General features: G+C 62.9%; 53 protein-coding genes and 1 tRNA gene (1 of these 54 running past the window's edge). 25 read left to right on the plus strand and 29 right to left on the minus strand.

The features are described from left to right. The first annotated feature begins 58 nt into the window (after positions 1-58). Positions 59-135 (plus strand) — tRNA-Asp (locus tag J9885_RS13115). 87 nt (positions 136-222) lie between these two features. Here J9885_RS13115 and J9885_RS13120 read toward each other — a convergent pair. Then, the gene (locus J9885_RS13120) at positions 223-555 is read right to left on the minus strand and encodes a cupin domain-containing protein (protein WP_134696991.1); all 333 of its coding nucleotides are present in this window, start codon (positions 553-555) and stop codon (positions 223-225) included. A gap of 206 nt (positions 556-761) precedes the next feature. Here J9885_RS13120 and J9885_RS13125 point away from each other — a divergent pair, with 206 nt between their 5' ends. The 4 genes from J9885_RS13125 (at position 762) to dhaM (ending at position 4,786) form a co-directional block, all read left to right on the plus strand. Beyond that, positions 762-2,120, plus strand: a complete 1,359-nt coding sequence (locus J9885_RS13125; protein ID WP_210549720.1) for an NCS2 family permease — start codon at positions 762-764, stop codon at positions 2,118-2,120. 231 nt (positions 2,121-2,351) lie between these two features. Then, the gene (dhaK, locus tag J9885_RS13130; RefSeq protein ID WP_210549721.1) at positions 2,352-3,422 is read left to right on the plus strand and encodes a dihydroxyacetone kinase subunit DhaK; all 1,071 of its coding nucleotides are present in this window, start codon (positions 2,352-2,354) and stop codon (positions 3,420-3,422) included. 15 nt (positions 3,423-3,437) lie between these two features. Continuing rightward, positions 3,438-4,067, plus strand: coding sequence for a dihydroxyacetone kinase subunit DhaL (gene dhaL / locus J9885_RS13135; RefSeq protein WP_201895243.1), 630 nt, complete (start codon positions 3,438-3,440; stop codon positions 4,065-4,067). A gap of 2 nt (positions 4,068-4,069) precedes the next feature. Further along, entirely contained in the window at positions 4,070-4,786 is a 717-nt protein-coding gene (gene dhaM / locus J9885_RS13140; protein ID WP_210549722.1) for a dihydroxyacetone kinase phosphoryl donor subunit DhaM, read from the plus strand. A 66-nt stretch (positions 4,787-4,852) separates the two neighbouring features. Here the strand turns inward: dhaM and dhaR are convergent, their stop codons facing one another. The 4 genes from dhaR to J9885_RS13160 form a co-directional block, all read right to left on the minus strand. Beyond that, on the minus strand, positions 4,853-6,760 hold the full coding sequence (gene dhaR, locus J9885_RS13145; RefSeq protein WP_210549757.1) for a dihydroxyacetone kinase operon transcriptional regulator DhaR: 1,908 nt from the start codon (positions 6,758-6,760) through the stop codon (positions 4,853-4,855). 101 nt (positions 6,761-6,861) lie between these two features. Continuing rightward, a complete protein-coding gene (locus J9885_RS13150; RefSeq protein WP_210549723.1) occupies positions 6,862-7,566 on the minus strand; it encodes an SDR family oxidoreductase in 705 nt (234 codons plus the stop codon). A 185-nt stretch (positions 7,567-7,751) separates the two neighbouring features. After that, complete coding sequence (gene ydiK / locus J9885_RS13155) at positions 7,752-8,840, minus strand: AI-2E family transporter YdiK (protein ID WP_043762575.1); 1,089 nt, start codon at positions 8,838-8,840, stop codon at positions 7,752-7,754. Beyond that, positions 8,837-10,225: a phosphatase PAP2 family protein gene (locus J9885_RS13160; protein WP_210549724.1), complete on the minus strand. Its 1,389-nt coding sequence runs from the start codon at positions 10,223-10,225 to the stop codon at positions 8,837-8,839. Before J9885_RS13160 ends, ydiK begins: the two co-directional genes overlap by 4 nt. Positions 10,226-10,415: 190 nt before the next feature. Here J9885_RS13160 and J9885_RS13165 point away from each other — a divergent pair, with 190 nt between their 5' ends. Further along, positions 10,416-10,793, plus strand: a complete 378-nt coding sequence (locus J9885_RS13165) for a hypothetical protein (protein ID WP_043762537.1) — start codon at positions 10,416-10,418, stop codon at positions 10,791-10,793. 77 nt (positions 10,794-10,870) lie between these two features. Here J9885_RS13165 and J9885_RS13170 read toward each other — a convergent pair whose 3' ends face one another. After that, entirely contained in the window at positions 10,871-11,980 is a 1,110-nt protein-coding gene (locus J9885_RS13170; RefSeq protein WP_210549725.1) for a hypothetical protein, read from the minus strand. A gap of 224 nt (positions 11,981-12,204) precedes the next feature. Between J9885_RS13170 and J9885_RS13175 the strand changes: the two genes are divergently transcribed. After that, a complete protein-coding gene (locus tag J9885_RS13175) occupies positions 12,205-12,528 on the plus strand; it encodes a YnjH family protein (RefSeq protein WP_210549726.1) in 324 nt (107 codons plus the stop codon). 299 nt (positions 12,529-12,827) lie between these two features. Here the strand turns inward: J9885_RS13175 and J9885_RS13180 are convergent, their stop codons facing one another. Then, on the minus strand, positions 12,828-14,273 hold the full coding sequence (locus J9885_RS13180) for a catalase (protein ID WP_210549727.1): 1,446 nt from the start codon (positions 14,271-14,273) through the stop codon (positions 12,828-12,830). A gap of 150 nt (positions 14,274-14,423) precedes the next feature. Between J9885_RS13180 and J9885_RS13185 the strand changes: the two genes are divergently transcribed. Continuing rightward, positions 14,424-14,912: a GNAT family N-acetyltransferase gene (locus J9885_RS13185; RefSeq protein WP_043762543.1), complete on the plus strand. Its 489-nt coding sequence runs from the start codon at positions 14,424-14,426 to the stop codon at positions 14,910-14,912. Next, entirely contained in the window at positions 14,909-15,769 is an 861-nt protein-coding gene (locus J9885_RS13190; RefSeq protein ID WP_210549728.1) for an AraC family transcriptional regulator, read from the plus strand. Before J9885_RS13185 ends, J9885_RS13190 begins: the two co-directional genes overlap by 4 nt. A 62-nt stretch (positions 15,770-15,831) precedes the next feature. Here the strand turns inward: J9885_RS13190 and J9885_RS13195 are convergent, their stop codons facing one another. Further along, complete coding sequence (locus J9885_RS13195; protein ID WP_043762549.1) at positions 15,832-16,740, minus strand: DMT family transporter; 909 nt, start codon at positions 16,738-16,740, stop codon at positions 15,832-15,834. A gap of 119 nt (positions 16,741-16,859) precedes the next feature. Then, positions 16,860-17,300 carry a DUF2214 family protein gene (locus tag J9885_RS13200; RefSeq protein WP_210549729.1) on the minus strand — a complete coding sequence of 147 codons (441 nt, stop codon included), beginning with the start codon at positions 17,298-17,300 and terminating at the stop codon, positions 16,860-16,862. Positions 17,301-17,408: 108 nt separating this feature from the next. On the opposite strand from J9885_RS13200, the gene J9885_RS13205 reads away from it, so the two are divergent. Further along, positions 17,409-19,016 (plus strand): sensor domain-containing diguanylate cyclase, encoded by a 1,608-nt coding sequence (locus J9885_RS13205; protein WP_210549730.1) that lies wholly within the window; start codon positions 17,409-17,411, stop codon positions 19,014-19,016. A gap of 22 nt (positions 19,017-19,038) precedes the next feature. Here the strand turns inward: J9885_RS13205 and J9885_RS13210 are convergent, their stop codons facing one another. From J9885_RS13210 to J9885_RS13235, 6 genes are all read right to left on the minus strand, one after another. Continuing rightward, on the minus strand, positions 19,039-19,698 hold the full coding sequence (locus J9885_RS13210) for an HAD family hydrolase (RefSeq protein ID WP_210549731.1): 660 nt from the start codon (positions 19,696-19,698) through the stop codon (positions 19,039-19,041). Between the two features lie 65 nt (positions 19,699-19,763). After that, entirely contained in the window at positions 19,764-20,771 is a 1,008-nt protein-coding gene (locus J9885_RS13215) for an ABC transporter ATP-binding protein (protein WP_210549732.1), read from the minus strand. Positions 20,772-20,777: 6 nt separating this feature from the next. Beyond that, on the minus strand, positions 20,778-21,554 hold the full coding sequence (locus tag J9885_RS13220; RefSeq protein ID WP_210549733.1) for an ABC transporter permease subunit: 777 nt from the start codon (positions 21,552-21,554) through the stop codon (positions 20,778-20,780). Continuing rightward, the gene (locus J9885_RS13225) at positions 21,547-22,446 is read right to left on the minus strand and encodes an ABC transporter permease subunit (protein ID WP_210549734.1); all 900 of its coding nucleotides are present in this window, start codon (positions 22,444-22,446) and stop codon (positions 21,547-21,549) included. The genes J9885_RS13220 and J9885_RS13225 overlap by 8 nt, the downstream gene beginning before the upstream one ends. Beyond that, positions 22,446-23,279, minus strand: coding sequence for an alkaline phosphatase family protein (locus J9885_RS13230; RefSeq protein WP_210549735.1), 834 nt, complete (start codon positions 23,277-23,279; stop codon positions 22,446-22,448). The genes J9885_RS13225 and J9885_RS13230 overlap by 1 nt, the downstream gene beginning before the upstream one ends. Positions 23,280-23,289: 10 nt before the next feature. Continuing rightward, a complete protein-coding gene (locus tag J9885_RS13235; RefSeq protein ID WP_210549736.1) occupies positions 23,290-24,336 on the minus strand; it encodes an ABC transporter substrate-binding protein in 1,047 nt (348 codons plus the stop codon). Positions 24,337-24,568: 232 nt separating this feature from the next. Between J9885_RS13235 and J9885_RS13240 the strand changes: the two genes are divergently transcribed. After that, entirely contained in the window at positions 24,569-25,339 is a 771-nt protein-coding gene (locus J9885_RS13240; RefSeq protein ID WP_210549758.1) for a UTRA domain-containing protein, read from the plus strand. Between the two features lie 220 nt (positions 25,340-25,559). Here the strand turns inward: J9885_RS13240 and J9885_RS13245 are convergent, their stop codons facing one another. Together J9885_RS13245 and J9885_RS13250 are read right to left on the minus strand one after the other, a co-directional pair. After that, positions 25,560-26,324 (minus strand): helix-turn-helix transcriptional regulator, encoded by a 765-nt coding sequence (locus J9885_RS13245; RefSeq protein WP_043762568.1) that lies wholly within the window; start codon positions 26,322-26,324, stop codon positions 25,560-25,562. Between the two features lie 442 nt (positions 26,325-26,766). Continuing rightward, positions 26,767-27,681, minus strand: coding sequence for a LysR family transcriptional regulator (locus J9885_RS13250; protein ID WP_210549737.1), 915 nt, complete (start codon positions 27,679-27,681; stop codon positions 26,767-26,769). A gap of 258 nt (positions 27,682-27,939) precedes the next feature. Between J9885_RS13250 and J9885_RS13255 the strand changes: the two genes are divergently transcribed. The 6 genes from J9885_RS13255 to recD all read left to right on the plus strand — a co-directional run bounded on the left by J9885_RS13255 (position 27,940) and on the right by recD (position 38,715). Continuing rightward, the gene (locus J9885_RS13255; RefSeq protein ID WP_043762572.1) at positions 27,940-28,272 is read left to right on the plus strand and encodes a hypothetical protein; all 333 of its coding nucleotides are present in this window, start codon (positions 27,940-27,942) and stop codon (positions 28,270-28,272) included. A gap of 30 nt (positions 28,273-28,302) precedes the next feature. Further along, complete coding sequence (locus J9885_RS13260) at positions 28,303-28,989, plus strand: pirin family protein (protein WP_043762577.1); 687 nt, start codon at positions 28,303-28,305, stop codon at positions 28,987-28,989. A gap of 83 nt (positions 28,990-29,072) precedes the next feature. After that, positions 29,073-29,465 carry a DoxX family protein gene (locus tag J9885_RS13265; protein ID WP_210549738.1) on the plus strand — a complete coding sequence of 131 codons (393 nt, stop codon included), beginning with the start codon at positions 29,073-29,075 and terminating at the stop codon, positions 29,463-29,465. Positions 29,466-29,693: 228 nt separating this feature from the next. Then, positions 29,694-33,071: an exodeoxyribonuclease V subunit gamma gene (gene recC / locus J9885_RS13270; protein WP_210549739.1), complete on the plus strand. Its 3,378-nt coding sequence runs from the start codon at positions 29,694-29,696 to the stop codon at positions 33,069-33,071. A gap of 2 nt (positions 33,072-33,073) precedes the next feature. Then, positions 33,074-36,679 carry an exodeoxyribonuclease V subunit beta gene (gene recB / locus J9885_RS13275; protein WP_210549740.1) on the plus strand — a complete coding sequence of 1,202 codons (3,606 nt, stop codon included), beginning with the start codon at positions 33,074-33,076 and terminating at the stop codon, positions 36,677-36,679. Then, positions 36,676-38,715: an exodeoxyribonuclease V subunit alpha gene (gene recD, locus J9885_RS13280; RefSeq protein ID WP_210549741.1), complete on the plus strand. Its 2,040-nt coding sequence runs from the start codon at positions 36,676-36,678 to the stop codon at positions 38,713-38,715. The genes recB and recD overlap by 4 nt, the downstream gene beginning before the upstream one ends. Positions 38,716-38,757: 42 nt before the next feature. Here the strand turns inward: recD and J9885_RS13285 are convergent, their stop codons facing one another. The 6 genes from J9885_RS13285 to glnK form a co-directional block, all read right to left on the minus strand. Beyond that, complete coding sequence (locus tag J9885_RS13285; protein WP_210549742.1) at positions 38,758-39,264, minus strand: hypothetical protein; 507 nt, start codon at positions 39,262-39,264, stop codon at positions 38,758-38,760. 8 nt (positions 39,265-39,272) lie between these two features. Then, a complete protein-coding gene (locus tag J9885_RS13290; protein WP_210549743.1) occupies positions 39,273-39,593 on the minus strand; it encodes an STAS-like domain-containing protein in 321 nt (106 codons plus the stop codon). Next, complete coding sequence (locus J9885_RS13295; protein ID WP_210549744.1) at positions 39,590-40,531, minus strand: hypothetical protein; 942 nt, start codon at positions 40,529-40,531, stop codon at positions 39,590-39,592. Before J9885_RS13295 ends, J9885_RS13290 begins: the two co-directional genes overlap by 4 nt. Before the next feature lie 570 nt (positions 40,532-41,101). Then, entirely contained in the window at positions 41,102-41,317 is a 216-nt protein-coding gene (locus tag J9885_RS13300) for a hypothetical protein (RefSeq protein ID WP_246876951.1), read from the minus strand. Between the two features lie 104 nt (positions 41,318-41,421). Beyond that, positions 41,422-42,663: an ammonium transporter gene (locus J9885_RS13305; protein ID WP_210549745.1), complete on the minus strand. Its 1,242-nt coding sequence runs from the start codon at positions 42,661-42,663 to the stop codon at positions 41,422-41,424. A 25-nt stretch (positions 42,664-42,688) separates the two neighbouring features. Then, positions 42,689-43,027: a P-II family nitrogen regulator gene (glnK, locus tag J9885_RS13310; RefSeq protein ID WP_134697147.1), complete on the minus strand. Its 339-nt coding sequence runs from the start codon at positions 43,025-43,027 to the stop codon at positions 42,689-42,691. Between the two features lie 407 nt (positions 43,028-43,434). On the opposite strand from glnK, the gene J9885_RS13315 reads away from it, so the two are divergent. Further along, positions 43,435-44,436 carry a sensor domain-containing diguanylate cyclase gene (locus tag J9885_RS13315; protein ID WP_210549746.1) on the plus strand — a complete coding sequence of 334 codons (1,002 nt, stop codon included), beginning with the start codon at positions 43,435-43,437 and terminating at the stop codon, positions 44,434-44,436. A 132-nt stretch (positions 44,437-44,568) separates the two neighbouring features. Beyond that, a complete protein-coding gene (locus tag J9885_RS13320) occupies positions 44,569-44,988 on the plus strand; it encodes a hypothetical protein (RefSeq protein ID WP_210549747.1) in 420 nt (139 codons plus the stop codon). A 57-nt stretch (positions 44,989-45,045) separates the two neighbouring features. On the opposite strand, the gene J9885_RS13325 is transcribed toward J9885_RS13320, so the two are convergent. After that, on the minus strand, positions 45,046-45,402 hold the full coding sequence (locus J9885_RS13325) for a hypothetical protein (RefSeq protein WP_210549748.1): 357 nt from the start codon (positions 45,400-45,402) through the stop codon (positions 45,046-45,048). 200 nt (positions 45,403-45,602) lie between these two features. Here J9885_RS13325 and J9885_RS13330 point away from each other — a divergent pair, with 200 nt between their 5' ends. Continuing rightward, a complete protein-coding gene (locus tag J9885_RS13330) occupies positions 45,603-46,325 on the plus strand; it encodes a response regulator (RefSeq protein WP_043762590.1) in 723 nt (240 codons plus the stop codon). Between the two features lie 7 nt (positions 46,326-46,332). After that, the gene (locus J9885_RS13335) at positions 46,333-47,718 is read left to right on the plus strand and encodes an ATP-binding protein (RefSeq protein ID WP_210549749.1); all 1,386 of its coding nucleotides are present in this window, start codon (positions 46,333-46,335) and stop codon (positions 47,716-47,718) included. A gap of 177 nt (positions 47,719-47,895) precedes the next feature. Here the strand turns inward: J9885_RS13335 and J9885_RS13340 are convergent, their stop codons facing one another. After that, on the minus strand, positions 47,896-48,105 hold the full coding sequence (locus tag J9885_RS13340; protein WP_010675897.1) for a cold-shock protein: 210 nt from the start codon (positions 48,103-48,105) through the stop codon (positions 47,896-47,898). A 392-nt stretch (positions 48,106-48,497) separates the two neighbouring features. Continuing rightward, on the minus strand, positions 48,498-48,782 hold the full coding sequence (gene yjbD, locus J9885_RS13345) for a DUF3811 domain-containing protein (RefSeq protein ID WP_043762593.1): 285 nt from the start codon (positions 48,780-48,782) through the stop codon (positions 48,498-48,500). Between the two features lie 304 nt (positions 48,783-49,086). On the opposite strand from yjbD, the gene J9885_RS20085 reads away from it, so the two are divergent. After that, on the plus strand, positions 49,087-49,209 hold the full coding sequence (locus J9885_RS20085; RefSeq protein WP_081843838.1) for a hypothetical protein: 123 nt from the start codon (positions 49,087-49,089) through the stop codon (positions 49,207-49,209). A gap of 47 nt (positions 49,210-49,256) precedes the next feature. Here the strand turns inward: J9885_RS20085 and J9885_RS13350 are convergent, their stop codons facing one another. After that, positions 49,257-50,027, minus strand: coding sequence for a transporter substrate-binding domain-containing protein (locus tag J9885_RS13350; protein ID WP_043762595.1), 771 nt, complete (start codon positions 50,025-50,027; stop codon positions 49,257-49,259). 157 nt (positions 50,028-50,184) lie between these two features. After that, positions 50,185-50,754, minus strand: coding sequence for a single-stranded DNA-binding protein (locus J9885_RS13355; protein ID WP_043808882.1), 570 nt, complete (start codon positions 50,752-50,754; stop codon positions 50,185-50,187). A 504-nt stretch (positions 50,755-51,258) separates the two neighbouring features. On the opposite strand from J9885_RS13355, the gene J9885_RS13360 reads away from it, so the two are divergent. Next, the gene (locus J9885_RS13360; protein ID WP_081843839.1) at positions 51,259-51,897 is read left to right on the plus strand and encodes a LuxR C-terminal-related transcriptional regulator; all 639 of its coding nucleotides are present in this window, start codon (positions 51,259-51,261) and stop codon (positions 51,895-51,897) included. A 93-nt stretch (positions 51,898-51,990) separates the two neighbouring features. Then, entirely contained in the window at positions 51,991-54,819 is a 2,829-nt protein-coding gene (gene uvrA / locus J9885_RS13365) for an excinuclease ABC subunit UvrA (RefSeq protein WP_210549750.1), read from the plus strand. 138 nt (positions 54,820-54,957) lie between these two features. On the opposite strand, the gene J9885_RS20090 is transcribed toward uvrA, so the two are convergent. Beyond that, positions 54,958-55,083 carry a hypothetical protein gene (locus tag J9885_RS20090; RefSeq protein WP_268749070.1) on the minus strand — a complete coding sequence of 42 codons (126 nt, stop codon included), beginning with the start codon at positions 55,081-55,083 and terminating at the stop codon, positions 54,958-54,960. 325 nt (positions 55,084-55,408) lie between these two features. On the opposite strand from J9885_RS20090, the gene J9885_RS13370 reads away from it, so the two are divergent. Then, positions 55,409-55,940, plus strand: partial view of an OmpW family outer membrane protein gene (locus J9885_RS13370; RefSeq protein ID WP_043762606.1) — the 5' portion only. It continues 80 nt past the right edge of the window; only the first 532 of its 612 coding nucleotides appear in the window; it begins with the start codon at positions 55,409-55,411; its stop codon lies beyond the right edge, outside the window.

The following is a 55,940-nucleotide window of genomic DNA, read 5'->3' on the forward strand; positions in this document are numbered from 1 at the left end:
GCGAGGATGACACCTCATAAAGAAGCAGCAAAAGATTTAGCGAAAGCTAACCGAATGCGGAGCGGTAGTTCAGTCGGTTAGAATACCGGCCTGTCACGCCGGGGGTCGCGGGTTCGAGTCCCGTCCGCTCCGCCACTACTTAAGAAGCCCAGTCGAAAGACTGGGCTTTTTTCTTTTCTGTTCGATTCCATATCCTGCTCCTTCCCGACTGGGAGTCCCTCACTAGTAATAGATGCAGAGCCAGACGGTGGCTTCGGTAGGATGGGTCCACTCCACCCTGTGCTGAAGGTGGGCGGGGATATTGATGTAGTCCCCTGGCCCCAGATGTGCACGCTCCTGTTCCCCGGTATCCGGTGTGATGAAGACCAGGATGGCCTCGCCCTGTACCAGCAGTACCCATTCGTGTTCATCCTGATCGAACCACTCCCCAGAAGGGGTCTGATGTCCCAGAGAGAGGATGCGTTCGATGCGAAAGTGGTTGGTGCTGACCAGATCCGTGAACACTTCATTGGGCAGGGGGGAGGGGATCTTGCCAAACAGATTGCCTGTGTGCATGGGCTTCTCTCCGGTGGATGGGCGGGTGATTAGTTAAGAGTGTAGAGGCTGATGGTGAGACCTCTGCACACAAGTTGTGGTTTCCATTGAGGCTGCAAATGGAAAAGTTCGGGAAAATGGTGGCTGATCCGCTGTAATTTCGCCAAATTCTTGCTATTTTGCGCGCCATTACGCAAACGATTTCCTTCACACTTTCAGGATGAGTTATGGCAACGCAAGAAATGACGGCCCGTACCGGCAACGGCGGATTTCTGGACTCCTATTTTTCCATCACCCAGCGTGGTAGTACCGTGCGCCAGGAACTGGTCGCAGGGCTGACCACCTTCCTGGCCATGGTCTACAGCATCATAGTGGTGCCGAACATGCTGGGTGCTGCTGGCTTTGAGCAGGGCCCGGTGTTTGTGGCTACCTGTTTGATCGCCGCCTTTGGCTCCCTGCTGATGGGGCTGTGGGCCAAGCTGCCGATGGCCATCGGTTGCGCCATCTCCCTGACCGCCTTCACCGCCTTCAGCCTGGTGCTGGGGCAGGGGCTGAGCATCCCGGTGGCGCTGGGCGCCATCTTCCTGATGGGGGTGTTGTTCACCCTGATCAGCGTCACCGGCGTGCGCCAGTGGATCTTGGACAACCTCCCCTCCGGCATTGCCCACGGCACCGGCATCGGTATCGGTTTGTTCCTGCTGCTGATCGCCACCAACGGTGTCGGTATGGTGATCAAGAATGAAGGGGCCGGCCTGCCGGTCCAACTTGGTGAAGTGACCGCCTTCCCCGTCGTCATGACGGTGCTGGGTCTGGCCGCCATCTTCGGTCTGGAGCGTCGCAAGGTACCGGGCGGTATCCTGATGGTGATCATCGCCATCTCCGTCCTGGGCCTCATCTTCGACCCGAAAGTGACCTGGCAGGGCTTCTTCGCAATGCCGAGCCTGACCGGCGAGAAGGGTTCCCTGGTGGGCAGCATGGATGTGCTGGGTGCTCTCAATCCGGTGGTGATCCCCACAGTGCTGGCGCTGGTGATGACCGCCGTGTTTGATGCCACCGGCACCATCCGTGCCGTGGCTGGCCAGGCCGGTCTCATCAACGAGCGCGGCCACATCATCAGCGGCGGCAAGGCCCTGACTGCCGACTCCGTCAGCAGCATGGTAGCCGGCGCCGTCGGTGGTGCACCGGCTGCCGTCTACATCGAATCCGCTGCAGGGACTGCCGCCGGTGGCAAGACCGGTCTGACCGCCACCCTGGTCGGCGTGCTGTTCCTGTTGATGATCTTCCTCTCCCCGCTGAGCTATCTGGTACCGGCCTACGCCACTGCACCGGCCCTGATGTACGTGGGTCTGCTGATGCTGGGCAACGTCACCAAGCTGGATTTCAACGACTCGGTCGATGCCCTCTCCGGCATGCTGTGCGCCGTCTTCATCGTGCTGACCTGCAACATAGTCACCGGCATCATGCTGGGCTTCGTAGCCCTGGTGATCGGCCGCCTGTTTGCCGCCGAGTGGAAAAAGCTCAACATCGGCACCGTCATCATCGCCCTGGCACTGGTGATCTTCTACGCCGGTGGCTGGGCCATCTAATACCTCCGGTTTTCGAAGAGGGCTCCTGCGGGGGCCCTTTTTCATGGGTGTGAGGCGGCTAACAGTTCTGCCTCGTTGCCACGCTTATCGTTTCAGATTGAAACGTACCGCCCCGCTTTTTCGTTTCAAATTCGAACCAAACAGCCCGTCATTTTTATCCTCTTTTCTGCCGTTAGACTGGCTCCATCAACCATCTGCCCACCCGAGCGGTGGCAAGCCAAGGAGTGAGCCATGAAGAAACTGATCAATGCCGTCGATGCCGTGGTCCGTGAACAGCTGATGGGGATGGCGGCTGCCCACCCCGAGCTCAAGGTGCGTATCGAGCCCCACTTCATTACCCGCGCCGATGCCCCCGTGGCGGGCAAGGTGGCGCTGGTTTCCGGCGGCGGCAGCGGCCACGAGCCGATGCACGGCGGTCTGGTGGGCAAGGGGATGCTGGATGGTGCCTGCCCCGGCGAGATCTTTACCTCGCCTACGCCGGATCAGATGTACGAGTGCGGCCAGGCGGTCGACGGCGGTGCCGGCGTGCTGTTTCTGGTGAAGAACTACACCGGCGACGTGCTCAACTTCGAGACGGCGGTCGAGCTGCTGCACGGCGATGGCATCAAGGTGGGGTTCTCCCTCATCGATGACGATGTGGCGGTCAAAGACAGCCTCTATACCGCCGGTCGCCGTGGCGTTGCCACGACCGTGCTGTGCGAGAAGCTGGTCGGTGCCGCCGCCGAGGCGGGCTATGATCTGGCGCGCTGCGAGGCACTGGCTCGTCGCGTCAACAACCAGAGCCGCACCATAGGCGTCGCCATGCACGCTTGCACAGTTCCCGCTGCCGGCAAGCCCTCCTTCACTCTGGCGGACAACGAGGTGGAGTTTGGCGTGGGCATCCACGGCGAGCCCGGCATCGAACGCCGCCCCTTCACCGACCTCAATGCCCTGGTGGATGACATGTTCAAGGAGCTGGTCGACAACACCCCTTATGGCCGTACCCTGCGTCACTGGGACAGAGCCTCCGGCAGCTGGCAGGAGGAGCACACCTTCATCGAGCCGTTCAGCAAGGGCGACCGGGTCATCGCGCTGGTCAACAGCCTGGGGGGCACGCCGATCTCCGAGCTCTACGGTGTCTATGGCCGTCTTGCCGCCCTGTGCGAAGAGGCAGGCATCCATCTGGTGCGCAACCTGATCGGCCCCTACTGCACCTCCCTCGACATGACCGGCATCTCCATCACCTTGCTCAAGGTGGATGACGAGCTGATGACCTTGTGGGATGCCCCCGTTCACACCCCCGCCCTGCGTCGCGGCTGCTAAGGAGCCCTCATTCCCATGCTAAGCAAACATCAGATCGTCAACTGGCTGCTCGACTGCGAGCACATCTTCACCGAGCAGCGCGACTACCTGACCGCGCTCGATACCGACATCGGCGACGGCGACCACGGCCTCAACATGCAACGCGGCTTCGCCAAGGTGGCCGAGAAGCTGCCGGCGGTGGCGGACAAGGACATCGGCCAGGTGCTGAAAACCACCGGCATGACCCTGCTCTCCTCGGTCGGCGGCGCCAGCGGCCCGCTCTACGGCACCTTCTTCATCCGGGCCGCGGCCAGCAGCGATGCCTGCCAGAGCCTGACCCTCGGCCAGCTCGGCAAGATGTTGAGCGACGGGGTCGAGGGGATCATCTCCCGCGGCCGCGCCGAGCCGGGCGACAAGACTATGTGCGACGCCTGGTGGCCCGCCCTGGCCGCCCTGCAGCAGGCGGAGCAGCAAGGCTTGCCGCTGCCCGAGGCGCTGGACAAGGCGGTGGCGGCCGCTGCGGCCGGCACCGAGGCCACCATCCAGATGCAGGCCCGCAAGGGGCGCGCCAGTTATCTTGGCGAGCGCAGCATCGGCCATCAGGATGCCGGGGCCACCTCGACCCTGTTGCTGTTGACCGCCCTGCGTGACAGAGCGAGGTTGTAAACATGATAGGAATCGTAGTGGTCTCTCACAGCGCCACGCTGGCAGTCGGCTTGAAAGCGCTGGCCGACCAGCTGGGCAGCCCGGCGAAACTGTTGCTGGCGGCCGGGGTCGATGACCCTGACCACCCCATCGGCACCGACGCCATCGCCGTGATGAGTGCGATTGAAGAGGCGGATGACGGCAGCGGCGTGCTGGTGCTGATGGATCTCGGCAGCGCTCTCCTGAGCGCCGAGACCGCCCTCGAGCTGTTGCCCCCTGAGCTGAGTGCCAGGGTGCGACTCTGCCCGGCCCCCCTGGTCGAGGGCACCCTGGCCGCCGTGGTGGCGGCCGGCTCCGGCCTGACACTGGACGAGGTAGCTGCCGAGGCCCTCGGCGCCCTGGGCCCCAAACAGGCGATGCTGCCGGGCAAAACCGAACCTGAGGCCGTCGAGGTCGCTTCCACCCCTGACGATGGCTGGCTGCGCTGCGAGGTGGTGGTAGACAATCCCCACGGCCTGCACGTGAGACCGGCCGCCCGCCTGGTGGCCGCCCTCAAGCCCTTCACCGCCGAGTTGAAACTGCAAAAGGGGGAGAAAGAAGCCAATCCCCGCAGCCTGACCCGGCTCACCATGCTGGACGTGCGTCAGGGGGATCGCCTGATCCTGCTGGCCAGGGGGGAGGATGCCGAGGCTGCCCTGACCAGCTTTAAAGAACTGGCCGAGGCGCGCTTCGGCGACTGAGTGGCTGACTCAACACAACGGGCTCCGTCATGACGGGGCCCGTTGTGTTTTCTGGGCCAGCACGTCTCAGCTCTGGTAGTCGGCCAGATCCATGTCGAGCCGTTTCAGGCGCCGCCACAGTGTGGTGCGGCTGATCCCGAGCTGGCGCGCCATCAGGCTGACCTGCCCCTTGCTGGCGTGGGCGCAGCGCAAGATGGCCTGACGCTCCAGCTCTGCCAGGGAAAGCAGAGGCTGCCCCATGGCATCCGCCGACACGGGGGGATGGCCGTGGCAGATGGCCGCCGGCAGCGCCTGTGGCGAGATAGACTCGTCACTGCTGTGGAGCAGGGCGTATTCGATGGTGCTGCGCAGCTCCCCGAGATTGCCGGGCCAGGGGTAGGCCAGCAGGCAATCGAGGGCCGCCGGGCTGAAGCGGCGTCCCGGCTCGCGCCCCTGGGCCACCAGTTGCTGGGCGATGAGGCCGGGCAGGTCGGCGGTGCGCTCCCTCAGGCTCGGCAACCACAGTTCGCACCCCTGCAGCGCATAGAGCAGCTGACGACCGAAGTGCCCCTCCTGCACCCTTTGCTCCAGCGGCGCGCTGCTGGTCGCGATGATCCTCACCCTGAGCGGCAGGATGCGGGCCGAGTCGAAGCGCTGTATGCGGCCCGTCTTGAGCAGCTGCAGCAGGGCCGCCTGCATGGGCATGGGCAGACACTCCACCTGCTCCAGCACTAGCGTGCCACCGTGGGCCAGCTCGAACTTGCCGGCCCGCTCCTGCCCGGCTTCGTCGGAACCCATCAGCTCCAGCGCCATCCGCTCGCTCGGCAGCGCCAGGCAGTTCAGGGTGACGAGGGGGCCGGCGGCCCCCTCGCTTCCGAAGTGGATCGCCTCGGCCAGCTGGGCCTTGCCCACCTCCTCCTCCCCCCGCAGCAGGATGGGGCCCTGCCCCCGGGCCGCCTGGCGGGCATGGCGCAGCAGCTTGCGCATGGCGCTCGACTCCCCCACCAGGGCCGAGAGCTCGGGCACCGTCTGGCGCAGGCGATGGATGGCGCGCAGCCTGTCGGTGGGGTGGAGCAGGGCGATGAAGCCGACCCCGTCCGGTCCGGGCAGCGGCTTGAGGCTCACCAGCGCATCGATGAACTCGCCCGCCTGCTCCCCCGTTTTCTCCAGGGTCACCTCCACGTGGCTCAGGGGGGTCATGGCCTCGATGGCGAGCCGCAGTCGCCGGGGCAGCAGCAGGTGGTGATCGAGGGGCTGGCCGAGACAGACATCCGGATCGAGGCGCAACCGCCTGGCCGCGAGCCCGTTGAGGTAGCGCAGCCTGCCCTGGGGATCCCAGGCCAGCACGCCGTCATCCATGCCGTCCAGCAGGGCGTAGAGCTCGCTCAGGTGGTGCTGGGACTCCTGCATCAGGCGCTCCATCTGCAGCAGGTGAGCCAGCTCGCGACTGGCGCTGACGGTGAGCGCCAGATCCCCCGCCGCCGCCTCTTCCACCCGGCAGAGCAGGGCCACCACGGCCACCTGGCGACCAGTGCTGTTGTAGACCGGGCTGGCGCAGCAGTGCCAGGGGTGCAGGGTCTGGTTGAAGTGCTGGGGACCGCTGACGCAGAGGGGGAGCCCCTCCAGCGCCGCCAGGTTGATGGCGTTGGTACCGATGCGCCCCTCGCTGAAGAAGGCACCGGGGCCAAAGCCGAGGGCATCGAGCTCCTTCAGCGTCTCGCCGTGGCCGGTGCGGGCCAGCAGGCAGCCGCTCTCGTCGGTCAGCAGCAGGGCGCAGGGGCGTCCTTCCATGAATTCGTAGAGATCCTCCAGTGCCATCTCGCCCGTGGTGAGCAGGTCCCGCTTGCGCTGGCGCAGGCTCTGCAGGGTTTGCCCTCTGGCACAGTGCGGCGGATGCCAGAGTGTGGCGCTGGTCTGGTGGGCGCAGCGCAGCCAGGAGGCCTGCAGGTGTTCGGGCCAGGACGAGGGGGGAAGGGGGGAGGATGACATGGTCACTGGGCTGTCCGGCAAGGGGAAAGGGGTCATTTAAGCACCCTTGCCGGCCCGATTCAGTGACCCATCTCAGAGTGTCGCTTCCCCACTCCCGGCATATCTCGTCAGATCCCCGTCATGCCTATTTCGTCGAGCTGGACATGGGCTCCCTGACGGAGGGTGTAGAGCACGGCCTCGGCGAGATCCTCCACCTGCAGCCAGCCTGGCTTGCGCTCGTCGGGACAGGCCGGGGGCGGTACCTGAACCAGGCCCGGGCAGAGGGTGTGGACCCGGATGCCCTGGTGCTGCACCTCTTCCCGCAGCGCCCTGGCGAACCCCAGCACGGCAAACTTGGCGGCGCAGTAGACGCTGGCCCTGGCATAACCGTGTCTGGCGGCCTGGGAGGCGATGTTGATGATGGTGCCGTGGCGGTTGGCCAGCATGTCCGGCAGGCAGGCCCGGGTCATCAGGAAGGTGCCCTTGGCGCAGGTGTCCATCACCCTGTCCCACTCGGACTCCGGCAGATCCTGTACCAGGTGGTCGCTGCCGACCCCGCTGTTGTTGATGAGCAGGTCGATTGGGCCGAACCGCTCCCGGATCTGGGCATATCCGTCCCGAACCTGGTCGCCGTCACACACATCCAGCGCGAGCGCCATGACCCTCACCCCGTATCGTGCCTCCAGTCTGGCCGCCTCCTGCTCCAGCAAGCCCTGGCGGCGTGAGGCCAGGACCAGCTCCACCCCCTGGCTGGCCAGAGCCTCGGCAATGGCCAGCCCGATGCCGCTGGCACCACCGGTGATCAGGGCGCGTCTTGCTCTCAATGTGCTCATCTTGTTCTCCTCTTGAATGGAGCCTGCATTGTGGCGGGCGACCCGGGGAGAGGACAGGGGAGGCGGGGGGAGAATTCGAACTCTGGTTCGTGTTTTGGCGCACCGGTTCGAACTTTGGTTCTGGCGCGGCCGGATGCGGGAAGAGGGCAGGGACGCCGCCCCTCGGCGGCGTCCTGGATGAGGGGTCAGTCCGCCTTGGGCGGGACAGGGGAGGCGATGGTTGGAGAGGTCTCTTCCTCCTTGATCCAGGCATCCAGCAGGGTGTAGCCCACTGCCAGCACCACGGGGCCGATGAAGAGGCCGATGATGCCGAGGGCCAGCAGGCCGCCGATGACGCCCACCAGGATGAGGATGAGGGGCAGATCGGCCCCGCGCTTGATGAGGAAGGGGCGCAGGAAGTTGTCCATGGTGCCCGCCAGCACGGACCAGACCAGCAGGAAGGTGCCCCAGGTGGTGTCCCCGCTCCAGTAGAGGTAGCCGATGCTGGTCAGCAGCACCGGGAAGGGGCCGATCTGGGCGACGATGAGCAGGAACATCAGCACCACCAGGATCATGGTGTAGGGAATGCCGGCAATCAGCAGGCCGAGTCCGGCAACCGAGGATTGCACCAGGGCAGTCACCACCACCCCCATTGCGACGGCGCGAATGGCCTGGGAGGCGAGCACCACGGCATTGTCGCCGCGCTGGCCCGCAAGGCGATGGGCGAAGCGGCGGATGCCATCCGCAGCCTTTTCGCCCGAATGGTAGAGCAGGCCGCAGATGGCCACGGTCAGCAGGAAGTGGACGAACAGCAGGCCGAGGTTGCCCGCCTGGGCCGCCAGCCAGCGGGCAGTCTGGCCGAAGTAGGGGGCCAGCTTGGCGAACAGCACCTGGCCGCCGCTCGCCAGGATCTGTTGCCAGAACTCATACAGCTTGGTGCCGACCAGGGGGACCTGCTGCAACCAGAGCAGCTCGGGGGGCGGGGAGTGGCTCAGCTCGGTGCCGAATTCGATCAGCATGGGAGCCTTCTCTGCCACGTTGGCCAGCGTCATGAAGAGCGGGATGACGAACATCAGCAGCAGGATGCCGCTCATCAGCAGGGCCGCCAGGGCGCGCTTGCCCCAGAGCAGGCGCTGGGCCATCTGCATCAGCGGCCAGGTGGCGATGGTGATCATCGTGGCCCACACCAGGGCGGGCAGGAAGGGGCGCAGCACCATGAAACACGAGATGATGAGCAGGCTGAGGAACAGCAAGCCCAGGGTGATCTTGGCCAAATCCACTTTCTTCATATTCATGACGTTCCCTTTGTGGGGGTGGGGCTCCGGGAGGAGCCGGTATGGACGATGGACAGCAGCCACCAGAGTCCGGCACTCAGCCAGAACCCCAGGCAGCCATAGAGTAACCCTCTCCCGGCCAGGATCAGCAGGGAGCTGCTGGTGAGCAGGGGCACCAGCAGCAGGCCTCCCCCGATGAGCAGCCCGCCCCCCAATGCCAGCAGGGTGGTACGGATGGCGGGAACCGGGTGCCGTTCGAGTTGTAGCAGATTACCCGATGCAAGCCCCAGGGTGAACATGGCAAGCCCGGCCAGGGCGGTGGACTGGGTCAGCCAGCCCGCCAGGGTGCAGATCAGCAGCAGGCCCCACCAGGAGAGGTGTTGCCCCGCCAGCGTGGTGAGGGGGGCGCGCAGCGCCAGCAGCAGGGTGCCAAGCCCCAGGCCTGCCAGGACGTCCGAGAGGAAGTGCACCCCGAGCCAGACCCGGGCCAGGCCAGCCAGCATGGCCAGCAACAGGGCCAGTGCGGCGCCCTGCCAGGTCTTGAGGGAGGTCTGGGTGGTCAGCAGCAGTCCCCAGAACAGCAGGGTCGAGGCGGTGTGGCCGCTGGGCATGCCAAACCCCTGGGCACTCTGGCGGGCCAGCTCGGGTTGCAGGTGGAAGGGCCTTGGCCAGCCGAGGCCGGCCTTGAACAGGTGCACCAGCATGGTGAGCAGCACCATGGCAAACAGCAGTCGGCGCAGCCCCTGCCAGCCCAGCAAGGGGATCAGGAAGGGCAGCAGCGCCAGCTGGAAGGGGGCGGAGCCCAGCAGATTGCCGACCAGGAGCCAGTTAGCGTCTGTCCCCAGCCAGGCTTGCAGGCGCTGGATCAGCGGCAGCTCGGCGCGATGCAGGGCGCTGGCGCCGTTGCTGAAGTTGGCCACCCACTGCACAGGGCTCTCGGGCACTCCGGCCAGTTTTGGCGCCAGCCAGTCGAGCTGCGCCGGGAAACGACGCGCGTCATGGGGCAGCCTGTCCGCCTCCATCAGCCTGGCGTTCTGGATCTCTCCGCCGAGATTCGGTGCCTGGAGCAGGGAGACGAACCCCGTCCCGGCCTGTGCCTGGATGGGGGAGAGGGTCTGGCAGGCGAACACCTGCGCCCGCTGCCAGCGCCCCAGCTCGCCGGTGACGCGCCCCCGCAATCCCGTCTCCTCGAACAGCTCCCGCAGGGCCGCCTGGGCCGGGGTTTCCCCCGCATCTATGTAGCCCCCGCTCAGGCTGTAGCGGGAAGAGAGACTGTCCTGCACCAGCAGCAGCGACTGCTGGTGGCGTACCACGCAGGCGGCCGCCGAAGGGGGCGGCTCGGCGGCGCGCAGGGGGACACAGAGCGCGCCAAACAGCAGGATCAGGAGCAAGGCGGATCGGATCATGATGGGTCCATGGGAGAGGAGTGGGGACAAGGGTCACAGAAATCAGATATCTGGGCAATCACTTCCCGACGAGGGAGCCGCATGCGGGGCGTGTCGGCTCAATCTGGGGCACAAAGATTGCCGTCTGCCCGGGCAGTCCCTAGTATTGGCGGTTGTTGTTCCTTTCAATCACCACATCTTGAGGCCCTTCATGCGACAGTTCGGTTTCTTCCTGGGGATCGCCATCGGCGTCATCCTGATACTGTTTGGCAGCATCGTCATCTTCCAGGCGCTGCCTGCGGCGCTGGACGTGCTGGAGATGCCGAGCCGCATACCCTTCGTGCGCGAGGTCTACAACTGGCTGATGAGCAGTGCCAACGGCCTCACCGCCCAGCTGGAGCAAAACTTCCTGGAGGCATTCCAGACGGTGCTCAAGCTGATCCTGCTCATCACCTTCATGTGGGTCTGCGTCAAGCTGGTCAACATGGGGGTGCTCATCATCCGGGCGGGTGTCGACCTTATCCGTACCGCCATCGAGCACAGCGAGGACAAGGTGGCCAAGCCCACCGAGCAGGACCGCCACTTCTAAGGCTGGCGCCCCTTCCCTGATAGACGACAGGCCACCCCGGGGTGGCCTGTTTGCATGGTGGCGTCGCTCGCCCTCGTTCAGTTGAGCAGCTTCTCCAGCTCGGCTTCGGCATCGGCCCTGGCCTGATCGCTCAGGGGGTCAGCCTCTTCCTCCGCCTTCTTGAGCTGTTGCTGCGTCTTGGTGGCGCCGCTGACCGCCAGCTGGGCGGCGGCGGCCACAGCCTTTCCGGCCTGTTGCTGTGTCGCGGAGGCGCTGCTGCTCGCCTGCTGGACGCTGCCGGCGACGGCCTTCTGGGCCTGTTGCTGCGCTGCGGTGGCGCTGCTGACCGCCTGCTGGGCACTGCCGGTGACGGCCTTCTGGGCCTGCTGCTGCGCCGACGTGGCGGCGCTGCTGACTGCCTGCTGGGTGCTGTCGGTAACGGCCTTCTGGGCCTGCTGCTGCGCCGAGGTGGCAGCGCTGCTGACCACCTGCTGGGCGCTGTCGGTGACGGTCTTCTGGGCCTGCTGCTGCGCCGAGGTGGCGACGCTGCTGACCGCCTGCTGGGCGCTGTCGGTGACGGCCTTCTGGGCCTGTTGCTGCGCTGACGTGGCAGCGCCGCCGATCATCTTGCTGGTGGAGTCGGCCAGGGTCTTGCTCGCGCTCTGCTGCAGGCTGCCCATCATGCCGCCCAGCAATGAGGTGCCGGATCCCGTCATGGCTTGCCCGACCCCGCTGAGGGCAGTGGCGGTGGGGTTGGTCTGGGATTGCCAATCCTGCATGGTGCTGGGCCAGACCGGGGTGCTCGCCATCAGGTTCTCACCGAACACCTGGGTCGCCCCGTCCCCTTTCTGCAGCATGACGGCGAGCTGGTTGGTGTCGGCGTTCCACACCATGCCGGCCTGCTTTGCCACGTCAGGAATGGGAGCGTAGCGGGAGACCACGTAGAACAGCGGTCCCTCCTGCTGCAACTCGTTGGCGGTCTTGAGCAGCTGCATGGTGGTGTCGTAGTTGGGCCCCAGCATGGCGGTCATTCTGTCCTTGATCATCGGTTGCTCGAACAGGCTGGTTTCGTTCGGATCGAAACCCACCAGAGGCTTGAGCAGGGCCCACATCAGCTGGCTGGTGGGGCTCATCATCAGCAGGGGGGCAACGCAGGCGGACAACATCAGGCTCAGGCAGGCGGCCTTGAGCAACGGCATGATACGCATCGACAACATATCCAAGTAATTATTTGATTAATAAGGTAATGTGTTGTCCTATCCCGACAACATCACCTGAATTGGTTCGCCAGCTCCATGGGTGTAGCCAGCGGGCGCAGGCAGGCTACCATATTGCCCCCGGAATGCCAGATGAGCTGTCATTTTTTGGTCAAGTGGGCGACGACTGTGGTCGCCTCTATGGATAGGGTTCTTCTCATCACGGGTCGCTTGTCATGATTAAATTCGTCTTCTCTCTGCTTGTCCTGGTGGGGGCGACCGGCGCCCTGGCGGATCCGGTCAGGGTACAGGCACAGTCCCGCCACTCGGTGGGGGCGGATCTGGTGCTGCCCCTGGGATCGCTGCCGGAGCGAGTCTGCTGGTATCAGGATCAGAAATACTCCCTCGGTGCCCGGATCCAGCAGGGGGATCTCTGGCTGGAGTGCGGCCCGCAGAACGATCTGGAGAGCAATGGCCCTCTGGCCTGGCGCGAACCCGCCGTGCTGCAACCCCCCGGGCAGGAGTCGAACAACAAGACGACGATCCGCGTCGGCCAGTGAGCCTTTTCTTGATCCAGCTACAGACACGGGCGTGATCTCTATCGCATAATGCGGCTCTTTCTTCTCTTGACTGGGATCTAGGCAATGGCTCGTCGCTCTTCCAATGCACAACGTCGTCGCAGCAGCTGGTGGTACAAACGCCTGTTGGCAAGGGAGCGCGAAGCGCGCGAGGCGCGTTCCGTCAGGGATTGATAACGCATTGAAACACGGAGCCATTGGCTCCGTGTTTGTTTTTCCGTGCAGCACGATGACAACGGGGGCCCATGGCCCCCGTTTGTTTTTTGTCTGCCGGGCAGGCATCAGCGCTGCAAGGCGGCCAGGGCCAGCTCGACTCGCCGGGCGTACTCGGGGTCGGCCTGCTCGAAGTGGCTGAGCTGTGCCGCGACGATGGCGTCATCCTGCACGTTGACCAGGGAGCGGGCCAGGTTGGCGGCGAGGCGCGCGCGCTGCCCCTCGTCCATCAGGCGGAACAGCGCCCCCGGTTGGCTGTAGTAGTCAGCGTCGTAGTCGCGGAAGTCGTAGTGCAGCGCCGCACCTTCCAGGCTCAGGGCCGGTTCGTGTTGACCGCTCGGGGTCTGGGTGCCGAAACGGTTCGGTTGGTAGTTGGGGCTGGCGCCGCCGTTGCCATCGCTGCGCATGGCGCCATCGCGGTGCGCGGTGTGGAAGGGGCAGCGCGGGGCGTTGACCGGCAGCAGGCCGTGGTTGACCCCGAGGCGGTAGCGCTGGGTATCGCCGTAGGAGAACAGCCGCCCTTGCAGCATGCGATCCGGCGAGAAGCCGATGCCGGGCACCACGTTGGCCGGGGTGAAGGCGGCCTGCTCCACGTGGGCGAAGTAGTTGTCCGGGTTCTGGTTGAGCTCCAGCACGCCGACCGGGATCAGCGGGTAGTCGCCGTGGGGCCACACCTTGGTGAGATCGAACGGGTGCACCTTGCTGGTGTGGGCCTCGGCCTCCGGCATCACCTGCACATAGACCTTCCAGCGCGGGAAGTCGCCGCGCTCGATGGCGTTGTAGAGGTCGGCCTGGCTGGTCTCTCGATCCTGGCCGACGGTGATGGCGGCCTCTTCATCGGTGTAGAAGCTGTGGCCCTGCTCGGTCTTGAAGTGGAACTTGACCCAGAAGCGCTCGTTGGCGTCGTTGATGAAGCTGAAGGTGTGACTGCCGTAGCCGTTCATCTCCCGCAGGCTCTTGGGGATGCCGCGGTCGCTGAAGAGGATGGTGACCTGGTGCAGGGATTCCGGGTGGCGGGACCAGAAGTCCCAGGCGGCGGTGGCGCTGCGCAGGTTGGTGCGCGGATCCCGCTTCTGGGTGTGGATGAAGTCGGGGAATTTCAGCGGATCGCGGATGAAGAAGACAGGGGTGTTGTTGCCCACCAGATCCCAGTTGCCCTGCTCGGTGTAGAACTTGAGGGCAAAGCCGCGCACGTCGCGCTCGGCGTCGGCGGCCCCCTTCTCGCCCGCCACGGTGGAGAAACGCAGGAACACCGGCGTCTGCTTGCCGACGGCGTTGAACAGGTCGGCCTTGCTGAACTGGCTGATGTCGTGGGTCACGGTGAAGGTGCCGTAGGCGCCCGAGCCCTTGGCGTGCACCACCCGCTCCGGGATGCGCTCGCGATCGAAGTGGGCGAGTTTCTCCAGCAACCAGACATCCTGCAGCAGGACGGGGCCGCGCGGGCCGGCGGTGAGGCTGTTGTTGTTGTCGACGACGGGGGCGCCGTTGGCGCTGTGCAGGGTCTTGTCGGTCATGGTGGATCTCCTTGTTGGCGTGCGGTCAGACTAGGGGAGTGGCGCGTCCGGCTCCAATGGAGTGTTCCTAACCCTTTGATTGGTTTCGCTGATGGGTATGGCGACGGGAGCAGATTTTGCGGCAAGATGGGTCATAGCCAAGGAGGTCTCATGTCCATTATTGTTCGCCGCGCCGGTCCCGAGGATGCCCCTGCCCTCCGCGATCTTTACGCCATGCCCCAGGCCCAGGCCGGCACCCTGCAACTCCCCTTCGCCTCGCTGCATCACTGGCAGCAGCGGCTCGAACCGCGAGACGGCGTCACCGTGCTGGTGGCCGAGTCCGATGGCCTGGTGGTGGGTAATCTGACCCTGTGGCAAGAGCCCAACCCGCGCCGGCGCCACGTGGCGGGCCTCGGCATGGCGGTGCGCGACGACTGGGCCGGGCGTGGCGTGGGCAGTGCCCTGATGGCGGCCGCCATCGATCTGGCGGATAACTGGCTCGGGTTGACCCGCCTCGAGCTCACCGTCTGGAGTGACAACGAGGCGGCTCAGGCCCTCTATCGCAAGGCTGGGTTCGTGCAGGAGGGGATCGCCCGGGAATACGGCATGCGCCACGGCCAGCTGATGGACACCCTCTACATGGCCAGGCTGCGCCCATGATCGATTATCGTCGCCGCCTGCTGCCGGTGGTGCGGGCGCTGGAGCAGGATCCGGACCTCTCCATCGAGGCGCTGGCCGCGCGAGCCTGTCTCTCCCTCTACCACTTCCACCGGGTCTTCACCGCCGTCACCGGCGAGGCCCCTGGCGAGATGTGCCGCCGCCTGCGCATGCAGCGAGCCGCCTGGCAGCTGCGCTATACCGACGCCAGCATCACCGCCATCGCCCTGGGGGCGGGGCTCGGCAGCTCCCAGGCCTTCGCCAAGGCGTTTCGTCGCCACTATGGCTGCACCCCGGGGGCGTTTCGCCGCCAGGAGAGCAAGAATGGACACCTGGAGCGCAAGGAGGGACACGCGCTCTTCGAGTCGGACCCCTATGCTGAAGGCCACTCATCAGCAAGGAGCAACATCATGAAGACGGTTGAAATGGACGCGCGTACCCTGGCCTACATCCGGGTGACGGGACCTTACGGGGAGGGGTATGACGCGGTCTGTGGCCGGCTGCACCAGTGGGCGTCCACCCGCGGCCTGGCGGACGGGGAGTGGATCTTCATCTACCACGACAACCCCGAGGTGACGCCACCGGCCCAGTGCCGCACCGACATCGGCATCACGGTGCCGGCAGGCACTCAGGGAACGGGGGAGGTGGAGACCCAGGGCATTCCCGCCGGGCGCTACGCCCAGTCCCGCTACCTGATCACGGATCGCAGCCAGTACGGGCTGCGCTGGCAGGAGCACATCGGCGACATCGTCGCCGCCGGGCTGGCCTTTGGCGACGGCCCCTGCTTCGAGCTCTACCACAGCGTGAGCAACGATCCGCTACGGGACGACGTGAGCTTCTGCTCCAGCGTGCAAGGCTGAGTGGCGACGCATACCGGGGTTCGTAAAGACGAAAGAGGAGCCATATCGGCTCCTCTTTGCATTCACTGGCTGGGCACCTTGTCCCGGCGGGACTTCCACCACCAGCGCAGCCGGATCTGGGAGATGAGCATGCCCGCCAGCATCAGGGCGCAGCCGACGATGGCCCGCTCGTCCAGGTGTTCCCCCAGCAGCAGGACACCGCCGATGGCGGCGAACACCGTCTCCAGGCTGAGGATGATGGCGGCATGGGCCGGATGGGCGCCCCGCTGACCGACCACCTGCAGGGTGTAGCCGATGCCGACCGAGACCAGGCCCGCGTAGAGCAGCGCCTGCCAGCCGGCGACGGCACCGGAGAGGGTCGGAGTCTCGATGGCGAACGCCGTGATCAGGCTGAGCAGGCCGCACACCACGAACTGTACCCCGGCGAGGCGAATGGGGGCGACCCGGTTGGAGTAGTGATCCAGCACCAGCAGATGCACGGCCCAGAACAGGGCGCCCACCACCTGCAGCAGATCGCCGTAGCCGATGGTGAACTCCTCGGTGACGCTGAGGTAGTAGAGCCCGGCCATGGCGATGAGGGCGCCGATCCAGGTGTTGGCTCCCGTCTTGTGGCGCAGGGCCAGGCCGATGACAGGCACCAGAATGATGTAAAGGCCGGTGATAAAGCCCGCCTTGGCGGCCGTAGTGTAGAGCAGCCCCACCTGTTGCAGGGAGGCGGCGGAGAAGAGCACTCCCCCGGCCAGCAGGCCCCCGATCAGCAGCTGGCGTCTATCCCCTGACGGTTGCCCGGCTGGCTGCCTGGGCTGGCGTGACTTGAGCCACCACAGCAGGGGCAGCAGGGAGAAGGCGCCGAGCAGAAAGCGCAGGCCGTTGAAGGTGAAGGGCCCCATGTGATCCATCCCCAGACGCTGGGCGACGAAGCCCAGCCCCCAGATGGCGGCGGCCATCAGTAACATCATGTTTGAACGCATACGAAATCATCCCTGAGAAACAGTCGCGGGCACTCGGGCCCCGTCAGTACGATACCCGTGTGCGGGGGCGTTTGTCGCCAGCGATTTGCATCGGCACGGGCATGGCCAGGGAGGCTGGCTCAGCGGCCGGCCAGTTTGGCGAGCAGAGGCAACAGGGCGAGCATCAGCAGGTTGCCCCTCAGGATCCAGATCACCCAGAGCTGCTGCTGGGTAGAGACGATGGGGGCTCGTCCCTGGCGCAGGGAGCGGCGCCAGCGATGGAACAGCCGGCTGGGGTAGCCGAAGCTGATGGCCATGGTGAAGAAGAGCAGCAGCTTGGTGCGGTAGCCGGGATTGGCGAACAGGGTGGAGGGAGGCTGCGGGTGGGCGAGCACCAGCAGCACGCCGGTGATGAAGATGAGCAGCAAGGCCAGCGCGGCCAGGCTGTCCGCCAGCAGCAGCTTGCGCACCTGGTCGATGGACATGCCGCGCCGGAACAGGAAGTATTGCGAGGTGATGGCACCGGTCAGGGTGATCACGGCGCAGTAATGGAGCGCGGTCAGCAGGTCCGGGTTCAACATCCAAGCCAGTTCCTTCTCGTTGGCCACATGGCACGCTTCCCTTTGGACGCCATCAGGCGGGGCTGATATTCTGACACTACACGACGTCAGGGTATAGGGGAGTCAGGGTTGGCGAAACAGGCAGTTTCCAGAAAGACCTGGTCCCTGGTCGCCCGTATGCGTCTGGGCCTGTTGGTGCTCTTCATCCCCGTGCTGATGCTGGGAGCCATCTATTACCTGCACATGGAGCGCAGCCTGCAAAAGGAGCTGCAACAGCGCCTGCTCGCCACCAACCACCAGTTGCGCCACGTCTTCATCGAGCCCTATCTGCACGAGATGGAGCGCCAGTTCACCCTCATCTACGACCAGATGAAGGTGGAGGACATCAGCGGCCCCCACCTGAAGAACACCGAGACCTATCTGAAGGAGTGGCGGCTCTACAAGGGCGTCATGGCCGATCTGGTCTACATCTATGTCGGCACCGCCGAGCGCCAGATGTTGATCTACCCCGAGTGGCAGGCGGATGCCAACTTCGATCCCAGAGTGCGCCCCTGGTATCAGCTGGCTAGCCAGCACGTGGGCAAGATGGTCTGGACCGAGCCCTATTACGACTACACCAACGGCAATCTGGTGATCGCCCTGGCGCGCGCCCTGACCGACAAGGAGGGCAAGGTGCGCGGGGTCCTCGCGGTCGATGCCATCCTGGCCCCCTTCTCGGCCCAGCTGAACCGCCAGGGGAGCAGCGGCTACCAGATGATCATCAATCAGTCCGGCAAGGTGCTGGCCCATCCCGACCCGTCCCGCCTGCTCAAATCCATGACCCACCCGGACTGGCTCTCCCGCTTCAGCAAAGAGGATGGGCTCTTCCTGGATCAGAGCTCGCAGCAGTTTGTGGCCTACAGCCGGCTGCCGGAGCGCAACTGGGTGCTGATCAGCGTGTTGCCTGCCTCCAGCATCCAGGCCGTGGTGACGAGTGCCTTGCTCAACGTGCTGGGGGTCATCATGCTGGCCTGCGTGCTCTATGTGGTGCTGGCGCTGTTCTGGTCCCGCTATTTCAGGCGCATGCTGGACGAGATCTCCACCATGATCCGCGCCAGCAGGACAAGGCCCGAGGAGGCTCCCCACGGGGGGATGCGCGAGCTAAGACACGTCTATGCCGAGCTGGCCGAGGTGAGCAAGGATTACCATGAGGCGCGCCAGCAGGCGAATCTGGACAAGCTGACCGGCCTCTACAACCGCCGTTTCTTCGACGAGCGCCTGAACCGGCTGCTGCTGGAACAGCACGTCTTCTGCCTGGCCATGATCGATCTTGATGACTTCAAGGGGGTCAACGACACCTATGGCCACCAGACCGGGGATGTGGTGCTCAAGCGGGTAGCGAGTTTTGGTACCCGGCTGCTGGGGGACCATGGCTGGGTCTGCCGCTATGGCGGCGAGGAGCTGGTAGTGCTGTTGGCCAACCCGGACGTGCACTTCTGCCAGATGCTGCTGGAGCAGTTTCGCAAGGGGGTGGCGGCACTGGACTGGCGCGAACCCGGGCTCGGGATCACCCTCAGCGGTGGCCTGGTGGCGAGTGCCCCCGGTCTCGATGCCAAGGCGCTGCTCGCCAGCGTCGATGCCGAGGTCTACCGCGCCAAGCGGGATGGCAAGAACCGCATCTATGTCGGGGCAAGCATTCCGGCAGGCCAGGAGGATTCGCCCCCGGATGACAGGGGGTTGCGCAAGGAAGAGGCCTGAGGGCCTCTTCTGCATTTCGGGCTCAGGCTTCTGTCGACCAGTGGAGCAGGGGCCAGCCGAGCTCCGAGGCACACTGGCGCAGCGCGGGGGCCGGGTTGACCGCATGGGGATGGCTCACCGCCCGCAGCAGGGGCAGATCGTTGTGGGAGTCGCTGTAGCCGAAGCTCTCCTGCCAGGGGTTGGCCAGGTCCGCAAACAGCTGGTTGATGCGGGCCACCTTGCCCTCCCGGAAGCTCAGGGTGCCTCGGGTCTGGCCGGTCAGCCGTCCCTCTTCCTCGTCCAGCTGGATGGCCACGCAGTGATCCATTCCCAGCATCCGGGCCATGGGGGCCACCAGATGTTCCCCCGAGGCGGAGATGAGCACCAGGGTGTGGCCCTGCTCCCTGTGCCACTCGATGCGCGCCAGCCCCTCGGGGTAGAGCCGATCGCGCAGCACCTGCTCGGCGAAGTGGTGGCACTGCTGATCCAGCCATTGGCGCTCCTTGCCCGCCAGTGGCTGCAGGGTGAAGGCCATGTACTGGTGCATGTCCATCTTGCCCTGATGGTAGAGGGACATCATCGCCTGCTCCTCGGCCACCATGTCCACCGGGGCCAGCCCCTGAGCCACCATGTACTCCAGCCAGAGGCTGGCGGAATCTCCCGCTATCAGGGTCTCGTCCAGATCAAACAGTGCCAGCGTCATGGGGGCTCCTTGCGGTGATGGCCTGCCTCGGCATGCCGGTCGAAAAAACAATGGGATTCATGGCGTTATGCTACCTCACAGAGTTGATCCCGGGCCACCGCCAGGGTCACGGCACTGCCCACCGGCAGCAGATCCCGGGCCGAGCGGTTGAGGCAGTCCACCGTGAGCATCCCCGCCTCGCAGGTCACCTGGTAGCGGATCACGTTGCCGAGCAACTGCTGGTGGGCGATGACGCCGGGCAGGCAGGGATCCTCGCACCGGGTACCGGCCGGCAGCAGGGCGATGGACTCGGGGCGCAGGGCCAGCTTGTGGCGAGAACGGGGGCCGAACAGGGACTTGCCCTGCTCGGCGCTCAGCAGGTTGTAGTGGCCGATAAAGCTCGCCACGAAGGCATCGGCGGGCCGGGTGTAGATCTCCTCCGGCGTGCCGCTCTGCACGATGGCGCCCTTGTTCATCAGGAAGATCCGGTCCGACAGGGTGAGCGCCTCCTCCTGATCGTGGGTGACGAAGATAGTGGTGAGCTCGAGGCGCTGCTGGATCTCGCGGATCTGCTGGCGCAGGCTGCGGCGGATGCGGGCATCCAGCGCCGAGAGCGGCTCGTCCAGCAGCAGGATCCGCGGCTGCACCACCAGGGCCCGGGCCAGGGCCACCCGCTGGCGCTGGCCACCGGAAAGCTCGGCCGGATAGCGGCGCTCGAAGCCGGTCAGCTCCACCAGCGCCAGCGCCTCGCGCACGCTGGCAGCCAGATCCCGCCCCGGCTGGGGCTTCATCTTGAGGCCGAAGGCGACGTTGTCCCGCACCGTCATGTTGGGAAACAGCGCATAACTCTGGAACACCATGCCGATGCCCCGCTTCTGGGGTGCCTGCCAGGTGATCTCCTCACCGGCCACCCGTACCTGACCGCCATCCACCGGGGTGAGCCCGGCCAGCGCCCGCAGCAGGGTGGACTTGCCGCAGCCGGAGGGACCGAGCAGGGTCACCAGCTCCCCCTTGCGGATGCCGAATTCGATTCCCTCAAAGACCTTTGTCTCGCCGTAGGATTTGTGTAACTGATTGACTTCTAAATGAAACATCTTGGTTCACCGATGAAATCTGTTCGCTGCCCAGGTGAGCAGCAGGGTCAGCAGGAAGTAGCTCATCACCAGGGCGCTGGTGAAGTGGCCCGAGGTGGAACGCATGTTGTAGAGGTAGACCTGCAGGGTTTCGTAACGGGTGCCTACCAGCATGTTGGCGAACACGAACTCCCCGAGCAGGAAGGAGAGCGACAGAAACAGCGCCGCCAGCAGCCCCTTGCGCAGGCAGGGGATCACCACCAGCAGGAAGGCGCGGCCGCTGCTCGCCCCCAGCAGGTGGGCGGCATCCATCAGATCCCTGAGCGGCACCCCCTGCAGGCTGTTGGCCAGCGCCCGGTACATGAAGGGGAGTACCACGGTGAACCAGGTACCCACCAGGATCCATGGCGTGCCGATGATGGGCAGGACGCCGTCGGCGTAGATCTGCAGCAGCCCCACAGACGAAACCACCGGCGGCACCGCGAAGGGGAGCAGGATCAACAGGTTCATCCAGGGATCCAGCTTTGGGAAGTAGTAGGCCACCACCAGCACGGTGGGCACCAGCACCAGGGTCCCCAGCAGCAGGGTGGCGAAGCAGACCAGCAGGCTTCGGCCAAAGGCCGCGAGAAAGCGCGGGTCGCCCCAGAGTTTGAGATACCAGTCGAGGGTGAAGCCGTCCGGCAGCAGGGTGGCCCCCCAGCGGGTGGAGATGGAGTAGAGAAAGGTGGCCAGCAGCGGCAACAGCAGGGTGGCCACCAGGGCCCCCAGCACCCAGCGCGGCCAGCCAGGTTTCAAGTCATGCATGGGATTGCCCCCTGTTCACGTAGCTCTTTTTCAGCAGCCACTGGTTGGCGGCTGTCACCACTCCCAGCAGCACCATCAGGATCACCGCCAGCGCTGCCGCCATGTTGGGCTCGAGGAAGATGTCGCCGGAGACCAGGCTGGCCACTCTGATGGTCACCAGGTTGAAGTTGCCGGTGGTGAGGGCGTAGGCGGAGGCATAGGCCCCCACCGCGTTGGCGAACAGGATGATCAGGGTGCCGAGCAGGGCGGGAGTGAGCACCGGCAGCGCCACGTGCCACACATATTGGCTCTTGCTCGCTCCCAGCAGGGCGGCGGCCTGCGGCCACTCATCCTGCAGCGCATCGAAGGCCGGATAGAGCAGCAGCAGGGCGAGCGGGATCTGGAAGTAGGTGTAGATGAGGATGAGGCCGGTGCCGGAGTAGAGGTTGAAGCCGTCGATGAGGCCCCAGGATTTCAGCAGCAGGGTCACGGCGCCATTGATGCCGAGAATGATGATGAAGGCGAAGGCCAGCGGCACCCCGCTGAAGTTGCCGGTCATGGTGACGAAGGCCAGCAGCAGCCGTTTCACCCGCTCGCCACTGTGGCGCAGCGCCGCCGCCCCGAGCGTGCCGATGGCGAGCCCCGCCAGACTGGCGATGCCGGCGATGCGCAAGGAGTTGCCGAACGATTGCAGGTAGAAGGGGGAGCTCAAAATCTCCCGGTAGTGGTCGAGCCCCCAGCCGTCCGGGGTCTGGAAACTGCCCACCAGCACCCACACCATGGGGGCGAGCTGGAACAGGATCATCAACAGGATAAACGGCAGCAGCACCAGGGCGGGCAGCCAGTGGCGACGCAGCCGGCGCCGGGTGACGGTCGGTTGATCCGCCAGGATCTCGGTGGTGGCGGGCATCATCAGTGTACCTCCGGCAGGTTGCCGGCCTTGAGCAGCGGGGGGGCAGCTGGCTTGTCGTGGGGAACCCCCAGCAGATCGGCCATCAGGGCGCAGAGCTGGGTCTGGGCGATCACTACCCCATCCGGCCAGCGCTCGATAAATGCATCGCCAAACAGCCAGAGCGGCACCCGGCGCTCTTCGGTCAGGGTGCCGCCGTGGCTCAAGTCGTTGTTCATGCCGTGATCCGAGGTGATCACCACCTGATATCCCTGTGCCAGCCACTGGGGCAGCAGGTCGGCCAGCAGGCTGTCCATGCGGCGCGCCTGATTGCGGTACTGACGGGAGTCCAGGCCGAACTGGTGGCCCGCGTCGTCCACCCCCATCGGGTGGATCAAGAGAAAATCGGGGTCGTACTGGCTGCGCAGCCACTCGCCATCCATCAACAGGTGGCTGTCGGGGTAGCCGTCATCCCAGTAGAAGCAGCCGTGCTGGATGGGCAGTCGTTCGTCATGAGTGAAGCGATCCCGCGCCGCTTGCCAGGGGCTCTGGTTGTAGAGCTCGCTTATCCAGTGGTAGGCCGCCGCCGCGGTGCGTTTGCCGCCCGCCCGGGCCAGATGGAAGATGGACGCCTGCCGGCTCAGACGGCTCACCCCGTTGTGGGTGATGCCGCTCTCCACTGGCGTCGTTCCGGTCAGGATGCACTCGTAGAGGGGCCGGGAGAGGGAGGGGAGGGCGCAGTTCAGGGTGGCCTGCAACCCTTGTCCCGCCTCCACCATGCCCGCGAGGTAACCCATGCAATGGGCTACCTCGGCAGAGAGGCCATCCACAAGTACCACTATCACCTTGTGTTGCACTGGCCGCTCCTTACTGCATGTTGATCATGACGGTTTCCTGCCACTGGCGCGGCAGGGCCTTGGAGCTCTGCTCCCAGGCGGCGTGATCCTGGACCGGCTTGGCATTGGCGTACTGCTCGGCCGGCAGCAGCTTGGCCTTGACGTCATCCGGCAGGGTCACGTTGCTGCGGATGGGGCGGGCGTAGCCGCGCGCCAGGTTGATCTGGCCGGCGTCGGAGAGGATGTATTCCCGCGCCAGCTTGGCGGCGTTGGGGTTTTTGGCCCACTTGTTGATGATGGTGGTGTAGCCGGCGATGACGGAACCGTCGCTCGGGATCACCACATCAAATTTCTTGGGGTCGATCTGGTCGCGGTAGTTGAGGGCGTTGAAGTCCCACAGCACACCCACTTCCACCTCGCCCTTCTCGATGTTGGCGATGGTGGGGTCATTGAGCGACAGACGCCCCTGCTGGGCCAGCTTGCCGAACAGCTCTAGCGCAGGCTTGAGGTTCTTCTCGCTGCCGCCGGTGGCATAGGCCGCCGCCAGCACGCCGTTGTTGGCCTGGGAGGCGACACCCACGTCACCCAGGGTCACCTTGTAGTCGCCGCCCAGCAGGGATTGCCAGCTGGTGGGGGCAGCCTTGACCAGATCCTTGTTGATCAGGAAGGCGATGGTGCCGGTATAGGCCAGCATCCAGTGACCGTCCGCGTCCTTGGCCCAGTTCGGAATGTCGGCCCAGGTGGAGGGCTTGTAGGGCTGGGTGACGCCCTGCTGGACCGCGACCGGGCCGAAGGCGCCGCCCACGTCACCGATGTCGGCGGTGGCGTTGCCCTTCTCGGCGGCGAACTTGGCGATCTCCTGAGCCGAGCTCATGTCGGTATCCTGGTGCTTGATGCCGTAGATGCTGCCGAGCTGCTGCCAGGTATCCTTCCAGTTGGCCCAGCTATCGGGCATGCCGACGCTGCTGAGCTGGCCTTCGCCGCGAGCGGCCTTCTCCAGATCCGCGATATTTTCGGCTGCAAAAAGTGGTTGGCTGATGGCCACCAGGGCCAGTGCACTTGCGATCACGCTTCTCATCATCCCATCCCTCTGGACTAGGTCAGTTAAGGTTCGAGAGGGATGCTAGAGCGCGAATATGACGGTGACGGGGCGCTTTGATGGCAATTTGATGACAAACGTCCTGTCACGTCCCTGTCATCCGCCCGGAGTACAACTCGGGGCCAAGGGGCACTGGCCTACTCCAGCCTGCCACCACAGAACAGACGACAGGGACAAGCGCGTGACAGAGCCGGAATTGAACGAACCGGGCATGGCCGACGGCCGTGGCCCCTCCAAGTGCGAGCGGATCTGCCGGATCCTGCGCCGCTACATCGGCAGCGGCCAGTTGGCGGCCGGGCAGCAGCTGCCCGCCGAGCGGGCCCTGAGCGAGCGATTCGCCACCACCCGCATCACCATCAAGGAGGCGCTCTCCAGCCTCGAGGCGGACGGCCTTATCTACCGGGCCGAGCGGCGCGGCTGGTTCGTGGCGCCCCCAAGGCTCACCTACGACCCCGCCATCCACACCCATTTTCACCAGTGGATCGGCGAGCAGCAGCGCACCGCCGAGACCCGGGTGCTGGCCCACGGCGGTCAGCTGGCCAGCAGTGACCTGTGTCACCGCATGGGATTGGCCCCCTTCACCCCCCTCTACGAGATCCGGCGCCTGCGCCTTATCGACGGCCGCCCCGTCCTGCACGTCAGCCACCACCTGCTGGCCAGCCGCTTCCCCGACATTGCGAATGCCCCCCTGGCCAGTTCCCTCACCGAGCTCTATCGGGAGCGCTATGGCATAGGCCAGGGCAGCTCGAGTCTGGAGATCACTCCCTCGGCGGCCCGGGGAGAAATAGCCCGCGCCCTCAATCTGGCACAGGGAAGCGCCGTGCTGCGGCTGGTGCGGATCAACTACGACGAACGGGGAGGGCTGGTGGATTGCGACATCGAGCACTGGCGCCCGGATGCCATCCGCATCTGCCTGGATACCCGCGCTTTGTCGCCCGCCTTCGAGAGACCATCGCAGAACCTGGTCCCGGATCGGGGGTGAGTTGGTGAACACTGGCGGCCAAGGCGGCCATCCCGCATCTACCTGGATACCCGCGCTTTGCCGACCGCCTTCGAGAAACCATCGCAGAGCCTGGTTGTGGATGAACGGTGAGTGGGTGAACGGGGCGGGCAGCGCGGGGATTCAGCAGGTCCTGGGGATCGCCTGAACTGGCGGGCAATCCGGGGGGAAAGAGGCGCGGATCCCGCAGGATCCGCCGGGATCAGTTGTCGATATTGGGGATCAGGTCGTCGAAGCTCTGGTAGCCGCAGTCCGCCAGCTGCAGGGACATGGTGTAGGTCTTGCTCCCTTCCCGCTGGCCGATGGCGGGGCGGTTGAGCTTGAGCTCCTGATGCCAGTACTCCTTCATGCGATCGATGAGGGCCATGGCCTCGGTCTCGTCCAGGTGGAGCTGGCACAGCGCCATGTAGTTGTTGGGCCTGTGCATGTTCTCTACCAGATAGTCCCCCAGCACCGACATCGCCTGGCGCGCCTGCTGGCGGGCGAAGCGGCTGTGCTGCTCGAAGCTGATCCGCTCGCTGATGAGGAAGTGATAGCTGTTGTCGATGCCAAGCTGCAGGATGCCGAGCTTCTCCAGCTTGCGCAGGTAGAGATAGCAGGAGGCATCGGTCAGGCCGTACTCCCGCTTGAGATCGATCAGGGTCTTGTCGCGCCAGAAGATGTTGGCGAGGAAGGCATAGAGCCCCGGCTCCTTGTGAAACGCCTCGTCCTGCTCCTGGGTGAAGACGGCGCGCCGGCTCTGGGCGTCCTGGGTGCGATCCAGCAGCTCCTCGAAGGAGAGTCCCACCAGGTGACAGATCTCCAGCAGGGTGTCGAACGGCAGGGAGGGCTTGTTCATCATCCGCTTCACGGTGGCGATGGACACACCCATGGCCTCCGCCAGGGTCTGATAGCGGATCCCCTTGTCGGTCAGGGTCTTCTTCAGGGTGTCGAGAATGTGGTTGGCCAGGGTCTGGCTGTAGGTCATGCAACTATTCCTTTATCTGCATTTTTAGTCGTGTCAGAAAATGCGTTGTTTGTCGGTATCGGGCTCAATTTTTGATACCTAGAAAAACCAGAGGAGAATAACCCGGTGATGATGGCTGAAATGGCCTGACCAGTTATGGTGCAAGGTGGCAGAAAGTGACACCTGGTGGTGCATATCCTTCAACCTTTCAACATTTTGCTGGTGATGCATATTACAAAGCACATAATTCAACACGAATCGGATTCAATACCTTCCTGGTTGAGAAAACGATTGTTTGCTTCCAATTTAAGGGTTTTTTAACCGAAAGGTTTTATTCTTTCCTGGCATTGAGCGGAACTCGCAAGAGGTCCGCTTTTTTTCTTTTCCTAGAATCTGAGCCCGTCGTCAAGACAAGGGCTCAGTTTCGGTACTTCCTGCGCCGACGTCCCCACGCGACAGCCATTTATTCCCCTTTGCAGGGAAACAGCTTGGGGATCTCCCGTACCAGCCAGCTCTTGGCCTTGCCCATGGTGTCGCGCCGCCAGGCCAGCGCGACCTGGATCTGGTGGCGATACTCGGGGCTGATCACCTTGAGTCGTCCCGCCTCGATGTCTTCTTCAATCCAGCTCAGCGGCATGGTGCCGACCCCGATCCCCGCCAGCAGGGCATCGCGCTTCTCCCCCATGGTGCTGACGGTCAGGCGCGGCTGTTTGTCGAGCAGGCGATAGGTGAGCACCGGCTTGCGCAGCGCCGTGTCGGCCACCGCGATGGCCCGGTAGCGGCGCAGGGTCTCGTCCGCCAGGGGCTCGGGCTCCTGGTGCAGGGGGTGATCCGGGTGGGCGACATAGAGCATCACCTCCTCCTGCAGCACCTGATGCTTGACGCCTGTCATCATGATGTCGGGGTTGAGGGAGGAGATAAGCAGGTCGGCCCGGCCATCTTCCAGACACTCCCAGCTGCCCGCCAGCACCTCGGCCCGCAGCCTGAGCCGGGTATCGGTCAGCTCGGCCAGCCGCTCCACCAGCGGGTAGAGCGCCTGCAGCGGTACCAGGGCATCGACGGCGATGGTGATGTCGGTCTCCCAGCCCCGGGAGAGGGCCCGGGTCTCGCCCACCAGATGTTCGGCCGCCTCCAGCAGTACCCGGCCCCGCTCCAGCAGCATGCGGCCCGCCGGGGTGAACTTGGTCCTGTGGCCGCTGCGGTCGAACAGCATGGCGTCCAGCTCGTCTTCCAGCTTCTGCACCGTGTAGCTCAGTGCCGAGGGCACCTTGCCCAGCTCGTCGGCCGCCGCCGCGAAGCTGCCCCGGCGATCGATGGCATCCAGCACCCGGATCGCCTCCAGGGTCAGCGCCCGCTCCTTGCTTGATTCCTTGGCCATATCAAACCTTCAATTTTTTTGAATATGTTTACCAGATTATCTCGCTAACAACTTAGGGGAAGTCACTTTAATATTCAATCAACGCTTAGGCAGGAAGGCCAAGCGACCAAATAAAAGGTAGTTCCGGGCTGAGACATCCCCAAAACACGATGTCTGATGTCAGCAAAAGAACAACATAGTATTTGAATGATCTCTTGCATGGATGCATTGATTCTGGCCCGCAGGGCCTTGGCAATGACATAAAAACCAAGAGAGTGAATGAACATGAAAAACGTAATCAAGATGCTGGCCGTTGCAGGCCTGATGACCGCAGGTGTAGCCCAGGCTTCCGTACCGGCCGACTTCAGCGCCGCCCCGGGCGTGCTGTTCGTCAACTGGAGCGCCACCGCTGCGATGGACGGCAAGGCCAACCCCATGCTGGAGGTGCGCGACGAGTCCGGTGATCTGCTGGCTTCCGTCCACGCCAACCTGATGGGCACCCAGCAGGTCGCCATCCCGAGCCGCACCCAGGGCAACCTGACCGTGAGCTTGGGCAACGAAAGCAGCAGCTACCGCATCCCGTTCGGTCTGGGTGACGGCCGCCAGCGTTAATGAACCACTTTGGTCAGTGAGGAGAACACCATGATGAAATTGAGAGCCGCGGAAGCACGGGGCAAGGCCAACTTCGGCTGGCTGGACGCCCGTCACAGCTTCTCCTTCGGTCACTACTATGACCCGGAGTGGATGGGACACTCTGCCCTGCGGGTCATCAATCAGGATCTGGTGGCGCCGGGTGGCGGATTCGCGACCCATCCTCACGCCAACATGGAGATCCTCACCTGTGTGCTGAGCGGCACCATAGAGCACAGGGACAGTCTCGGCCATGCCGAACAGATCCCGGCGGGGGATTTCCAGCTGATGAGCGCAGGGTCCGGCATCCGGCACAGCGAGTACAACCCCTCGCAGACCGAGCCGCTCTCCCTGTTGCAGATCTGGATAGAGCCGAATGAACACGGCACCACACCCGGATATCAGCAGAAGAAGATTGAGACCAGACCCGGTATGACGCTGGTGGCGTCACCGGATGGCGAGGATGGATCCTTCAGGATCCGCCAGCAGGCTCGCGTCTGGCGCTTGCAGCTCCCCGAGGGGGAATCCCTCGAATGGGCATTGCAAGGACGTCATGGTTACCTGCATATGATTTCAGGGGAGCTGACTGGCAACGGTCTGGCTGCCCGACCCGGCGACGGGCTGCTCAGCCGCGACGAGCCGACCTGGGTGCTCACGGCCTCCAGGGGGAGTGAAGCCCTGCTGTTTGATCTGCCTTGATAGATAATTCTTGGCAAAATTAATGAGTTAACAATTAGCTCTTACACTGTAAATACCATGATGGTAAGCAAAGGAATCGAACGATGGACAAGATGAAAGATGTGGCACTGCTGGTGGGTCGCGTACTGCTGGCACTGATGTTTGTGGTGGCGGGCTGGGGCAAGATTGGCGGTTACGCCAGCACCCAGGGCTATATGGAAGCCATGGGCGTGCCCGGTTTCATCCTGCCGCTGGTGATCCTGCTGGAGCTGGGTGGTGGCCTCGCCATCATGCTGGGCCTGTTTACCCGCAGCCTCTCCGTGCTGATGGCCGGTTTTACCCTGATGGCGGCCTTCATCTTCCACTATCAGCCGGCCGAACAGATGCAGATGCTGATGTTCATGAAGAACGTCTCCGTGGCCGGTGGTTTCCTGGCCCTGGCGGCAGCCGGTGCCGGCGCCTTCAGCCTGGATGCCCGCCTCGGCAAGAACTGGTAATACCCGCAGTTTCAAGTTTTCCAACGCCTTTTGGCCGGTGCAGCAGCACCGGCTTTTTTATGCCCGCCACCTGCGCCTCCTTGCCCTTCGTGATGACGACGTGATCGGCGGCAACAAGTGCCTTTTGCATCTTCCCCCCCGATCCCCGACAATCCCGATTCTTGTTGAAGTGGCGGGAATCCCTGGAATTTTCCCGCGCTCACCCCTTTGCATCGGCGGGAGTTGCTCATGTTCACCCTCTACCACTCCAATCAGCTGGATCTGCTCAAAGAGTTGCTGGTGAGCCGAATCCGGCAGGCGCCCCTCTCTCACCCCTTCGAACGGGAACAGATCCTGGTGCAGAGCCCCGGCATGGCCCAGTGGCTCAAGCTGGAGCTGGCCAAGGCCTTCGGCATCGCCGCCAATATCGACTTTCCCCTGCCCGCCAGCTTTATCTGGGAAATGTTCACCCGGGTGCTGGCGGACGTGCCACGCCAGAGCCCTTACAACAAGGGAGCCATGAGCTGGCAGCTGATGACCATCTTGCCCACCCTGCTGGACAGGCCCGCCTTTGCGCCGCTGGCCGCCTATCTGGGGAGTGGGGAAGACGCGGATCCTGCCCGGGAGCCCGCCAAGGCGCCCGAGCAGGTGCGCCTCTGGCAGCTCTGCCAGAAGGTAGCGGATCTGTTTGACCAGTATCTGGTTTACCGACCGGACTGGATCGCTCGCTGGGAACAGGGGGAAGGACTTGTCGGAACAGGGGGCCAGGAGCTGGCCGGGGTGAGCGGTCAGGATTGGCAGCCGGAGCTGTGGCGCGAGCTGGTGGCCCGCACCCTGGCGCTCGCTCCCAGTGGCTACCATCGCGCCAACCTCTACGAGGAGTTTATTCACGAGCTGGAGCGCACAGCAGAGCTGCCGGGCACGTTGCCCCAACGGGTCTTCGTGTTCGGCATCTCGGCGCTGCCGCCGCGCTATGTGGAGGCGCTGCTGGCCCTCGGCAGCCGGGATGAGGTGGAGGTGCACCTGTTCGTCACCAACCCCTGCCGCTACTACTGGGGTGACCTGCTCGATCGCAAGACCCTGGCGCGCCTCGAAAACAAGCTCAAGCCGGGTACCGATCTCGACACCCTGCAGGGCCCCGCCAACCCGCTGCTCGCCTCCATGGGCAAGCTGGGGCGCGACTACCTGCACCAGCTGATGGAGCTGGAGGTACCGCAAATCGAGGCCTTCGTCGATATCGACGACACCAGCTTGCTGCATGCTATCCAGAAAGACGTGCTGGAGCTGGCCGAACGGGGGGCTGGTCAGTTCGATCTCGACAGCAGTCAGCACAAGAACCCGATCGATCCGGCCGATGGATCCCTGCAGATCCACGCCTGTCACGGCCCGATGCGGGAGCTCGAGGTGCTGCACGACCGGCTGCTGGCGCTGTTCGAGCAGGACCCGACCCTCACCCCGAAAGACGTGGTGGTGATGATGCCGGATGTGAACAGCTACGGCCCCTATATCCAGGCGGTGTTTGGCGCGCGGGGCCAGATCCCCTTCGCGGTGTCGGATCGGGCGGCGAGCCAGGAGAGCCCGCTGCTGCAAAGCTTCCTCGCCCTGCTGAGACTCCCCAACGCCCGGCTGGGGGCCGGCGAGCTGCTCGCCATCCTCGAGGTGCCCGCCGTGCTGCGCCGCTTCGAGCTCGATGACGACGAATTCAACCAGCTGCGGCGCTGGGTGCAGGAGACCGGCATCCGCTGGGGGCTGGATGACGGCTACCCGGAGCGCTTCGATCTGCCGCGCCTCTCTGGCAACAGCTGGCTGTTCGGCCTGCGCCGCATGCTGCTCGGCTTTGCCATGGGGGATGGCGAGCCGGTGGCGGGCATCCTGCCCTATGCGGACATCGAGGGGCAGCAGGGGCTGGCGCTCGGCAAGCTCGCCTGGTTTGTCGACTCCCTGGCGGAATTTCTGCCCCGCCTGCAACAGGCGCAGCCGCTGCCCGAGTGGATCGCCTGCCTCAACGCACTGCTGGAGCGCTTCTATCAGGCCGACGAGGATGAGGAGCGCCAGCTGCAGCTTATTCGCAGCCAGCTGGCGGACTGGCTTGTCCAGCTCGGCGAGGCCCGCTTCGAGCAGGCCATCAGTGCCGATTTGCTACAGGATTACCTCGGCAGCGTGCTGGGGGAGTCCCGCTCCAGCCAGCGCTTCCTCGCCGGTCAGGTCAACTTCTGCACCCTGATGCCGATGCGCTCCATCCCCTTCCGGCAGGTCTGCCTGCTCGGCATGAACGACGGCGTCTACCCGCGCACCCTGCCCCCCATGGGGTTCGACCTGATGGCGGTGGCCGGCCGGCGCGGGGATCGTTCCCGCCGTGACGACGACCGCTACCTCTTCCTAGAGGCGTTGCTGAGCGCCCAGCAGGGGCTCTATATCAGCTATCAGGGTTTCAGTGCCCAGGACAACAGCGAGAAGGTGCCCTCCGTGCTGCTGGCCGAACTCATCGACTATGTGCGCCAGGGCTTCGTGCTGGCGGGGGATGAGGGCCTCGATGACGAGACGTCAGGCCGGCGGCTGCTCGAACACCTGATCGTCGAACACCCGCTCACCCCCTACAGCCGCAGCTACTTCTATCCAGAGGCACATTCCGGCCTCTTCACCTATGCCGCCGACTGGCTGCCGGCCCTGAGCCCGCAGCGCGGGGCCGCCAACTTCCAGAGCGGCGAGCTGCCGCTGCCACCGGAATGGGGCAAGGAGCAGGGACTGGAGCTGGCGGAGCTGCTGCGCTTCTATCGCCAGCCCGCCAAGTATTTCCTCAACCGCCGTCTCAAGGTGTGGTTCGAGCTGGACGAGGCCGAGATAGAGGACAGCGAGCCGTTCGAGCTGGACGGCCTGCAGCACTACCAGCTCAAGGCGCTGCTGCTCGATGCCCATCTGGCAGAGGGGGAGAGCCCGGAGCGAAGCGATAGCGTGAGCACGCGTCGCCAGCGCCTGCAGCTCTCCGGCCTGCTGCCCCAGGGCTGGTTCGGCAGCCTGCTGCTGGATGATCTGGATGCCGAGATGGGCAAGCTGGCGGCGCGCTTGCGCCCCTGGGTGGCGACCAATGAGGCGGACAAACAGGCAGTGGAGATCGATATCTCCCTGACCCAGGGCCAGCTGCAGGGGTGGATCGACACCCAGAAGGGGCGCTTGCTGGTGATCAAACCCGGCAGCTTCAACGGCAAGGATCTGCTGCTGGGCTGGATCCAGCACCTCTGCCTCTCATTGAGCGATGCCCCCGGTGACACCCTGCTGTTCGACGCCAAGCAGAGCCTGCGCCTGCCTAGGCTCCCGGCCGACGAGGCTCGGCAAAAACTGGCGGCCCTGGTCGCCCTCTGGACCCAGGGAATGAAGCGGCCGCTGCCCTTCTTTCCCAGCACCGCCTGGGAGTGGATCAAGGGGATCGAGAAGGATCCGGACAAGCCGGAGGCCGCCGACAAGGCGGCCCTCGCCCGCTTCCAGGGCGGCTACATGGTGACGGGGGAGGGGCAGGACGTCTATGTCGCCCGCTGCTTCCCGGAACTCGATGACGAGGTGCTGGCCCAGCTGCAGGCGCTGGCCCGGGAACACCTGACCCCGCTGCTGACCACCATGGAGATGATGTAATCATGGCTAACCCGCTCAATACGCTGCGTTTTCCCCTCCATGGCGAGCGGCTGATCGAGGCCTCTGCCGGCACCGGCAAAACCTACACCATTGCCGGCCTCTATCTGCGCCTCTTGTTGGGCCACGGCCCGCTCATTGAAGAGGGGGCCGATGCTGGTCAGATGAGCGCCCACGAGCGACCCCTGTCGGTGACCGAGATCCTGGTGGTGACCTTTACCGAGGCGGCCACTGCCGAGCTGCGCGGGCGGATCCGCGGCCGCATCCACGAGGCGCGCCTCGCCTTTATGCGTGGGCAAAGCAATGATGCCCTGCTGGCCCAGCTGCTGGAGGAGGTGGAGGATCACGAGCTGGCGGCCCGCCGCCTGCTGACCGCCGAGCGGCAGATGGACGAGGCGGCCGTCTTCACCATCCACGGCTTCTGCCAGCGGATGCTGAAACAGAATGCCTTCGAGTCGGGCGCCCTCTTCGAAACCGAATTTCTCACCGACGACAGCCAGCTCAGGTTGCAGGCGGTGAGCGACTACTGGCGCGCCGAGTTCTATCCGGTGGATAAAACCCTGGCCAGCGCCGTGCGCGCGCTCTGGCCGAGCCCGGCGGCCCTGCTGCGGGAGATGAACGGCTGGCTCGACAACAGCGAGCTGGAGATGCGCCCGCCGGCGGGGGACGAGACCCTGGCCGCCCGCCATCAGGCGGCCATGGCCCGCATCGAGGCGGTGAAAGCGGCCTGGCTGGCGCAGGTGGACGAGATCCGCCGCCAGACCGACGGCCATATCAGCCGCTATACCGGCAAGAACTACGAGGGGTGGCTCGCCAAGATAGCCGACTGGGCGCAAGATGAGGCCAGCGGCTATGCGATCCCTAAGGAGCTGGAGCGCTTCGGCCAGACGGTGCTGGAGGCGAACCTCAAGAAGGGGGGCGAGCTGCCCACCCTGCCGCTGTTCAGCGAGATCGACGCGCTGCTGGCGAGCCGTCCCGGCATCCGCGACCTTATCCTGCAGCGGGCCGCCGTGGTGGTGCGCAGCCGGATGCAGGCCAGCAAGCGCCAGGCCCATCAGCTCTCGTTCGACGATCTGCTCAAAGACCTCGACGGGGCGCTCGACTCCCCCCTTGGCGAGCGGCTGTGCGAGCGCATTCGCGCCACCTACCGGGTGGCCATGATCGATGAATTCCAGGATACCGACCCCCAGCAGTACCGCATCTTCCATCGGCTGTACGGCGGCCACCAGGACACGGCGCTGCTGATGATCGGTGACCCCAAGCAGGCCATCTACGGCTTTCGCGGCGCCGACATCTTCACCTACATTCAGGCGCGGCGAAATGTGAGCGCCCACTACACCCTGGGGCGCAACTGGCGCTCCAGCGGCGCTCTGGTGGCGGCGGTCAACGGTCTGTTCGAGCGAGCCAAGGATCCCTTTATCTACGAGGCGGATATCCCCTTCCTGCCGGTGGAGGCGCAGGGCAAGAGCAAGGCGCTACTGCTGGAGGGCGAAACCGCCCCCGTGCTGCACTGCTGGCAGCTGACCGGCCAGCCCACCTTCAACCGGGGGGATTACCAGAGCAAGATGGCCCGCGCCACGGCGGCGGAGATCCACCGCCTGCTGACCCTGGCCCGGGAGGGCAAGGCACTGATCGGCAGTGAGCCGGTCAAGGCCGGGGATATCGCCGTGCTGGTGCGCACCGGCGCCGAGGGCAAGCTGGTGCAGCAGGAGCTGGCGCGGCTCGCCATCGCCTCGGTTTATCTGTCGAATCGCGAGAGCGTGCTGGAGCAGGTGGAAGCGCGGGAGATCTTGCTGATCCTGCACGCCTGCCAGAACCCGAGCGAGGAGAGAAGTTTGCGGGCGGCGCTCGCCACCGGCCTGTTCGATCTGGACGCCAAGGCCCTCGACGAGCTTGCCTCGGACGAGCGGGCCTGGGAGAGCGCGGTGCAGGAGTTTATGGAGTACCGCAAGGTCTGGCACAAGCGCGGTGTGCTGGCCATGCTGCGGGCCCTGCTGCACCGGCGCAATCTCGCCGCATCGCTTTTGGCGAGCCCCTACGGGGAGCGGCGGCTGACCAACTTCCTCCATCTGGGGGAGCTCTTGCAGCAGGTGAGCAGCGAGCTGGACGGCGAATACGCCCTGCTGCGCTGGCTGGGGGAGGCGGTAAACCGCCAGAGCGGCCAGGATGCGGAGCAGATACTTCGCCTGGAGTCCGAGCGCAAGCTGGTGCAGATCGTCACCATCCACAAATCCAAGGGGCTGGAGTACCCGCTGGTGTTCCTCCCCTTTATCTGCAGCCACCGCAGCGCCGATACCCCCCTCTATCACGAGGCCGATGAGGCGGGTAATCGCACCATCCTCGATCTTACCGGCGCCGAGGAGTCTCTGGCGGAGGCCGACAAGGAGCGCCTCGCCGAGGATCTGCGGCTGCTTTATGTGGCGCTGACCCGGGGCGTCTACGCCACCTGGCTGGGGCTGGCGCCGGTGCGCTCCGGCAATGGCAAGTCGGAGAAGACCGACCTGCACCAGACCGCCATCGGCTACCTGCTGCAAAAGGGGGAGGAGGGGGACGCCGCAACCCTGGCCACCGCCCTCAGTGCGCTTGCTGAAGATCTACCCGGGGTGGCCGTCGGTGAGCCCTCGCTCACCCGCCCGGCCCCGTTGCCGGCAGAAGAGGAGCAACTGGGTGAGCCCCAGGTGCGCCGCTTTGGCGGCACCCTTGAGCGGGACTGGTGGATCAGCTCCTACTCTGGTCTCGCGGCCCAGGGCCACGGTCACAGCAAGGGGGTGCTGGCCAACCCCGGCTTCGATGACGAGGTGGTGACCGAGGCGGCGGCGCTGGCTGCCGAAGAGCCAGTGCAGGCGCCCCAGCCCTCCATCTTCACCTTCCCGAAGGGGGCGCGCCCCGGCACCCTGCTCCACAGCCTGTTCGAGACCATCGACTTTGAGAGTGCCGCAGGCGAGCCGCTGGCACAGCATATCGCCACCCTGCTGGCGCAGGATGGCTTCGACGAGAGCTGGGCCCAAGTGCTGCAACAGCAGGTGGAGGCGGTGCTGGATACGCCGCTTGAAACCGGCTTTGGCGAGCCGGTGCGGCTGCGGGATCTGGCCCCCGAGCGCAAGCAGGTGGAGCTGGAGTTCTTCCTGCCCATGGGGCGGGTGACGGCCCCTGCGCTGACGGCGCTCTGCCAGCAGCACGACCCGCTGTCGCGGGGCAACAAGCCCCTCAGCTTCGCCACCGTGCAGGGGATGCTCAAGGGCTTTATCGACCTGGTGTTCGAGTGGCAGGGGCGCTGGTATCTGCTCGACTACAAATCCAACCACCTCGGCATGAGCCCGGCGGACTACAGCCGGCCGGCGCTGGAGCAGGCCATGGTGGAGCATCGCTACGACCTGCAATACCAGCTCTACTCCCTGGCGCTGCACCGGCTGCTCGCCCTGCGCCTGCCGGGTTACGACTTCGAGCAGCACTTTGGCGGGGTCTTCTATCTGTTCCTGCGTGGCATGCCGCAGGGGGGGATCTTCCATACCCGCCCCAGCCGTGACCTGGTGTTGGGGCTGGATCGGCTGTTTAGCGAGGGGGCTACGCCCGCCCTCGCACAAGTTTCGGATAACGGGGTAGAAGCATGAAGCGCGCAATGATGATCGAACGACTCAAGGCCCTGGCGCTGGCGGGGCGCATCCGCCAGCTGGATCTGCAATTTGCCAAGCTGGTGGCCGATCTGGGCGGCGGCCCCGAGCTGGTGCTGGGGGCGGCGCTCGCCTGCTTCGAGCTGGGGCGGGGCCACGTCTGTCTGCCGCTGGAGATGCTATCTGCCGGATCCTTGCGCCCGTTCGGGCTGGATCCGGATCAGGGCCGGGATCTGCTGGCCGATCTGGCGGATCCGGCGAGCTGGCCTGCCCTGTTTGCGGCCAGCCCGCTGGTTGGCGGCGAACAGGATGAGGGGGAAGCCCCGCGCTGGCCGCTGCGGCTCTGGCACGGCCGCCTCTACCTCACCCGCTACCACGATCACGAGCAAGGGGTGGCCCGCCATCTTCGTGCCTTGAGTGAGCGCGCCGAATGGCCGGAGATTGCCCCGGCCCTGTCGCGCCTCTTTGCCCGCGACTACGGCCTGGTGTTCGGGGCCCTGCTCAAGGCCCGCCTCGCCCCCGACTTCTCGGCCCGCCACTTTATCGAGAAGTACCTGGATCTGGTGTTCCCAAGTGAGGTGGAGTGGCCCGCCATCGAGGCGCTGCTGGCCAGCGCCCAGGCTGCAAACGACCTGAGCAAACTGGATGCACTGGTGCCCGAGGCACTCTGCTGCAACGGCCAGAAGCTGGCGGCGGCCACGGCGGCGGCGCGCCCCTTTGCGGTCATTTCCGGCGGCCCCGGCACCGGCAAGACCACCACGGTGGCCAAACTGCTGGCCATTCTGGTGGAGACCGGCTTGCAAGGGGGCAAGGCCCCGGCGATCCGGCTGGTGGCCCCCACGGGCAAGGCGGCGGCGCGTCTGACCGAGAGTATCGGTTCTGCCCTGCAGGCGCTGGACTTGCCCCCCGAGTGGGTGGAAGCCATCCCCACCGAGGCGGGCACCCTGCACCGGCTGCTCGGGGTGATCCCGGGGCGCAGCCAGTTCCGCCACCACAAAGGCAACCCGCTGCACCTCGACCTGCTGGTGGTGGATGAGGCCTCCATGGTCGACCTGCCGATGATGGCGCGCCTGCTCGATGCGCTGCCAAGCCATGCCCGCCTGATCCTGCTCGGCGACAAGGATCAGCTCGCCTCGGTGGAGGCGGGGGCCGTGCTCGGCGATATCTGCAGCTTTATCGAACAGGGCATCAGCCCGGCGCAGGCACAGTGGCTCTCCCGCCAGACCGGCTACCGTCTGCAGGGCACGCCCGCAGGGGCCCCAGTGCGTGACAGCCTCTGTTTGCTCTCCAAGAGCTGGCGCTTCGATCAGCACTCCGGCATCGGCCAGCTGGCGCGCGCCTGCAACGGCGGCGATGCGGCGGCGGTGGAGGCTGTCTGGGGCGCGGGTTTTACGGATATCAGCCTGCACCCCTGGGCGGGGGAGGCCTACGACGAGTTGATTGCCAAGGGGGTGGCCGGTTACGGCAGCTATCTGAAGGCGGCCCGCGCGGGGGAGGAGCCCGCCGCCGTATTCAAGGCATTCAACGGTTTTCAGATCCTCTGCGCCCTGCGCGATGGCCCGTTCGGGGTCGAGGGGCTCAACGAGCGCCTCGAACTGGCCCTGTCACGGGCGGGCCTGATTGCCCGCGATGGCGACTGGTATGCCGGTCGCCCCGTGATGGTGGTGCGCAACGACCACGGGGTCGGCCTCTACAACGGCGATATGGGGCTCTGCCTGCCCGATGAAAGCGGGCGGCTCAAGGTCTGGTTCGAGCAGCCGGACGGCACCCTGCGCGCCCTCTTGCCCAGCCGCTTGCCGCCCCACGAGACCGTCTATGCCATGACCATTCACAAATCCCAGGGCTCGGAGTTTGCCCATACCGTGCTGGTGCTGCCCGACAGCCCCAGCCCCTTGCTGACCCGCGAGCTGGTCTATACCGGCATCACCCGCGCTAAGGCTCGGCTCGATCTCTACGGCGATCGCGCCCTGCTGGCCCAAGCGGTGCGGAAAAAGACCGAGCGTTATTCAGGGTTGGCACAGAGGTTGGGGGAGTGATGGGTTGGACGGCGGTAAAAATCACCGCCGTTCATCTAGATTTTATTGGTAATGATTTCTTATACGAATGCATTCATCACGAATAGTTTGAATTCGGTGGCCTTGATAGCTTTCGGGGGAGACAGTTGTGTCGCTATAAAGCGTAATTGCTCGCCGTAAGTGCCGAAAGCTCAGACTAGGATAAGTATGAGATAACAGCCCATCAATTTCACGAGCGATCCCTGTAATTATTTTTATGTCACGAGAAAACTTATCTATATCTTTTTGATATATACTTGGTGGTGAAAGCCAAAAATCTATTGACTCATCTTCAAGTTGTGTGATTCTAGATGTTAAGTCTCGCTTTAAACTAAATATTTTCTCTAGATTTCTACGTGTGTTTTCAGCATGTTCTCGAGCGATGTTTTTAGATTCCTGCCATTTCGCTATTATAAATGCGACACACCCTGCAACGACCCATCCTATCAGTACTAAGAGCCATGTTATATATTGACCCTCTTTTTTAAATTGGGAAGAGAAGTCATTTAAGAAAGATTGTATAGAGTCCATAGAAATATTTACCTGTCAATATTTCTTGCTGCCTCTTCATTGATATAGTCTTGGATCTCATCAATGAGGTCTGGCTCTTCATTTGAAATGAATTTTATTTTCTTCACTAGTTCAACAGGAACACCATCTCGAATCAAACCGCCAAAAGCCTCTTCTAAAAATGATGAGCCATATCCTTCTGTACCGTCGAGGTCTATTGTTACTTCATCACCGGACAAGATCGTATCTTTAATAATCCCTCTGTAATATTCACCAGAGTATTTTCCCAAAGAAATATATCTTGGACCCGGGCATGTGAATTTATCAGAAACTTTAAATGTTGTGCTCATGCGGCGCCCTCCTGCACGACTCCAGCTTTACCTTTAAGAGGTAGTGACCATTCAATGATCGTCCCTCTAACAGAATGCTTGTAATCTATAACAAAGTCAGAGAAACTGCCACCATTACCTCTGTAACCGTAACACCCTTTGTTACTGAAGATTGTCAGTAGCCCATCTTCATGTGCATCGATAACAGCTTTCATATCATGTATTCCTTTCCCTCTATTTGCTAGTCCTGTTTTGGTCTCTCTTAGGTTTGAAGATGCTTTAATAAAGGCAGAGTCAGTCCTTTCTCTGACACCTAAAAACTCAAATATTTCTTGTAAGAACCCAGCTTGAGTTTTAGGTAATGTGTTAGGAATTCCGACTCCCTTGTCACATATTACGACAACTAACTTCTCATCTTTTATTGCGGCAAAACACCACCATTTTTCTGTTGCAGTATTAGGATCGATCTCATCTAGGCAACGATTCGAAGAGTAAGCATGCTCTACGCTATTTGCCATCGCTTCAGAAAAGCCTCTGTATAACTTTCTACTGGCTTTTAGAGCTAGTTCCTTTCTTATTTCCTGTATGGTTTTTTGCGCAAGGAATGGTTCTGAACAAACACCGCTGGTATACTGCCAATAAATAACATCATCAAAATCTTTTGTAGGGCGTTTATTTTTTCTTAGTAAGTCATAAAATCCAACCTGTTTAAGAACAGACTCTACTTTTTCATCTTGGGGGTGATTGAAACTTATGGCCCTATATCCATGCTGACTAACTCGAGTATGCTGATCTACTTCGGCTAGCAGTGATAACATTGCAGCTGCAGTAACTTTTTCAGTTTCTGAAAAATCAAGAAACACTTTATAGCCAGAATTTATATGGCGCCTTAACTTATCGAGGCAAATGCTCAACGCTTCAAATTGACGCTCGTTATAATAGTTGATTACTTTAGGCATTTTGACTGGGATCGCTCTCTTTTTTTTTGCTGAGAGTATTGCAGATCTATATTTTGGAGATGTACAGCGAGGAGGTTTTACGGGGTATTTATGCAACCTAATCTGAGAAACTAATATCTCCTCCGCAGTAGCGGATCGCAAAGCATTAGAGTACGACCTCTTAAGCGAGGAGATGATCCTGCGGTGCTCAAGGGAAAATATGATTCTTTTATTTTTTTTCTCACACTTTTTCATAACTCAATCCGCGCGGCCCCAAATGTGACTTATAGTATGTCTAGAGTTTGCAAAGATCTAGTTTTTAAATAGAAATAACATCAAGAGTATTAACTATTGGGCCACATACTTTAGGCTTTCCACGATATCCCCAATCATTCCTCCGATATTTTCAATAGATATCACTTATGTTGGGCTTAGCAAGCTCTTCTACAACCCTTATTCTCAGATTTTTTAATCGGCATAATTTATGTTGGGTTTCATCGGGTCTATACCAACCTACTGATGCATAGCCAGGGTTTCGGCAAGCCAGAGATTAGGGTCGTCGGATATCCACACTCTCCAACCCCCTCTGGCTTATGGTTCGGCCTGTATCTCCGGCTGGCAGCCGGGACCCTGGGCAACCTCCTCCTTGAGCCGGTCGGTAAAGCAGCGGATCCGGGTCAACCAGGGGGAGTCGGGATCCCGGAGCAGGTGGTAGTCATTCTCGGGGTGATAGCTCCTGGTGAAGAGGCGGGTCAGCAGGCCGCCCCGGCCTATTAGTGGCGCCTGGGGGTTGGCGTTGAGGCGCACCTCGACCTCGGGGTGGCGCCTGCCAGGGTCATCTCCCCTGGCCTGAAGGGCCCAAAAAAACGGGGCCGAAGGTTTCCCTTCGGCCCCGCCTTCAACGCCTCTCGTCAGAGGCTGGATTTGACGCTGACAAACTCGGGGTAGGCATCGATGCCGCACTCGTGCATGTCCACGCCCATCAACTCTTCCTCTTCGCTGACGCGCAGGCCCATGGTGGCCTTGAGCAGGCTCCAGACGATCAGGGCGGCGACAAAGACCCAGCCGAAGATGACGGCGGCACCCAGCAGCTGGGCACCGAAGGTGGTGCTTTCGTTGGAGAAGGGCACCACCATCAGGCCGAACAGGCCGCACACCCCGTGTACCGAGATGGCACCGACCGGATCATCGATCTTCATGCGATCGAAGGCGACGATGGCGTAGACCACCAGGGCACCGGCCAGGGCGCCGATCAGGCTGGCGAACAGCGGGCTGGGGGAGGCCGGGTCGGCGGTGATGGCGACCAGGCCGCCGAGGGCGCCGTTGAGGATCATGGTGAGATCCGCCTTGCCCCAGGTGAGCTTGCTGACCAGCAGGGCGCCGACCACACCGGCGGCCGCGGCGGCGTTGGTGTTGACGAAGACGGTGCCGATGGCGGTGGCGTCAGCGGCGCTGGAGAGCGCGAGCTGGGAGCCGCCGTTGAAGCCGAACCAGCCCATCCACAGGATCAGGGTGCCCAGGGTCGCCAGCGGCAGGTTGGAGCCGGGGATGGGGTAGATCTCGCCCTGCTTGCCATATTTTCCACGACGGGGGCCGAGCAGCAGCACGGCGGCGAGGGCAGCGGCGGCGCCCGCCATGTGCACGATGCCGGAGCCCGCGAAGTCGGAGAAGCCCGCCTCCTTCAGGAAGCCGCCGCCCCAGGTCCAGAAGCCTTCCATGGGGTAGATGAAGCCGGTCATCACCACGCAGAACAGCAGGAAGGACCAGAGCTTCATGCGCTCGGCCACCGCCCCGGAGATGATGGAGGTGGCGGTCGCCACGAAGACCACCTGGAAGAAGAAGTCGGAGTGCAGGGAGTGGCCCGCGTCGTCCGCCTGGCTGCCCATCAGGCTGCCGAAGCTCGGCAGCCAGCCACCGGCGGTGTTGTCCACGTACATGATGTTGTAACCGACCAGCAGGAACATGATGCAGGCGATGGCATAGAGCAGGATGTTCTTGGTCAGGATCTCGGTGGTGTTCTTGGCGCGGACCAGGCCGGCCTCCAGCATGGCGAACCCGGCGGCCATCCACATGACCAGCACGCCGGAGATCAGCAGGTAGAAGGTGTCGAGTGCATAGCGCAGCTCGCTAACGGATTTGATCAACTCTTCCATGTCGTATTCCTCAGTTCCAGTCGTATCAAAGGGCGTCTGCGTCGGTCTCGCCGGTGCGGATGCGCACGGCGGCTTGCAGGTCGTAGACGAAGATCTTGCCGTCACCTATCTTGCCGGTGTAGGCGGCCTTGCTGATGGCTTCGATGATCGGCTCGACGTTGTCGGCCAGGGTGCCGATCTCCAGCTTCACCTTCGGCAGAAAATCCACCTGGTATTCGGCGCCCCGATAGAGTTCGGTGTGCCCCTTCTGGCGGCCAAACCCCTTGACCTCGGAGACCGTCAGCCCCTCGACGCCGAGATTGGCGATGGCTTCGCGCACGTCGTCGAGCTTGAACGGTTTGATGATGGCGGTAATCAATTTCATGCAATGTCCCCAATCCATGGTGGTTCACTCACGTATTGATATTGGCAAATATTGGGCCAAGAATTTTTATCTTATTATTCAAGTGTTTGATTAATTCCCGCATGGCGGCTACCAGCGGCGTGCCCAATGTGGGCAGGGCTGCGCCAAAGGTGTGCACCCGATTGGTGCAAGCCGGGCCGCAAGGAAATGCGGCAGGAGCGTGACTCCCCTCCAAGACCTGAGGCAGGGTGACTGCTACTGTTATTCAGACAAATGGTGGCGGGCCGATAACCCTGTCATGAGCGGGGCACAGGGGCTCCACCGCCACCACGGATCCCGGCCGGCAGGTTGCCCTTTTCACCGTGATTCACTATTCGGAACCGGGCCGCCCACCCTGGTGGCCACGTAGCAGAACAAGGATGGTTCCCATGCTGCAACACAATGACACGCTCGTGATCCCGGATCTCAACGAGGCCGTGGTGCACGGCATTCTGCAGGTCGTCAGCGATGGTATCTGGGACTGGAATGCCAACACCGGCTACGTCTATCGCAATCCCGGCTGGTACCAGATGCTGGGGTATGAGCCGCACTCTCTCGACAACTCCGTGCTGACCTGGGAGAACGTGATCCACCCGGACGATCTGGCGCGGGTCATGGCGCGCTTCGACGCCTATCTGAACGGAAGCGAGCTTGATTACCGGGTGGAGTACCGTTGCCGCTGCCACAACGGCGACTTCATCTGGATTGAGGATTGTGGCCGCATCATAGCGCGCAATCCGGACGGTTCCGTGGCCAGGATGATAGGGGCGCACCGGGACATCCACGCCCAGCGGGAGCTCTACCTGCGGCTGGAGCTGCAAAACCGTTCCCTGGAACAGCTGGTGGCGGAGCGCACCGCCGAGCTGGAGCGGCTCAATCTGGAGCTGCAACACCAGGTAGAAGAAAACCGCCGCCTGGCGGAGACGGACTCTCTGACCGGGGCGGCCAGCCGCTATCGGCTGGAGCACGGCGTCAGGCTGGAGTATGAGCGCGCCAGGCGCTTCAAGGAGCCCTTCGCCGTGATCGCCATGGACGTGGACGACTTCAAGCAGATCAACGATCGCTATGGTCACGGGGTCGGCGACCAGACCCTGATCGACATAGTGCGCCTGACCCGGGACTGCATCCGCGAGATCGATCTGCTGGCCCGCTGGGGCGGGGACGAGTTTATGCTGGTGCTGCCCAATACGCGCCTGGGGGAGGCCCACAAGGTCGCCGAAAAGTTGCGACAGCGACTGGGCTACGCCAGGGTCCAGGGGGTGGAGCCCATCACCCTGAGCTTCGGACTGGTGGAGTCCGACCCTGACGAGCCCCTGAATCATCTGATGGCGAGGGTGGACCGGGCCCTCTATCGGGCCAAGCTGGCGGGCAAGGATCAGCTCTGCGGCTAGACCGGCGTCACTGGTCGGAGGCGATGGACGGGTTTATCCCCCCGGATACGACTTGATCTTGGGATTGTCTTGACGCCATTTCATCCCGCTGGTTTCATGCGCGCTCTTTTCATTCCTGCGAGATGTATCTTCATGAAGAAGTGCCTTCTGATTGCCCTGACTACCCTGCCCCTGGTTGCCCACGCCGGCCTGATGGATGCCCTGACTGACACCGTGACCAGCAGTGTCACCAGCACCGCCAAGGAGATGGCGGGCAGCGCCATGGACACCGCCTCCAACGAGGCGATCAAAACGGCCCTGGACATCAAGGAAGGCGGCTCCAACAAGCAGGCCATCAAGGAGAAGCTGGGCGAGCCGGCCAGCACCCTGACCGAAGCCGGTCTGGAAGTGTGGACCTACGACCTGAGCGCCCTGAACAAGGCCTCTCCGCTGCTGGCCGAGACCACAGCCTCCCTGCTGAAGGAGTCCGAAGTGGCCCAGAAGAACGTGGTGATCAAGTTCGAAGGGGAGACAGTGAAGACCCTGAGCCTGGCCGACAAGACCAAGGCCTGAATCTGAACGACGTGTATAAAGAAAGGGGCCCGCGGGCCCCTTTTTGCTGCTTTCGAATTACTGGTTCGCTTCGGCGAACTGCTTCATCACTTCCGCGTGCTTGGTCATGCCGTCGGCGCGCAGGGAGAGGTTCTTCACGAACTCGGCCTTCTTGGCCGGATCTTCAATCTTGTCGTAGCGCTGCTGCAGGTGGGCCTGGATCTGCTCCGGGGTCATGTTCTGCATGCGGGCCATCTTGTCGTGACGGCCGCCATGGTGCTTGCCGCCCATCATGCCGGTACCGTCCATGGCGCAGTTGGTGGCCATGGCCTGGGTCGGTTGCGCGGTGGAGACAGCCTCGCTGGCGGCGTAGGCGCCAAGCGGCAGGCCAAGGATCAGGGTGGCGGTCAGCAGGGTCTTGGTCAGCTTTTTCATGGGTAACTCCTGTCGGATTGATACGGGTACAGGCTGTTTCGCCTTGGTACTCAGTAAACACCGTGGAAGTGTCTGAACTTTGCCAGTACCGGACTATTTTGTAGCAGAGTGTGGCATCTTGCCGCTCTGGCACACTTTGACACAACCCGCCCGGTTGATTTTCGTATAATCGCCCCAGCTCGATAACGGGAGAGACAGTGATGAACCAAGGCAGCCCTCATATTCTGGTGGTCGACGACCACAGCGAGATCCGCGATCTGCTCAAGCGCTTTCTGGAACAGCACGGCATGCGCGTCAGTTGTGCCCGTGATGGCAAGGAGATGAAGCGGCTGCTGGACGAGCGGGAGTTCGATCTGCTGGTGCTGGATCTGATGATGCCGGGGGAGGATGGTCTTACCCTGTGTCGCGAGCTAAGGGTCAAGTCTCGCCTGCCCATCATCATGCTCACCGCCATGGGGGAGGAGACGGATCGCATCATCGGCCTGGAGATGGGGGCCGACGACTACCTCTCCAAGCCCTTCAATCCCCGGGAGCTGCTGGCCCGCATCAAGGCGGTGATGCGCCGCACCCAGGCGGAGAGCCTGCCCGTCCCCGAGACACTGACCCGGGATCTGCGCTTCGACCGCTGGCTGCTCGACATCAATCGCCGCGAGCTGGTGGACGAGGAAGGGGTGGGGATGAGCCTCTCCACCGCCGAGTTCGATCTGCTCAAGGTCTTCCTGGAGCGCCCGCAGCGGGTGCTGAGCCGGGATCAGCTGCTGGATCTGGCCCGGGGCCGGGAGGCCGTGGCCTTCGATCGTGCCATCGACACCCTGGTGAGCCGCCTGCGGCGCAAGCTGGAGCGGGATCCCAAGAATCCCGAGCTCATCAAGACCATCTGGGGCGGCGGTTACCTGTTCGCCGCCGACGTGACCCAGGAGTGAGCGCGTCATGATCAAGCGCTTCTTCGCCAGGCTGCTGCCCAAGGGGCTGACCGGCCAGATCGTGCTGGTGGCCCTGGCGGGGTTGGTGCTGATCCAGCTGCTCAGCATCCAGATCTACCGCTCGGACAGGGAGGAGGCGCTCGGCTACGTCAACAGCCGCAACGCCATGCAGCGCATCATCTCTGTGGTGCGCCTGCTCTCCCTCTCGCCCCCCTCCCTCTATCACGAGATCCTCAAGGCGAGCCGCAGCGAGACTTTGCTGCTGCGCCTCTCCGACGAGCCGCTGCTGCCAGACAACCGCAGCCCCCGCTACGAGAAGCTGGTGCGGGCCAAGCTCGGCTACCCTTCCTCCCTGGCGGTGGAGATCAGCGCCGAGTTGAAGCAGGACGTCCAGCGCAGCCGGGCCTGGCAGCATCACAACCGCATGATGAAGGAGCGAAACGGCATGCCGCCGCCCCAGGACATGCGACTCTACGGCTCCATCGAGCTGCCCAACGGTGGCTGGTTGCAGTTCAGCTCCCTGGTGGACAAGGAGACGGCGAGCTGGTCCTGGCAGACCACCCTCAACCTGTTGCTGGTGGCGAGTCTGGTGATCGGTCTGATGATCTGGCTGTTCCGCCGCGCGACCCTGCCTCTCAAGCAGCTGGCCGCCAATGCGGACAGGCTGGGGCGTGGTGAGGACATAGAACCCCTGCGGGAAGAGGGGCCCATCGAGATCCGCGAATCCATTCAGGCCTTCAACCGCATGCATACCCGGCTCGATCGCTTCGTGCAGGACAGAACCCGGATGCTGGCCGCCATCTCCCATGACCTGCGCACCCCTATCACCAGCCTGCGGCTACGCAGCGAGTTTCTGGCGGACGGGGAGGACAAGGAGCGATTCCAGCAGACCCTGCTGCAGATGGAGCAGATGCTGGCGGCGACCCTGAGCTTCGCGCGGGAGGAGGGGCAGCAGGAGGCGACCCGGGAGCTGGATCTGGTCAGCCTGCTGGAGAGCCTGTGCGACGACTACGCCGACATGGGGCAGCCGGTTACCTGCCTGGCCGAGGGCAAGCAGGTGTATGCCTGTCGGGCCAATACCCTGCGCCGGGTGCTGCAAAACCTCATCGGCAACGCCATCAAGTACGCGGGGGGGGCCGAGGTGTCGCTGCTGCGTACCGAAACCGAGCTGGTGATCCTGGTCTGTGATCAGGGGCCGGGGATCGCCGAGAACCAGCTGGAGGAGGTGTTCAAGCCCTTCGTGCGCCTCGACGAGGCCCGCAACACAGAGTCTGGCAGCGTGGGGCTGGGGCTCGCCATCGCCCGTACCCTGGTGCATCAGCACGGCGGGGAGCTCAGCCTGCACAATCGCCAGGAGGGGGGGCTGGAGGCGAGGATCAGCCTGCCGTTGTAAGGGCCATGGCCACGAGAGAGGGCACAATTATGGTGCCCTTTTTGTTGCCCGTGGCGAGATGGCAGCAGGGCAACCAGCCGGCCAGCCGGAAAAAGCCAACAAAAAACCCGCCGAAGCGGGTTTTTTCAATTCTTGCAGAGGCCCTTGCCCGTAGAGGGGAAGGTGCTCCGGCTTGAATTACTGCGGAACGACGTTTGCAGCAGCCGGGCCTTTCTGGCCTTGCTCGATGGTAAACTCAACGCGCTGACCTTCTTCCAGGGTTTTGAAACCGTTGGACTGGATGGCGGAGAAGTGAACGAACACGTCTTTGCTGCCGTCAGCCGGGGAGATGAAACCGAAGCCTTTCTCGGCGTTGAAGAATTTTACGGTACCAGTCATTTTGGACATGATAATTTCCTTACAATAGTGATATTGAAACGCCACTCGGGGTGGCAATCCATGATTTTTCGTCAGCAATACGTATGGGGAGCACTAAAGAGGGAAATTATCTGGCAAGAATTATCCGGGACAACTCTATGCACAAATCACTGCTTTAAGATGACTGCCTAACATAATCAGGTCTGAACTACCGAACCATCGAAAACGATTAGAACACGCACACTCCGTCATGGCAATCTTTATCTTGGTATTCTGTTTTCTCTGTACTGGCCACTTCGGCTGGTTATGCTTGTTTTTGTAATGTAAATGGACGATTTGTCTGTCCTGTTGGGGTGAGTGGAGGTAAACACCGAAATGAATGTTTTATATGGTGTTTTCATCCTCAAGCATTCATGCTGAAATTATCGTCTGCCACGGAATTTGTTGCTGACTGAGTCTGCCCAGTTGAAGGTGTCTGGCAACACCTGCTCCCTGGCACGCTCCTTGGCCTTTTCCCGTGCCAGTGCTGAGGCATCCTTTGCTGCCTTGGCGCGATCCGCGGCAATCTTCAGTCGCCCGGCCTCCCGGATCTTGTTGCGCTCCCCGTTGGTCAGGGTGTGATCGGCGTTGGCCTGGGCCTTCTGCACCAGGAGGGCGATCTCGGCCTTCTCGGTCTCGGTCAGATCTTTCATTTCCAGCTTCTTCATGGCGCTATCCTGCGGCAGGTGAATGGCCACCCTAACACACATCCATCAGGGGAACTCGTCTCATCGACTGTCCGATGTGAAAAGTGCCTTCCTTGTCTCATCTGTGGCTGCTGATCCCTGAAGTGTGCCTATTGGAGGCCCTGCCTGGCCTTGCCGCTGTGAGGCTGGATCCCGACGGAAGGTTGGGGGTATGCTGAGGTCAGTGCGATCACTGATCGTCACTGCTAGCGTACTGGTTTTACGATTCGGCTGACATGCTGGAATTTCGTTCCAACTGTCCTGGTAACCTTTTTGGAGTCTGATGATGAGCAACAAAGAACAGCATCACGGCAAAGATGCCAAGAAAAAACCGCAGATGTCACTGAAAGAGAAGCGCGAGGCCAAACGGCAGAAAGCCGACCTGAAAAATGGCAGCGCGATGAAGTAACGCTCCCCTCACTGTTGTTCCTTTGGAGCCAGTATCAAGCCAGTCTGTCATGGGCTGGCTTTTATGTTTCCTGTCGATGAGCTCGCGCCATAGCGGGCAAAGATGCGTTCATAGCGTCCGTCTGCCTTCATCCGGGTGAGCTGCCTGTCGAACCACTGTTGCTGTGTGACGTCCCTGAAGGCGAAGTGGTAGTGGGTAGGAGGGAAGAGGTCGTGTTGCCTGACGCTCTCCGAGGGGTAGCGTTCGCCGCTCTCTGTCTCCCCGAGCAACCTGGCCAGGTAGTAGTAGAAGACCCGCTGCTCCAGGATCACGGCATCGGCGCGGCCCAGCAGCAACCTCTGCACCTGACCTTCCTGCCTCGCTACCTCCTCATAACGGGGATTGCTGCCGACTATCCCGGCGAACTCCTCCCCCAGGATCTGTTTTGCCCGCTGGAAGGCGCTGACCCGCAAGGTCTGCAGATCCTGCAGGCTGTGCAGTGCCGTCTGATCGAGGGTAAAGACCCGGTTGTGGAAGGTGATCACCCTCTGGGAGAGGTGGGCGTTGTTCAGCATGCCGGGCTTGACGTTGATGATGGCGTCCAGCTTGCCTTCCTCCAGCATCCGGAAAGTTCGCTCCAGGGGGAGATAGACGACCTGCAGGTCATGGCCGCTGTCTGCGAAGGCCTCGCGCACCAGATCCAGCTCGATGCCTCTGTCCTCTTTGCTGATGACATAGGGTGGAATGGCGAAGCTCACCCCCACCCGCAGCGGCTGTGCCATCAGGGGGACGGTGAACATCAGCAGAGTGAGGTACAACAGGCGGCTAAGGTGACTCATGCTGGCTCTCGAAGGTGCGGCTCGCCTCGATGATAGCCGCAAGCGCATGCACACGTGAGGGTAAGATCCGGATAGTCGCAGCACCATGATGACCGTGGCGATGAGTGCGTCAGAAACAGGCAAAAAAAGGCCCTGAATGATCAGGGCCCGATATGCATCAGAACGGAATATCGTCGTCGAAATCCATCGGCGGTTCGTTGTAGACAGGCGGTGCGGATTGCGGCTGCTGGGCCGGACGGCCGTAGCCACCCTGGGGCTGCATGTTCTGCTGCGGAGCGGCAGGACGTTGCATGTTCTGCTGCGGTGCGGCCTGTTGCGGCTGGCCCCAGTTGCCCTGGGAGGACTGGCCGCCCATGCCCTGACCGGCGCCCTGCGGACGGCCACCCAGCATCTGCATCACACCGGTGAAGCTGTCTACCAGTACCTCGGTGGTGTAGCGCTCCTGGCCGCTCTGATCCTGCCACTTGCGGGTCTGCAGCTTGCCTTCCACATAGACCTGGGAACCCTTCTTCAGGTATTCGCCAGCGACTTCGGCCAGCTTGCCCATGAAGACGACGCGGTGCCACTCGGTCCGCTCTTTCTGCTCGCCGGTCTGCTTGTCGCGCCAGGTGTCGGAGGTGGCCAGGGTGATGTTAGTCACGGCACCGCCGCTCGGCATGTAGCGCACTTCCGGGTCTTGGCCCAGGTTACCGATCAGAATGACTTTGTTGATGCCTCGACTGGCCATAATCTCTCTTCCACCTTATGTATACCGGCCAGGCCAGATGCCTGGGCCCATTCAATAATGCGTTTGTTTGCAACGAGATGCGCGCCGCGAATGGGCGTCATCTGCATTCAGTGTCCTGGCTGCGCGGGGTTGCCGACAGGAGCGGCACTCAACCGGCCACAGCGTTTGCCCGTCATAGTACCAGTTGGCGGGCATGAGCGCACACCTTCCTGCCTCTGCGGGCGCCAACGCAGACTGAGTAACTTACCCGAGGTCCGGGGAATCCAGCAAGGGGATGACGCAGGAGTGTGCTGCATCGGGAGGGAAGGCTTGCTATGGTGCAGTCAGGCACTAGCTACCCCCCAAATGGGGGGGGTGTGCTAGTCATTTGTATTGGCTGGAAAATTGTCGGGCTTCAAAAGGGCCACCGCGACGCCTAATACTTTTTTAATGCTGCAGCCAGAAGGGGGATTGGTACTCTTCTTGCCGAAAAGCCCCGACCGAATGTGCAAGGAAGTTCTCTTGATGACGCCCGAATATCCCCTAGTGCTGATCACCGAAAATAACGCACAAGCCACCAGTTTCCAGCGTCACCTCAGCGAACAGCTCGACCTCCCCATCATGTTGGTGGGTGCGCTGGATGCTCTGCCCGATCCCGCCGTGACTGGCACCCAACCGCTGCTGTTGATCGATCTGGACTACCTCAAGTCGGCGCAGCAGGAGCTGTGGAGCAAGACCATCTGCCAGCGTTTTGGCGATGCCAGCGCCGTGCTGCTCAATGCCCCGACCAGTACGGACAAGGAGCTGCTGTTGATGTGGCCCCACACCAGCGGCCTCTTCTTCCGCCAGGACAGCCTGGACAGGCTGGTCTTCGGCATTCGCAAGGTGTTGCAGGGGGAGTACTGGATCCCGCGCCACCTCTTGTGCGACCTGGTGGATTACTACCGCAAGGGCAACGGGCAACCCCTGCGCCAGCAGACACTGTTGACGGCCCGCGAGCAGGAGATCGTCCGCCATCTGATGACGGGCGCTTCCAACACTGAGATCGCCGACAACCTCTTCGTGAGCGAGCACACCGTCAAATCCCACCTCTACAACGTGTTCAAGAAGCTGAACGTCAAGAACCGGTTGCAGGCGGTGAGCTGGGCCAAGGAGTATCTCTGAGAGGCGGAGCGGGACGAGAAAGACTGTCTATTCATCCAGTAGTCTCTATGCCATACTGACCCGCTCTGGTTCCCGTATCGAGCGCGCAACAAGATGGAAAAAATCGTGATCCGGGGTGCCCGCACCCACAACCTCAAGAACATCAACCTGATCCTGCCCCGTGACAAGCTGATCGTGGTCACCGGCCTCTCCGGTTCGGGCAAATCCTCCCTGGCGTTCGATACCCTCTATGCGGAGGGACAACGCCGCTACGTGGAGTCGCTTTCTGCCTACGCTCGCCAGTTTCTCTCCCTGATGGAGAAGCCGGACGTGGACCACATCGAGGGGCTGTCTCCGGCCATCTCCATCGAGCAGAAGTCCACCTCCCACAACCCGCGCTCGACCGTCGGCACCATCACCGAAATTTACGACTACCTGCGTCTGTTGTTCGCCCGGGTTGGCGAGCCGCGCTGTCCGACCCACGCCATTCCGCTCGCCGCCCAGACCATCAGCCAGATGGTGGACCAGGTGCTGGCCCAGCCGGAAGGTGCCAAGCTGATGTTGCTTGCCCCCGTGGTACGCAACCGCAAGGGGGAGCACACCAAGCTGCTGGAGAACCTGGCCGCCCAGGGCTACATCCGTGCCCGTATCGACGGGGAGGTGTGCGATCTCTCGGATCCCCCCGCGCTGGAGCTGCACAAGAAGCACACCATCGAGGTGGTGGTGGATCGCTTCAAGGTGCGCGAGGATCTGGCCCTGCGTCTGGCCGAGTCGTTCGAGACGGCCCTGACCCTCTCCGGCGGCATCGTGCTGGTGGTGCCCATGGACGGGGAGGAGGGCGTGGAGCCCATGACCTTCTCCGCCAACTTCGCCTGCCCGGAGTGCGGCTACTCCATGTCTGAGCTGGAGCCGCGCATCTTCTCCTTCAACAACCCGGCCGGCGCCTGTCCCACCTGCGATGGCCTGGGGGTGCAGCAGTACTTCGACCCTGCCAAGCTGATCCACGATCCGGGCCAGAGCCTGGCCGGCGGCGCCATCCGTGGCTGGGACAAGCGCAGCTTCTATTACTTCCAGATGCTGAAATCCCTGGCCGAACACTACCAGTTCGATCTGGAGGCGCCCTGGGAGGATCTGCCGGCCAAGATCCAGGAGGTGATCCTGCGGGGTTCCGGTCGTACCGAGATCGAGTTCCGCTACATGAACGACCGCGGCGACGTTGTGGTGCGCAAGCACCCGTTCGAGGGGATCCTCCACAACATGGAGCGCCGCTACCGGGAAACCGAATCAAACTCGGTGCGGGAAGAGCTGGCCAAGTACATCGCCAACAAGTCCTGTACCAGCTGTGGCGGCAGCCGGCTGCGGGAAGAAGCGCGCCACGTCTTCGTGGATAATCGCAACCTGCCGGCCATCGCCGAGCAGTCCATCGGCGATGCGCTGGCCTTCTTTGAAGGGATGAACCTGACCGGCCAGCGCGCACAGATCGCCGAGAAGATCCTGAAAGAGATCGTCGAGCGGCTCGGTTTCCTGGTCAACGTGGGCCTCAACTATCTGAGCCTGTCCCGCAGCGCCGAGACCCTCTCCGGCGGCGAGGCGCAGCGGATCCGGCTGGCCAGCCAGATCGGCGCCGGCCTGGTGGGGGTCATGTATGTGCTGGATGAACCTTCCATCGGCCTGCACCAGCGGGACAACGAGCGGCTGCTCAAGACGCTCACCCACCTGCGGGATCTCGGCAACACGGTGATCGTGGTGGAGCACGACGAGGACGCCATTCGCCTCGCCGACCACGTGCTCGACATCGGCCCGGGGGCCGGGGTGCACGGCGGCGCCATCGTCGCTCAGGGCACACCGGCGGAGATCATCGCCAACCCCGAGTCATTGACCGGTGACTACCTCTCCGGTCGCAAGCAGATCGCCATCCCGGCCGAGCGCACGCCGCTCACCGGCAAGTGGTTGAAATTGAAAGGGGCGAGCGGCAACAACCTGCGTAACGTCAACCTGGACCTGCCCATCGGGGTGATGACCTGCGTCACCGGCGTCTCCGGCTCCGGCAAGTCGACGCTCATCAACGACACCCTGTTCCGCATTGCCCACCGCGAGTTGAACAAGGCGACCGAGTCCACCCCGGCACCCTATCGCAGCGTCGAGGGGCTGGAGCACCTGGACAAGGTGGTGGACATCGACCAGAGCCCCATCGGTCGCACGCCGCGCTCCAACCCGGCCACCTACACCGGCCTGTTCACCCCGATCCGCGAGCTGCTCTCCGGCACCCAGGAGGCGCGCTCCCGCGGCTACCAGCCGGGCCGCTTCTCCTTCAACGTGAAGGGGGGGCGCTGCGAGGCGTGCCAGGGGGACGGTGTCATCAAGGTGGAGATGCACTTCCTGCCGGACGTCTACGTGCCGTGCGACGTCTGCAAGGGCAAGCGCTACAACCGCGAGACCCTGGAGGTGAAGTACAAGGGCAAGAACATCCACGAGATCCTCGAGATGACGGTGGAAGATGCCCGCGCCTTCTTCGATCCGGTGCCGGCGGTGGCGCGCAAGCTGCAGACCCTGATGGACGTGGGCCTCTCCTATATCCGCCTCGGTCAGTCAGCCACCACCCTGTCGGGGGGCGAGGCGCAGCGGGTCAAGCTGGCGCGGGAGCTCTCCAAGCGGGATACCGGCCAGACCCTCTATATCCTGGACGAGCCGACCACAGGGCTGCACTTCCACGACATCCAGCAGCTGCTCAAGGTACTGCACCAGTTGCGGGATCGGGGCAACACCATCGTCATCATCGAGCACAATCTGGACGTCATCAAAACCGCCGACTGGATCGTCGATCTGGGGCCGGAGGGGGGCGCCGGTGGCGGCCGCATCCTGGTGACCGGTACGCCGGAGGAGATGAGTCGCTGCAAGGAATCCCATACGGCCCGTTTCCTGGCCCCGCTGCTGGGCAAGTAAGGGAAGGTCATGAAAACGAGGGGCTCAGGCCCCTTTTTTCATGGGCAGAGCCTCATCGGAGGGGATGGCAGAAGCGGAAGGGGAAATAAACGGGGCGATGTGGAGCCGGTTGGCGAACCTGCGTACTGGCCGGGGGACTCAGTGGGTCAGCATCAGGAAGGCGAGGGCAAACAGGAAGCCCAGCAGAATGAACAGGAAGGAGCCTATGCCCCAGATGGCGGCCAGGATGCCGATTATTTTGTCTTTGCGGGTCTGTGGTTTCATAAAAATAAAATTACAGCGTGGCTACATTGCGTTAATAAAATACCCCTGTGGCCATAATTAAACAACAATGAAAAGGAAATATGAAGGTCGTTAAGGTGTATTTATTTGCTATTTTAAATCGGTTTCAGATGTGAAAATTAACTGCATCATCATGTATTTAAATGATTTTTCTTTGCGTGGTGCTGAATTTGTAAGCCCCATAAGCTGCTGTGTACATCCATCTATTTCTTGATAACTATTGAGCTAAATCAATAACCGATCATTCACATCCTTTTATAGTTTTCGGGCTTACAACTTAGAAAGAAAACAAAAAAGGAATTACGTGATGAAAAAGATCCTTCCTCTGTTAATCGCAGCCGCCTTTGCCTCCCCTGTCGCCATGGCGCACCAGGCCGGTGACATCCTGGTCCGCGGGGGCCTGGCCTTCGTCTCTCCCCAGACCAGCAGTGACGACGTCCTGGGGACGGGCGAGCTTGAGATCGACAGCAACATGCAGCTGGGCCTGACCCTCTCCTACATGCTGACGGACAACTGGGGTGTCGAGCTGCTGGCTGCAACCCCCTTCTCCCATTCGGTCTCCACGGCCGGTCTGGGTGAGGTCGCCAAGGTCAAACACCTGCCGCCGACCCTGATGGCGCAGTACTACTTCGGGGATGCCAACAGCAAGGTGCGTCCCTATGTCGGCGCCGGTATCAACTACACCACCTTCTTCGACGAGGAGGGGCGCGGTGCCCTGGCCGGCACCGAGGTGAGCGTCGACTCTTCCTGGGGGATGGCGGGTCAGGTGGGCCTGGACATGGCGATCAACGATCGCTGGTTCGTCAACGCCTCCGCCTGGATCATCGACATCGACACCG

Source organism: Aeromonas sp. SrichE-2G, assembly GCF_017939565.1.
Lineage (GTDB): Bacteria > Pseudomonadota > Gammaproteobacteria > Enterobacterales > Aeromonadaceae > Aeromonas > Aeromonas taiwanensis.

Coding starts and splice junctions, on each gene's coding strand:
- J9885_RS13120 (WP_134696991.1), bottom strand. CDS start 555: ATGCACACAGGCAATCTGTTTGGCAAGATCCCCTCCCCCCTGCCCAAT.
- J9885_RS13125 (WP_210549720.1), top strand. CDS start 762: ATGGCAACGCAAGAAATGACGGCCCGTACCGGCAACGGCGGATTTCTG.
- dhaK (WP_210549721.1), top strand. CDS start 2,352: ATGAAGAAACTGATCAATGCCGTCGATGCCGTGGTCCGTGAACAGCTG.
- dhaL (WP_201895243.1), top strand. CDS start 3,438: ATGCTAAGCAAACATCAGATCGTCAACTGGCTGCTCGACTGCGAGCAC.
- dhaM (WP_210549722.1), top strand. CDS start 4,070: ATGATAGGAATCGTAGTGGTCTCTCACAGCGCCACGCTGGCAGTCGGC.
- J9885_RS13150 (WP_210549723.1), bottom strand. CDS start 7,566: ATGAGCACATTGAGAGCAAGACGCGCCCTGATCACCGGTGGTGCCAGC.
- ydiK (WP_043762575.1), bottom strand. CDS start 8,840: ATGAATATGAAGAAAGTGGATTTGGCCAAGATCACCCTGGGCTTGCTG.
- J9885_RS13160 (WP_210549724.1), bottom strand. CDS start 10,225: ATGATCCGATCCGCCTTGCTCCTGATCCTGCTGTTTGGCGCGCTCTGT.
- J9885_RS13165 (WP_043762537.1), top strand. CDS start 10,416: ATGCGACAGTTCGGTTTCTTCCTGGGGATCGCCATCGGCGTCATCCTG.
- J9885_RS13170 (WP_210549725.1), bottom strand. CDS start 11,980: ATGCGTATCATGCCGTTGCTCAAGGCCGCCTGCCTGAGCCTGATGTTG.
- J9885_RS13175 (WP_210549726.1), top strand. CDS start 12,205: ATGATTAAATTCGTCTTCTCTCTGCTTGTCCTGGTGGGGGCGACCGGC.
- J9885_RS13180 (WP_210549727.1), bottom strand. CDS start 14,273: ATGACCGACAAGACCCTGCACAGCGCCAACGGCGCCCCCGTCGTCGAC.
- J9885_RS13185 (WP_043762543.1), top strand. CDS start 14,424: ATGTCCATTATTGTTCGCCGCGCCGGTCCCGAGGATGCCCCTGCCCTC.
- J9885_RS13190 (WP_210549728.1), top strand. CDS start 14,909: ATGATCGATTATCGTCGCCGCCTGCTGCCGGTGGTGCGGGCGCTGGAG.
- J9885_RS13195 (WP_043762549.1), bottom strand. CDS start 16,740: ATGCGTTCAAACATGATGTTACTGATGGCCGCCGCCATCTGGGGGCTG.
- J9885_RS13200 (WP_210549729.1), bottom strand. CDS start 17,300: ATGTTGAACCCGGACCTGCTGACCGCGCTCCATTACTGCGCCGTGATC.
- J9885_RS13210 (WP_210549731.1), bottom strand. CDS start 19,698: ATGACGCTGGCACTGTTTGATCTGGACGAGACCCTGATAGCGGGAGAT.
- J9885_RS13215 (WP_210549732.1), bottom strand. CDS start 20,771: ATGTTTCATTTAGAAGTCAATCAGTTACACAAATCCTACGGCGAGACA.
- J9885_RS13220 (WP_210549733.1), bottom strand. CDS start 21,554: ATGCATGACTTGAAACCTGGCTGGCCGCGCTGGGTGCTGGGGGCCCTG.
- J9885_RS13225 (WP_210549734.1), bottom strand. CDS start 22,446: ATGATGCCCGCCACCACCGAGATCCTGGCGGATCAACCGACCGTCACC.
- J9885_RS13235 (WP_210549736.1), bottom strand. CDS start 24,336: ATGAGAAGCGTGATCGCAAGTGCACTGGCCCTGGTGGCCATCAGCCAA.
- J9885_RS13240 (WP_210549758.1), top strand. CDS start 24,569: ATGGCCGACGGCCGTGGCCCCTCCAAGTGCGAGCGGATCTGCCGGATC.
- J9885_RS13245 (WP_043762568.1), bottom strand. CDS start 26,324: ATGACCTACAGCCAGACCCTGGCCAACCACATTCTCGACACCCTGAAG.
- J9885_RS13250 (WP_210549737.1), bottom strand. CDS start 27,681: ATGGCCAAGGAATCAAGCAAGGAGCGGGCGCTGACCCTGGAGGCGATC.
- J9885_RS13255 (WP_043762572.1), top strand. CDS start 27,940: ATGAACATGAAAAACGTAATCAAGATGCTGGCCGTTGCAGGCCTGATG.
- J9885_RS13260 (WP_043762577.1), top strand. CDS start 28,303: ATGATGAAATTGAGAGCCGCGGAAGCACGGGGCAAGGCCAACTTCGGC.
- J9885_RS13265 (WP_210549738.1), top strand. CDS start 29,073: ATGGACAAGATGAAAGATGTGGCACTGCTGGTGGGTCGCGTACTGCTG.
- recC (WP_210549739.1), top strand. CDS start 29,694: ATGTTCACCCTCTACCACTCCAATCAGCTGGATCTGCTCAAAGAGTTG.
- recB (WP_210549740.1), top strand. CDS start 33,074: ATGGCTAACCCGCTCAATACGCTGCGTTTTCCCCTCCATGGCGAGCGG.
- recD (WP_210549741.1), top strand. CDS start 36,676: ATGAAGCGCGCAATGATGATCGAACGACTCAAGGCCCTGGCGCTGGCG.
- J9885_RS13285 (WP_210549742.1), bottom strand. CDS start 39,264: ATGGACTCTATACAATCTTTCTTAAATGACTTCTCTTCCCAATTTAAA.
- J9885_RS13290 (WP_210549743.1), bottom strand. CDS start 39,593: ATGAGCACAACATTTAAAGTTTCTGATAAATTCACATGCCCGGGTCCA.
- J9885_RS13295 (WP_210549744.1), bottom strand. CDS start 40,531: ATGCCTAAAGTAATCAACTATTATAACGAGCGTCAATTTGAAGCGTTG.
- J9885_RS13305 (WP_210549745.1), bottom strand. CDS start 42,663: ATGGAAGAGTTGATCAAATCCGTTAGCGAGCTGCGCTATGCACTCGAC.
- glnK (WP_134697147.1), bottom strand. CDS start 43,027: ATGAAATTGATTACCGCCATCATCAAACCGTTCAAGCTCGACGACGTG.
- J9885_RS13315 (WP_210549746.1), top strand. CDS start 43,435: ATGCTGCAACACAATGACACGCTCGTGATCCCGGATCTCAACGAGGCC.
- J9885_RS13320 (WP_210549747.1), top strand. CDS start 44,569: ATGAAGAAGTGCCTTCTGATTGCCCTGACTACCCTGCCCCTGGTTGCC.
- J9885_RS13325 (WP_210549748.1), bottom strand. CDS start 45,402: ATGAAAAAGCTGACCAAGACCCTGCTGACCGCCACCCTGATCCTTGGC.
- J9885_RS13330 (WP_043762590.1), top strand. CDS start 45,603: ATGAACCAAGGCAGCCCTCATATTCTGGTGGTCGACGACCACAGCGAG.
- J9885_RS13335 (WP_210549749.1), top strand. CDS start 46,333: ATGATCAAGCGCTTCTTCGCCAGGCTGCTGCCCAAGGGGCTGACCGGC.
- J9885_RS13340 (WP_010675897.1), bottom strand. CDS start 48,105: ATGTCCAAAATGACTGGTACCGTAAAATTCTTCAACGCCGAGAAAGGC.
- yjbD (WP_043762593.1), bottom strand. CDS start 48,782: ATGAAGAAGCTGGAAATGAAAGATCTGACCGAGACCGAGAAGGCCGAG.
- J9885_RS20085 (WP_081843838.1), top strand. CDS start 49,087: ATGAGCAACAAAGAACAGCATCACGGCAAAGATGCCAAGAAAAAACCG.
- J9885_RS13350 (WP_043762595.1), bottom strand. CDS start 50,027: ATGAGTCACCTTAGCCGCCTGTTGTACCTCACTCTGCTGATGTTCACC.
- J9885_RS13355 (WP_043808882.1), bottom strand. CDS start 50,754: ATGGCCAGTCGAGGCATCAACAAAGTCATTCTGATCGGTAACCTGGGC.
- J9885_RS13360 (WP_081843839.1), top strand. CDS start 51,259: ATGACGCCCGAATATCCCCTAGTGCTGATCACCGAAAATAACGCACAA.
- uvrA (WP_210549750.1), top strand. CDS start 51,991: ATGGAAAAAATCGTGATCCGGGGTGCCCGCACCCACAACCTCAAGAAC.
- J9885_RS20090 (WP_268749070.1), bottom strand. CDS start 55,083: ATGAAACCACAGACCCGCAAAGACAAAATAATCGGCATCCTGGCCGCC.